This window comes from Noviherbaspirillum sp., assembly GCF_035944575.1.
GTDB lineage: Bacteria > Pseudomonadota > Gammaproteobacteria > Burkholderiales > Burkholderiaceae_D > Noviherbaspirillum.
Genome location: NZ_DASZBA010000133.1, coordinates 1 through 56,804, shown reverse-complemented (window position 1 = coordinate 56,804; position 56,804 = coordinate 1). Strand labels below are relative to the sequence as shown.

Here is a 56,804-nt window from a genome sequence, read left to right as displayed (position 1 = left end):
CCATATACCACCAGCGCCACACCCTGCGCGATGAACACATGGGTCAGGCTCCCGCCCCAGCGCAGCGCCAGCCAGCCGCCGCCCGCCGCGACCGCCAGACGGAGCACATTGCCCAGCACCGGCCACATCAGCCGTCCCGCGCCTTGCGAAGCGAAGTACAGCACCAGCCCCACGCCGAAGAACCCGTACACCGGGCCGACGGTGCGCAGGTAGCGGCTGCCGGCCTCGAGCATGGCCGGATCGTTGTTAAACAGGGTCAGCCACGCATGCGGGAAAGCGGCGGCAAACAGGCCGATGGTCTCCGCCATCCCGAACGCCAGCGCCGCCCCCATCCAGGTGGCCTGCAACGCGCGTTCGCGCTGCCCGGCGCCGATGCAGGTGCCGACCATGGCGACCAGCGGCGCACCCAGGCCGAATACCAGCGGCACCAGCAGATATTCCAGGCGCGACGCGGTGCCGTAGCCGGCGATGGCCGCCGTGCCGAATCCGCCCACCAGCGCGGTGGTGATGATGATGGCGAGATTGGTGGCGACGGTCGATACCGTGCCGATCAGGCCGATGCGCAGGATGTCGCGGAACAGCGGCCAGCGAAAGCGGACTTCCTTCAGGGACGGGCGCAGCAGACTTTTGCTGGAAGACAGATACGCGGCCAGGATGATGCTGCCGACGAAGTAATACGACAGCAGCGCCACCGCGCCGCCGGCGATGCCCATGCCGGGCACCGGTCCCCAGCCGAAGATCAGCAGCGGCGACAGCGGGATCAACACCACCATGCCGCCGACGGTGACGTAAGCCGGCACCGCCATGTTGCCGGTGCCGCGCAATATCGCCGACAGCGAATTGAAGATCCAGACGATGATGGCGCCGGCAAACACCCAGTTGGAATAGGTAAGCGCGGCCTCCAGCGCACCGCCCGCGCCGCCCATGCTCGCATACAGCGAGCGGCCGCCGAGCAGGATCGCTCCCATGAATATCACGCCGAACACCACCGCGATGAGCAGCGCATGCCACACCAGCGCGTCGGCATCCGCGCGCCGCCGGGCCCCGAGCGCCCGGGCGATGGACGACGCAATGCCGCCGCCCATGGCCCCGGACGACGTCATCTGCATGAACATCACCACCGGGAATACCAGCGCCATCCCCGCCAGCGCATCGGTGCCGAGCTTGCCGACGAAGTAGGTTTCGATCAGGCCGACGCCGGCCTGCGCCAGCATCACCAGCACATTTGGCGCGCCCATCTTCAGCAGCGTAGGCACGATGGGCGCTTCCAGCAGCATCCGTGTGCGTGGATCGAGAGTGGCGCCCTCCGCGGGACGGGCGCTCATGCCGGCACCATCGCGGGACGGGCGAGCTTCGCTTCGCGGATTGGCAGATGGACCAGTGCCGCGCCAACCGCCAGCATGATGTCGATATACCACATCCAGTCATAGCTGCCGGTAGCCTCAAATACCTTGCCGCCCATCCATGCGCCGAGGAAGCCGCCGACCTGGTGGGTCAGCATTACGATGCCGAACAGCGTGGCCATGTTGCCGACGCCGAACAGCTTCGCGACCAGCCCGGCCGTCGGCGGTACGGTGGACAGGAAGGTCAAACCCATGACGGCGGCAAAGAGCAGCATCACCGTGCCGGTCTTGGGAGCAAGCAGGAAGGCGATTACCGCCAGCGCGCGTGTCGCGTAGACCAGCGACAGCAACGACTTCATGCGCCAGCGTCCGACCGCCCATCCCATCGCGATGCTGCCGACGATGTTGAACAGGCCGATCATCGCCAGCGACCATGCGCCGAATTGCAGCGGCAGGCCGCAGCTGGCGATCACGCCCGGCAGGTGGGTGGCAAGGAAGGCGACATGGAAACCGCAGACGAAGAATCCGGCCGCCAGCATCAGGTAGCTCGGGGTGCGCAGAGCGGTACGGATGGCATCGCCGGTGCCGATCGGCTTCTGCGCCGCCGGCGTTGTGGCGGCAGGCGCGCCGCTGAGCAGGAAGGCCGCCGGCAGCGCCAGCAGGACGATCAGGCCGAGGATCTGCATCGCATTCATCCAGCCTGCGGCCACCATCAATGCACCGGCGATCGGCGCCATGACGAACTGGCCGAAGGAGCCACCGGCATTGATGATGCCGGTCGCCATGCCGCGCTTCTCAGCCGGGATCATGCGGCTGGCGGTTGCCATCAGCACCGCCGGCCCGGCCATGCCGGCGCCGCCGGCCGACAGCACGCCGATGGCGATGACCAGTCCGAGCGTGGTCTGCATATAGGGCGTGATGAAAGTGCCCAGCGCCACCAGCAGCGCGCCAAAGAACAGCACCCGGCCGGCGCCGAACTTGTCGGCGAAGGCGCCGGCGAACGGCTGGGTCAGGCCCCACCATAGCTGGCCGAATGCGAACGCGAGGCTGATGCTGCCGATGCCCAGGCCGGTGGCGGTATTCAGCGGGCTCAGGAAGAGTCCCATTGTCTGGCGGGTGCCCATGGTCAGGGCGAAGGTGCCGGCGGCGGCGAGGAGGACCAGCCAGACCGCAACCTGGCGGTTGGCCGTGTTGCTTGCGCTATTCATTTTCCGCTCCCTGGTCGCTGGTGGAAAGCAGTGCGAGCGAATCGTCGATCAGCGCATGCAGGGCCAGCACCCGTTCAACGCCGAGTGTCCGGTTGATCTTGTCCTGTGCCGCCTTCCAGTAGCTTTTCGCTTCCGCGCGTTTGGCCCGGCCGGCATCGGTAATGATGACGCTGCGGCTGCGGTCGTCGGTGCCGGCCTCGATCCGGAGCCAGCCGGCATCGACCAGCGGCTTGAGGTTGCGGGTGAGGGTGGAGGCATCCAGGCGCATCGCCTGCGCCAGCTCGCCGGGACGGATCGGGCCGAGCCGCTCCACGTGCGCCAACAGGGAATACTGGGTGGTTTTCAGTCCGGTCTTGCCGAGTTCCGCATCGTATTGCTGCGAGACAAGGCGCATGATCTGGCGGATCTTGAAATTGGTGCAGCCTTGCGGCTGGGTAGGCTGGTCGGCAGGCATGTCTGGCACCTCAAATCAATTGTAGGTGCAAGGATTGTATATGCAAATTTAAGGGAAGCGCAATCGATTCCGGAATTGCCGAAATAAAGTGATTTTCGACAATCCTTGCGTTTCGCGGCCCGTCAAAGCAACTCGATATTGCTCAGGTTCAGGAAGCAGCTTTCCCGTGTCGTCGCAACGAAATCCGCAAGGTAGGGCCGCGACGACAGCTCGGGCAGGCAGGCAGCATAGAGACGCCCCGTCAAGCCATTGCGGGTGATGCGCCGCGCCAGCACATAATCCCGGTCCAGGTAGTTTTGCGCCGCCCATAGCGGCAGCGTGGCGATGCCGCGCCGGCTGGCCACCAGCTGCAGCATCGCCACCGTCAATTCGGTCGTGCGGCGTTCGGTATCGATGCCGGCGGGCTGCAATACCTGCCGGACCACGTCCAGCATGTCGTCAGGCACCGGGTAGGTGATCAGGGTATCGGTCGCGAAATCCTTTGCGCGCAGGTAGTCGCGCGCCGCCAGCGGATGATCCTTCGCCAGCACGGCGACGATCTCGAAGCGGAACAGAGGATGGTAGTCGACCGCTTCATCGGCATCCATGTCCGACACGATCGCCACATCGGCGCGGTGGCCATACAGCAGCCCCACCGGATCGGCCTGGAAACCCGACACGATGTCCAGTTCGACTTCCGGCCATCGGCTGCGGAAGACATCCATCGACGGCATCAGCCAGTCAAAGCACGTGTGGCATTCAACGGCGATCCGCAGCTGCCCGGCCACGCCCTGCGCCATGCGCACCAGGTCGCGCTCGGCGCCATCGACCTGGGGCAGCACGGTATCGGCCAGCTTCAGCAGGCGTTCGCCGGCGGGCGTGAAGCGGATCGGCACCGATTTTCGTTCGAACAGCAATGTGCCGTGATGGTCTTCCAGTTGCTTGATCTGGTGGGAGAGGGCGGACTGGGTGAGATTGAGCAGCGTGGCGGCGCGCAGCAGGTTGCCGGCTTCGCGTAGCGCGACCAGCGTTTTCAGATGCCGTAGTTCGAGCAAAGACTGCATATGAATGAAATTCAAGATGAATAGAAAAATATATCGTTTGAATCATAGTGGATCTTGTTCGACACTGGCAATCGGTTCATCGATTGGAGTGGTCATGGCAATTGCACACATACTTGGATTTCCCCGCATCGGCGCGCAGCGGGAGCTGAAATTTGCACTGGAAGGATACTGGCGCGGCGAAATAGCCGAAGGCGCGCTGCGCGACACCGGGCGCCGCCTGCGCGAACAACATTGGGCTCTGCAGGCGGATGCCGGGCTGGATCTGGTCACCGTCGGCGACTTCGCCTGGTATGACCAGGTGCTGACGACACTGGCGCTGCTGGGCGCGACGCCGGAGCGTTTTGGAGCGGACCCGGCGGCGCTCACCCTTCAGGACTATTTCAGGATGGCGCGCGGCGGGGACAATTGCTTCGCGATGGAAATGACCAAGTGGTTCGATACCAATTACCACTATCTCGTGCCGGAATGGACGGCGGGCATCCGCTTCGACGGCGGCGTCGACTGGCTGCTGGACGATGTTGCGGAAGCGCACGCCGCCGGCCGCCGGACGAAGGCGGTGCTGATCGGTCCGCTGACATTGCTCTATCTCGGCAAGATCAAATCTGGACTGACGCATAAGCTCGATCTGCTGCCACGAGCCCTGGAAGGCTACGGTCGTCTGCTTGCGCGCCTGCGCGATGCCGGCGTGGAATGGGTGCAAATCGACGAGCCGATCCTGGCGCTCGACTTGAAAACCGAATGGCGCGATGCCTTCGCGCCGGCCTATGCCGCGTTGGCAAGCCATGCGCCACGGATCTTGCTGGCGACCTATTTCGGGGAAGTCGGCGAACATGCTTCGCTATTGAAGTCCCTGCCTGTCGATGGCGTGCATCTTGATCTCGTGCGCGGCGGCGGCCAACTCGATGCCTTCAGCGCAGATTGGCCGCACGACAAGGTGTTGTCGCTGGGCGTCATCGATGGCCGCAATATATGGCGGGCCGATCTCGACACTGTGTATGCCTGCCTTCTTCCGCTGAAGAAGACTTTCGGGGATCGTCTATGGATAAGCGCGAGCTGCTCACTGCTCCATGTGCCGGTCGATCTCGGCTGCGAGATCAAACTCGATGAAGAGTTGAAAGGATGGCTGGCATTTGCCACGCAAAAGCTGGGTGAAATAGCGGCTCTGAAACAAGCGCTTGCCGGCGAGACGGACACGGTGAATCCGCTGTTCGAAGGCGCACGTGCCGCGCACACCCGCCGGCGCAACTCGCCGCGCATCCATAACGCGCTGGTGCAGAAACGGCTTGCGGCCATCCGTGACAGCGATACACAGCGGCATTCGCCATTCGGCGACCGTATCGCGAAGCAGCAGGCGAAATGGAAGCTGCCCGCATTTCCGACCACCACCATCGGCTCCTTTCCGCAGACGCCGGCCATCAGGCAGGCGCGGGCCACCTGGAAGCGCGGCGACATTCCACACCTCGATTATCTGGAGAAAATGCGCGACGAAATCCGCCTTGCCGTCCGCACGCAGGAAGAACTCGGGCTGGACGTGCTGGTGCATGGCGAGCCGGAACGCAACGACATGGTCGAGTACTTCGGCGAACAGCTATGGGGTTACGGCTTTACCGCCAACGGCTGGGTACAGAGCTACGGCTCGCGTTGCGTGAAGCCGCCTATCATCTATGGCGACGTCTATCGCCCTGAGCCGATGACGGTAGGCTGGAGCCGTTTCGCGCAAAGCCTGACCGACAGGCCGATGAAGGGCATGCTTACCGGACCGGTCACGATGCTGCAATGGTCGTTCGTGCGCGATGACCAGTCGCGCGAGACCACCGCATTGCAGATCGCGCTGGCCCTGCGAGAGGAGGTGTGCGACCTGGAAAAGGCCGGCATCGGCATGATACAGATCGATGAACCGGCATTCCGCGAAGGCCTGCCGCTCAAGCGGCGCGAATGGGACCGCTACCTGGACTGGGCGGTGCGCGCATTCCGGATCAGCGCCGCCGGCGTGGCTGACGAAACGCAGATCCATACCCACATGTGCTATTCGGAATTCAACGACATCCTGCCATGGATCGCGGCGATGGATGCGGATGTCATCACCATCGAAACTTCGCGCTCCGACATGGAACTGCTTGATGGCTTCGGCGAGTTCGCGTATCCGAACGACATCGGACCCGGCGTGTACGACATTCACTCGCCACGGGTGCCGAAAGTGGAGGAAATGGAGCGCCTGTTGCGCAAGGCGCGCAGCGTCATTCCGGATCGGCGCCTGTGGGTCAACCCGGATTGCGGCCTGAAGACCAGGAGCTGGCCGGAAACCTGTGCGGCGTTGGAAAACATGGTGAAGGCGGCGCGCACCTTGCGGAATGAGTTGAGCGACGAGATCGCGGCTCTGCAGACGGACGGTCAGGAAGACATCGCCGCCTGATCACCTGCGCCGGACAGGATGCGGATGCCCGTCGGAGTATTGATATGGGCCACCATGTAGGGGCGGTCCGCGTCGTGAAGCGGCCGGACCGCCACATCGCCTTCGAGGCCGAGCGACTGCAGCAAACGGGTGATGCGCTCGGGTTCGGCATGGAAGAGTTCCATTTTGACGAGTTGCAGTCCGTGGTCCGGCAGCCCGGCGGCAGGGTGGGTACCGGTTTTCCATTCAATAAGTGCCGGTCCGACGCCGTCGGCCGGCAGCGACCCGTCCTCCGGGATGGTGATCAGCCAGTCGATCGAACCGCGCTGCATCGGTTCGATGGTTCCCAAGGCTTCCGATCCGGCGGCAACCGTTTCCTGGATATCACCGGTACGCACCACCCAGGTGGCCAGCCTCGGTTGGGAACCGGCCTCCAATTCGTCGAGCGCGAACCATCGTGGCCGCTGCGGCGCGGGCGCGGACGGGTTCGGCGATATCACTTCGAGGAAAACTTCCTCTCCCAATCGCAACAACAGATTATGTGTTCCCATGCGTGGATGTTCGCCGCCGGTTTGCGGCGCAACGCCCAGTGCTTTCTTGATCATTGCAGCGCCGGCAGCCAATGTTGGGGAGGTAATGGTTATGTGATCGATCTGGCTTCGCGGCATGTCGGTGTCTCTGATGGGATTGAGGTAAGCAAGAAATGCTTTATTAGTCTAGTCGGAGTGTTCGTTACAACACCGCACCCCTGGCGGCGACCGGCCATAGCGCCTCCACGACACCATTGCGCACGCAGACAAGGTGGTCGTACAGGTTTACCGTCGGATCGCAGTGCCCCGGCACCAGCATCAACTGGTCTCCCAGCGCCGGCGACGCAGCGTCGTCCGTCGCCAGCACGCCGTGCTCATCGGATGCTTTCAGATATCTGACGTCACTGCGGCCCCATACGACCGGCATGCCGGAATCGACGCTGGAAGCCTTCAGCCCGGCATCCACCACGGCCCGGCTCGGGGCAGGGCGGCTCATCACGGTGGTCTTGACGAACAACGCATGCTCGAAAGCAATATCGCCGTCTCCCCGCTGGTTGTCGGCATAGTCCCTGTCCATGAAAATGTAGGAGCCTGGCTGCAGTTCGTTGTACACGCCGGAATCGCGTTCATGCACCAGCGTGCCGGTGCCCGCGCCGGTGATGACCTCCACCGTGATGCCGGCCGATTCGATCTCCGCCTTCGTCGCCTGCGCCATTGCCGCCGCGCTGGCGATGGCCTGGCGGCGTTCCTGCGGCGAACGCATGTGCTGGGCGCTTCCATGGTAGCAATGCAGGCCGGCGAAGCGCAGCGGCGATCGCGACGCGATCAGGCTGGCCAGCGCAACCGCGTCCCGTCCCGGCGGCACCCCGCTGCGGCCTGCCCCGACGTCGACTTCAATATAGACATCCAGCGCAATCCCGGAGGTTGATGCCGCAGCCGCCAGCTCTTCCACCTGCCGTGCGTGATCCACCAGCACACCAATCTTTGCGTCAGTGGCGAGATCCATCAAGCGGTCGATTTTCCGTGCGCCAACAACCTGATTGGTAATCAAGATGTCGGTGATGCCTGCCGCAACGAACGGCGCGGCCTCGCTTACTTTCTGGCAGCAAATGCCGACCGCCCCGAGGGCAATCTGACGTAGCGCAATTTCCGGGCATTTATGACTTTTCGCATGCGGTCGCAACCGCACGCCGGTGTTCTTCACCGCGTCGGCCATGCGCTGAAGATTGCGCTCGAACATCTCGAGATCGAGAACCAGCGCCGGTGTATCGATCCGGTCGACCGTATCGCCGGGAAGTGCCGCAGGCCAGGGTGTCATGTCGTTGGTAGGGGGAAATGAAAGAGAAGTAAACGCATTGTGCATCACGCTTGCTGGTTCGCAAACCACTCGGTGTTCAAATTGATTGTACGCAATTGACTGTGTGAACAATTGCCTATTCTGAAATTACCAGGAACGAACATTATGAGGGAGAACCAACATGGCAGTGAAACGTGCTTCAACTACAGGCGCACTGATCTTCACTCTCATCAGCAGCCTGAGCGCATGCGGTGGCGGTTCGGCGCCGACGACACAAGCGAACAGCGGTGGCGGGATTCAGGCACCTGCACCGGCGCCAGCACCAGCGCCAACGCCAACGCCAACGCCAACGCCAACGCCAACGCCAACGCCAACGCCAACGCCGGCACCAACGCCAACGCCGGCACCAACGCCAACGCCGGCACCAACGCCAACGCCAACGCCAACACCAACACCAACACCAACACCAACACCTGCACCGGTGCCGAGCGGTGATTGCCGCGCAATCATCGACCGCTGTTTCGACCTTACTGCGCCACAGGTAACACGGTACAAGAACGGGAAACAAGCCGCCGCGTCATACACCTTTGATGACGGCTACAGTTCAAGCGCGCGGATCGCCGCCATCTTCGAGAACAAAGGCCTGCGGGCGACGTTCTATCTCGTCGCCAGCGCGGTCGCCGATGCGGACTGGGCATTCTGGCGCGGGCTTGCGGCCAAAGGACACGAGATCGGCAACCACTCGATGACCCATCAGATCGTCATGAGCGATCCCGTCCTGACCAATCAGGTCCTGGATACCGAGATCAATGCATCCCAGCGCGTGATCGAACAGAGGCTGGGACGAAAGCCGCTTACCTTTGCCTTCCCGTGGCACCAATACTCCGACCGCGCAATGGCGGTCGCCATGCAGAACCACTTTTCGGTGCGCAAACTGGACATCGATGACAGCACTTACCGCTTCGCCTACTTCGACCAGGAGCATGGCAGGACGCAAGCAGAGTCGCTGCAATTGGTGAACCGCCAGCTTGCCGAGGCGGTCACTCTCGGAGGCTGGTTCGTTGCAGGCGGCCATGGTGTCGACGGCGACGGCTGGAGTCCGGTGACGTCGCAATTCCTGATCGACCACCTGAACTATGCGCAGACGTTTTCCCCGCAACTTTGGACGGACACGTATGTGAACGTGGCGCGATACCGCCAATGCCGCACCCAGGTAAGGCCGGTAATCACGACAGCGTCATCCAGCCACGCAACCGTCCGGCTGAGCGGCAGCTTCAATCCGGCGTTCTGCACCGAGCCGCTGACGATCGCGATCCCCGTCAGGGAAGCGCTCAGGGGACAGGTCACCGCGCGAGATGCAATCGGTGCCGCGGTGCCGGTGTCCATCGTCAACGGCACGTTGCAGTTCGATGCGCGTCCGGGTTCCGACGTGACGATCCAGGTAAGCGGCGCGACTCGATGAACAGAGGGAGCCCTGTTGAAGGGTTCCCGATGCATCATCGTCAAGGCCGTTGCCCGTTGAGTTGCCGCCCGTATTCCCGCCTCAGTTGCCGCTTGATCGGGAAGTCGAATCCGGCAGATCGATCGGCGTCACGGCCACCGGCGCCACGCCTTCATCTTTCATGTCGAGCTGCTCGGCGGTTTTCGGCGTGAGATCGACGATCCTGCCGTCGATGTACGGCCCGCGGTCGCGGATTTCCACGACCGCACTTTTGCCGTTATCCAAATTGGTCACCTTGGCCTTGGTACCGATCGGCAGCGTCCTGCTGGCCGCGATATTGGATTCCGGATCCATCGGCGTGCCGTCAGCCATTTTCTTTCCGAAAAATTCCTTGCCGTAATAAGACGCTTCGCCATGCCGCGTCTTGCCGGAACGGTCCAGTTCCGGATTCTTGGTGACTTTCAGTCTTTTGGGCCGCTTATCTTCGTCTTCCTTGGTGCTATCTTTTGACTGAGCCATTGCGGGTGTGCTGATTAATGCGGCGAGCAACGCCGCCAGGCTTATTCGCATTTTCGAGTCCATTGCATTCTCCGGTAGTCGCAATCAGGCTGATTGCGTAGAACTGTGTCTTGCGGTGGATGCCGTAGCTCAAGGCTGAAAAAAATTCCTTTCGATAATTCGAAAGGGCGCCTTGCAAAACCGGCAAGGGTTCGATGCATATCAAACCGAAAAAGTTCGGCTCCCGGATATTGCATGCCTGCAGGTAACGCACGTCGCGGCAAACGCGTATAGTGATCGCCGGGATAAAAAACGATGGAATGGAGACGACGATGAAGGAAGTCGATGCCCAGATGGTGTTGAAGCTGCACAAGATATCCGGCGAGCCGGTCGCCAACTGCAACTACTTGCTGACACAGACCAATGGCGACTATGAACTCGCGCTGACCATCCTTCAGCGCATCCTTGCCCAGCGGAAGACGGACCAGGCAGGGGAGGGCGGCGGACCGGGCGTGCTTCCGGGGCCGGATGCACCGGAGAGCACGGCGCAGTCAGCGCCGGACGAACCGTCAGCCATCGAGGCGCTGGAAAACCGCGTGCTTCAACTGGAACTGCGGCTTGCACAACTCACCGATACGCTGGTTGTCGTCAGCGACAAACTCAGTCAATTGCTCGACAAGGTATCGGGCGACGAATAGCGTGCACACCGGGATTGCCGCGCATGCAGCGGCAGCACCGCATCGCTATCGCGTCATCACGCGTCGCAGGGCGAAACTGAGCGTATCCACCAGCCCCACCAGAACCAGCATTGCCAGGATCACTGTCGCCGCCTGGTGCATCTGGAACAGGGAGAGGTGGTACTTCAGCATCTGTCCCAGTCCGCCCGCACCCACCATCCCGAGAATGGCCGCTGCCCGGATATTGTTTTCCCATCGGTACAGGGTGTAGGACATCATCTGCGGCACGGTCTGCGGCAGTGTCGCGTACAGGAATGCCGCAAGCGCGCCCGCGCCATTGATGCGCAGGCTGGCTTCAGGCAGCGGCGAACTGTTTTCCAGCGCATCCGCAAACAACCGCCCCAGCACGCCGGTGGTGTGAAAAGCAAGCGCGAGCGTGCCGGCGAAGGGGCCGAGGCCGGCCGCCACGAGGATGATCGCCGCCCACACCAGCTCCGGGATCGAGCGCGAAACATTCAGCATCATCCGCGTGCAGGCGCGCGCCGTACGGCCGAGCCGGCCTGCCGCCGGCAATGCCAGCGCGATGCCGGCGATCGCGGCGAGTGCGGTGCCGAGGGCGGACATCGACAGCGTTTCAGCGGCGCCGACAAGCACCTTGCGCATGAATGCAGACGAAAAATCCGGCGGCATGAAACCGCGCAGGAACTCGGCGGACGTCTGCATCGCCCGGTCCGAAAAAAACTCCCGCCATTGCAGAGGCAGGCTGGCGAAGCTGGCAATCACCAGCGCCGCCATTCCGACCAGCAGCAAGCGCGTAGCCAGGCCGCGGCGCGGTGCCGGCGGCATTCGGCGCGTGCTCATGCCAGCCTCCTGCGCAACAATTTGCTGACGCCATCCGCACAGGCAACCAGCAGTACGAAAATGATCAGCATGGTCGCAACTTCCCCGCCGGCCAGCATCTTCATCGATTCATCCATCCGCTGCCCGAGCCCGCCGGCGCCGACGAAACCCATCACGACCGAACCGCGGATCGCGCATTCCCAGCGATAGACGGTGTAGGACACCAGTTCCGACGCCGATACCGGCAGGGCGCCATAGCACAAGGCCGCGAGACGACCGCTGCCATTCTTCAGCAGCGCATCGGTCGGCTGCGTGTCGGACGATTCCAGTATTTCCGCATACACCTTGCCGAGCATGCCGCAATAGGTGAGTGCGATTGCGGCAACGCCGGCGGTCGGACCGAGTCCGGCGATGCGCACGAACAGCAGCGCCCATACCAGTTCCGGTACGCTGCGCAGCAGAATCAGAAGCCATCGCACCAGGCGGCGGACGGTGCTGCCGAACCAGCTGATGCGGCCGGTGCCGAGCCGGGAAACCGACAATTGTTCGGTAGCCAGGATGGAGAGCGGCACCGCGCCCAGCAGTGCCAGCGTCATGCCGGCGGTGGCAATGGCGATCGTCTGCCATGTCGCTTCCAGCATCAGCAACAGGAACTCCGGCGAATGCGCCGGCGGCACGAATGCGGCGAGAAAGCGGCCGGTGGCATTCAGGCTTTGCCGGTCGAACAGCATCCAGGGCTTGAACTCGCTCCATACCAGCAGCGGCCACAGTACGATGAGCGCGACCACGGCGGCGGTCACGCGGCTGCGCCAGGCAGGATCGGGATGGTGATTGTTCAGCGTGGTGGACATGGATATCGGTCAGACAGGACGTGACGGCTTCGAATGCGTTGTTTCAAAAGCAGCCGGCGATCGAGGACGGCGCAACCGGCGCCGTCGTCCGCTCCGGGGAAGCATGTTCCTCCACATTCCGGTACAACGCATCCACTATCGCATCGGTCACTGCCTCGCGCGGCAGATCGAAGGCCACGCGGCCATTGCGCAATCCGATGATGCGGGGGAAGTGAGCGAGCGCCAGTTCGATCTGGTGCAGGCTGCATACCAGGATGGCTCCGCGCGTGGCCGCTTCCTGCCGCAGTGTCCCGAGCGTTTGCGCAGCCAGTGCCGGATCGAGGGCGGACAGCGGTTCGTCCACCAGGAACGCTTCCGCGTCTGAAACAAGCAGCCGCGCCAGGCTGCAGCGCTGTCGTTCGCCGCCGGACAGCCGGTCGACCCGTTCATACAGTTTGTCCTGCAGGTTGAACCGCGCCAGCGCATCGAAGGCCGCTCCGGCATCCGCCGGACGAACCAGCGACGATAGCGCCTGCCATGTGCTCCACTGCGGCAGGCGGCCGGCGAGTACCGCAGTGACCACGCGCTGGCGGGGCGGCAACGGCGGTGCCTGCGGCGCGAGGAAGAGACGCGCGCGCAACGCATGCCGTTGCCGGTTGCCGAGCATCCAGGGGTCCCTGTCGAAGACAGTGAGGCGGCCGCCATGCGGCCGGTGCGCGCAGGCGAGGGTATGCAGCAGAGTCGTCTTGCCGGCACCGGACGGGCCGACCAGCGCGATATGCTCGCCGGCGGCAATCGACAGCGCCATGTCCGACAGCGCGCCCGGCGCCGCCGTATTGGCATGATGGCGTACCGAGACGCCTTCAAGGCGAAAGCTCATTACTTGAGCAGCCCGGCCTGGCGCGCCGCCTTTTCAATCGCTTCATAATTTTCCGCTTTGGTCGGGAGGAAGCGGGTGGCCCGCTGCAGTTCAAGAATTTCCTTGCCTTTCGGATCGGCTTTGTCAAGGGAGAGGAAGGCATCGGTGATCTTCTTGCGCAATGCCGGATCCATGTCCGAGCGCACGGTCCAGTTGTAATCGAAATAACCCGGCGTGGTGTAGAAAACCCTGACCGCATTCGGATCCATCTTGCGCTCCGTAACCAGCTTCTCCCATACCGATGCATTCAACGCGCCGGCATCGACCTTGCCGCCGGCAACGGCCGCCGCCGTGGCGTCATGCGCGCCGGAAAAGGCGACACGTTTCATATCGGTATCCGGATTGACGTTCGCCGCCAGTAGATAAAAGCGCGGCATCAGGTGACCGGACGTGGACGATTCCGATCCGAAGGTGAAGGTTTTTCCCTTGAGGTCCTCCAGGCGCGAAATCGCTTTGTCGCTGGTGATGAACACCGACTTGAAACGTTCATCTTCCTCGCGCTGCACCAGGGGGATGACCTTGCCGTTGCTGCGCATCTTGGCCTGCACGAAGGTGAAGCCGCCGAACCAGACCATATCCAGCTTGTTGTTCACCAGGCCTTCAACCGATGCGGCATAGTCGGTGACCGGAATGAACTCTACTTTCATGCCGGTCTTCTGCTCGAGATAGGCGCCGAGCGGCTTGAACTTGCGCTGCAGTTCGGTCGGCGCCTCATCCGGGATGGCAGACACGCGCAATACCTGCTGGGCATGCGCCAGGCTGGCCGCCGATAGCGCTGCTGCAAGCATGCAGCGGCCGACGAGGGAGGTAATGGAAGCAAGGGGCGAACGAAAGGAAGAACGATGCATGCGGGAGCCTTTTTATTGTATCCGAATGGATTCAGGATGATGGATGGCGCGGACTATGCAGCTACGGATTTTGCAGAGCACCGACACAGCCGCGCATGATAGCAAATTGGCCAGCGCAACCCCAGGTGATCCGCTCCCCGTCCTTCTCGTCGTCCTGATCGGCGTACCAAAATAGTCGGGTGTCACAAGAACTTAATCGAACAGCATCTACGAATGACAACCTTGTTGCGCAACACAAAATATTTTTACTTTTATGTTCATTAAAACCTTGAATGCTCATAGGCACCAGAGCTAAAGTTGTCCTCATTCGCACGCGCAATATTGCAGCGGCAAAATTCTGGACCTCATCATTTTTTAGGAACGATCATGCAAGTGAAGTTGGCACACAAAGACGAATCCGCCTGGGATAAAGGCGATCTGGCATACGATCTTGGCGATACGCTGGAGATGGGGCCGATCAAGGCCGCCAGGGAAGGCATCCGCCCGGGCTGCAACGGCTATGCTGCATTTCTCACCGCATTCGCACGCCGGGTGCGCAGCCAGAAAGTCTCGCCGCGCAAGATGCCTGTACAACCTGACAATGCACAAGGCGGTTCGGCGGTCGTGCTGACACCGGACTTCGCGCGCATCGGTTCCTGATCATCCGGCTGTAGTTTCCCGCCGTCGGCCTTCCGGCCGGCGGCTCTCCCCGGGTCCGACCCCTCGCTTCACTCTCTCGCTTCCCCTGTCACTTTCCGCAATCCGCATGGTCGTCGTTCGCCGACGGCGTCGCGTATTCATCCGCGACGCAAGCGCGTTGAGGAACATTTCATCGCTGCACGCTGTCTTTCTTCAGCACCAAGGCTGCGTTCCCACCCGCGCTTTTCTTCATCATGCGGCCCTGACCAACGATGGAACACTAAATTGACTGGTACCCATCACACTCCCCTGGTAGTGCTGTCGCTTTTGGTAGCCATGCTGGCCGGTTATGCAACGCTCGAACTCGCCGCCCGTACCCGATCCGCCATGACCCCGCAGCGCTGGTTCTGGCTCGCCGGCAGTGCTCTTGCGGCAGGAACCGGCATCTGGTCCATGCATTTCATCGGCATGCTGGCATTCACGCTCGAGGTACCCATCGGTTACGACCCTGGACTAACACTGTTGTCATGGGCAGCTCCGGTTGCGACATCGGCGGCGGCGTTATTCATGGCGCAGCGGGAGTCGGTGAAGCCCTGGCACTACGCCGCCGCATCGACGCTGGCGGGCGTGGCAATCGCCGGCATGCATTACATCGGCATGGCGGCGATGCGCATGTCGCCCTCGATCCGCTACGACTGGCCGCTGGTTGTTCTTTCCATAGCGATCGCCATTGGCCTGAGCGCGGCAGCGATCTGGGCAATGCGTCATATCTTCCAGGGTGGTGAATCGCTGATGCTGGTTAAAAAAATACTGGTCGCGTTTTTACTCGGCTCGGCGATCGCCGCCATGCACTACACCGGCATGGCGGCGGCGGAGTTCCCTGCCGGCGCGGTCAGCCTTGCTGCCGACAGCCTTGACAGCGACTGGCTGCCGGGCGTCGTCTTCGCCACGTCGGTCACCTTGCTGGCCGGGGCGACGCTGATCGCCTACTACGACCGGCGCAGGCTTGAACACCAGCAGATCGCTGAAACCGATGCATTGACCGGCTTGAAGAACCGGCATTTTCTGCAGCAGCAGCTGCCGGCCCTGATACAAAAAGCGCAGGCGGGACGGACCTCGCTGCATCTCGCATTCGTGGACCTGGACGGTTTCAAGCTTGTCAACGATACGATGGGCCACGACGTCGGCGACGCGGTGCTGGTGATCGCATCGCGGCGCATTCAAGAGTGCCTGCGCGAAGGCGATATCGTGATCCGTGTCGGCGGCGACGAGTTCGTGATCATTCTCGTCGATGCCGACGAAGCGCGCGTCGAGCACATCATGCAGCGGGTCGTCCTGTCGCTGAAGGCGACGATGCGCGTGGGATCGGACAGCGTCAATATCTCCGCGTCGATCGGCGTGGCGCGACATTTGACGGGCCAGGATGCCGAGCCGCTGCTGCTGCGCGCCGACACCGCGATGTACCATGCCAAGCGCCAGGGGCGGAATATGTGGAAGCGCTTCTCGCCGCACATGGATGCCGAGCGCGTGGCGACGGCGGAAACCCACAAGAGCCTGCGCCGTGCGTTCGAACGCAGCGAGTTCCGGCTCCTTTATCAGCCGAAGTACGCGGCAGGCTCGCGCCAGATCGTCGGTGTCGAAGCGCTGGTGCGCTGGATCGATCCCCAGCGCGGCATGCGCTTGCCTGCTGAATTCATCGCCGTCGCCGAGCGCACCGGGATGATCGCCGCGCTCGGCGACTGGGTGCTGAACGAAGCGTGCCGGCAGATTCGCAGCTGGTCAAGGCAGGGCTGGGTGGTCCCGGTATCGATCAATGTGTCGGCATTGCAGGTGCGCGGCCATGAGATGACCGCCAAGGTACGCGCGGCGCTGGCCAAGCATGATGTGGAGGCGCAATCGCTCACCCTGGAAATCACCGAGTCGGTCGCCATCGAGGATCCGGCGAAGGCGATGCAGGTATTCCAGTCGCTGCGCCACTGCGGGGTGTCGATCTCGATCGACGACTTCGGCACCGGTTATTCGAGTCTGGCTTACCTGCGCGATTTTCCTGCAGCGGAAATCAAGATCGACCGGGCCTTCGTGCGCGATATTTCGACCAACCAGCAGGCGCTTGAACTGGTCAAGGCGATTGTCGCCATGGGCCATGCGCTCGGCATGCTGGTGGTGGCCGAAGGCGTGGAAGACGAGCGGACCACCCGGTTGCTGGAGAATCTCGGCTGCGATGTGCTGCAAGGCTATTTCCTCGCGCAGCCGATGGATGCGGAGGACCTGCGGAGCCTCCTGCTGGCGCAAAGCGCCTGAATATTGCCGGCGCTACTCTTTTTTCTGTTCCGCTTCGGACTTCGATTCCTGTGCCGCGCTCTGCACTTTCTCGCCGGCCTTCTCCATTGCCTGGCCACCTTTTTCCGCCGCCTTTTCCATCGTCTGGCCGATGGCCTCGCCAGCCTTGCTCAACTCCGTGCCGGCCTTGGATGCGGCGCTGTCGATCGTCTTCCCGGCCTGCTCCGCAGGGCCTTGTCCGGTGGCGCTTTCCTGCTTCTGACAAGCTGTCAGTCCGGCCGCCAGAAACAGCGGCAGCACGACCGCCGCCAACTTGTTTTGGATTGTTGCCATTGAATTCTCCAAGGATGTTTTTGGTGGAAATGTCGGATTTGCATGCGGATGACGCAGGCACAATTCGGCACCGTGAAGCGGTAATGACAATCATGCATCCCGCAAGTTCTTCAAACGATGCAAATTCGGCAGGGTTTTACCGGCGTTGCACTGATGAGCCCGCTGACGAACCGGCCCGCCGGGCACTGCCAAGCCATACCCGGACGCGATGCACGGCAAGCGACAACAGGGCAAGGGCAACCACGCCCAGCATGACGATGCCGGCGACCGTGGCCAGCAGCAACAGAACTGCGGCGGTCACGATCGCGGCACCGCCGGCTTTCCATTTCCACCACGGGCCGAGCAGCGCTTTGAGGAAGTGGGGTGCTGATTGCGATGCACGGGATGCCGAGCCATCAACCAATTCCCATTCGACTTTGTTGGACATCTTTCGCTCCTGAAATGAAGGGCGCCTGGGAGGCGCGTCGGAAAGCCACATGGTACGGGCATCGCTTCACTTGAAAAAGCGATCAAAGGAGATTGGTTTCTTCGGAATAAACTGAATAAGACACTGCTATCCTGCATTGGCTGCATGCTCGCGCAGCAGCGTTGCGAATTCGCCGGGCGGGATTGGCTTGCTGAAATAGTAGCCCTGCATTTCATCGCATGCGTGAGTGCGCAGGAAAGCTTCCTGTTCCTTGGTTTCAACACCTTCGGCCACCACGGTAAGACTCAGCGTCTTGCCCATTGCAATAATGGCCTCGGTAATGGCGCGGTCATCGGAATTGGTGCCGATGTCGCGGATGAAGGAGCGGTCCACCTTGAGCGTATCAATGGGGAAATTCTTCAGCTGGCCGAGCGATGAATATCCGGTGCCGAAATCGTCGATCGCCAGCCGGATGCCCATGCTCTTGATGGCAGTCAGCAGCTTGATCGCCTGCGAAGGATTATGGATCACCATGCCTTCGGTGATTTCCAGTTCCAGCAGGCGCGGTTCCATGCCGGTTTCGCGCAGGATCGTGGCGAGATCCTCCAGCAAATGCTCATCGGCGAACTGGCGCACCGAAAGATTGACCGCCATGCATACCGGCGGCAAGCCCTGCCGTTGCCATTCGACGTTCTGGGCGCAGGCGGTTTCAAGCACCCATTTGCCGATCGGGACAATCAATCCTGTTTCCTCTGCAACCGGGATGAACTGCACCGGCGACACCGATCCGAGTTCCGCGTTATCCCATCGCAGCAGCGCTTCCACGCCGGTGATAGTACCGCTGGTCAGGTCACGCTTGGCCTGGTAGTGCAGCGAAAACTCCTTGCGTTCCAATGCATGGCGCAGATTGGCCTCGAGCGCCAGCCGTTCCAGCGACTGCGATTTGATGTCCTTTGAATAGAACTGGAAGTTATTCTTGCCTTCCTCCTTGGCGAAATACATCGCGATGTCGGCATTCTTCATCAACGTCTGTTCATCATCGCCATCGTTCGGATACATGGCGATGCCGACGCTGGCGGTGACCCGGCATTCCCGGCCGAGCAGCATGACCGGCTTGATGGCCGCCGACAGCAGCTTGCGAGCCACCGCGGCGGCTTGCTCGGGGTCGCTCATTTCCTGCACGAGGACGACGAACTCGTCACCGCCGAGGCGGGCGACGACGTCGCTGGCACGCAGCGCCTTCTTGAAGCGGCTTGAGATTTCCTTCAGCAGTTTGTCGCCGGCTTCATGACCGAGCGAATCGTTGATGAACTTGAAGCGGTCGAGGTCGATGAACAGCACCGCGAAGCTGCGGCCATAGCGCTGCGAAGTCGGTATCGCATGGCTCAGCAGGTGGCTGAACATGATGCGGTTCGGCAGTCCGGTCAGGCCGTCGTGCGTGGCCAGATGCTGGATGCGCTCCTCGGCAACCTTCTGGTCGGTGATTTCACGGGAAACGCCGCGGTAGCCGCTGAACCGGCCTTCGCTGTCGAGCACGGGTTCGCCGCTGACGCTGATGTAGTACGGTTTCCCGTTCGGCAGCAGGCGGTGCATGATCACATCGCGGAACGGTTGCTTCGCCGCCAGCAGATCGCGATGGGCCTCCCATCCGCCTGCTTCCTCGATGTCGAGTTCGGTCTCCCAGGGAAGTTTTCCGAGGAACGTGCCTTGCGTCGATCCCGACGTCTTGCGCCGGCTTTCCATGAGAATGTAACGGAATTCCGCATCCTGTTCCCAGTACCAGTCGGACGACAGGTTGGTCAGTGCACGGAAGCGCGCCTCGCTTTCGCGCAACGCCCGTTCGACCTTGCGGCGCTCCGTCACGTCGCGCAGGATGCCGCGGAAGCCGGCCGGCTTGCCGTCCGGTCCATGGAATAACTGGACCGATCCTTCGCCGACGATCGTCCGTCCGTCCTTGGCGATCATTTCCCAGTCGAAGTTGGGCGCGGCTACGCCGGTGCGGTAAACGGCATTAAAGGTCCTGAATACCTTCTCGGCAACTTCCGGTGTCTGGAATTCGCGGTAATCGCGTTCGCAGATCTCGCTTTCGGCGTATCCCAGCATCCGGCAGAACGCCCCGTTGCACATCACGATCTTGCCCTGCAGATTGACTTCGTAATAGGCGTCCTGAATGGATTCCAGGATGCTGCGGTATTTTTCCTCGCTTTCGCGCAGTGCCTGCTCGGTCTGCCGGCGCGCGGTCACATCGCGCAGGATGCCGCGAAATCCGCTGGCCACGCCATCCTTGTCCCGGATCAGCTGCACCGATCCTTCAACGTGGATGACGCTGCCGTTCTTGTGCACATAACGCCAGTACTGGCTTTTCTGCGAAATGCCGGTGCGATAGACTTCCTTGAAGGTCTTCGCCACCTCCGCCGCCATTTCCGGTGTCTGGTAATCGCGGTTGCTGGTAGCGCGGATTTCCTCGCTGGTGTAGCCGAACAGGCGTGGAAAGGCATTATTGAAAAACACATGGCGGCCACCGATATCGACCTCGTAGTAGGCGTCGTCCATGTTTTCCAGAATTGCGCGGTAGCGCTCCTCGCTGGTCTTCAACGCTTCTTCCGCCTGCCGGCGCAGCTCATCGCGCGCAAAGGCGCCGAGAGCGAAGGTGATGTTGCGCGCCAGGCGTTCGATGAGGGAAACGGCTTCGTCATCGAATGCGCCCTTTTCGCTGGAGTAAAACATCAGCACGCCATGCGCGCCGTTTTCAAGCGCCACCGGAACCGCTGCGGCGGCGGCGATGCGGGAGGCGCGCACCACCGCCCGCCAAGGCAGCGAGCGGGGATCGTCCATAAAGTCATTGCTGATGCAGGGCTTGCCGCTGCGGTATGCGGTGCCGGCGAGTCCGCGGCCTTCGGCGGTCGATTCGTCGACTGAAATGCCGCTTTCACCGCCGATCTGCTCGCGACGCATGCCGGCCGCGGCGACCGTTTTCAGCCAGCCCGTGCAGGGATCGGGAACCAGCACAGCCGCCGTCGTGAACTTGCCGCCATCGATTGCCGCGTCGCAGACCGCCTGATAGAGCCCGGTCGGGGTTTCCGAACGCAGAATCGCCTCATTGGTTGCGCTTAGCACAGCATAGATACTGGCCAGATGCTGAAGGCCTTCGGGATTGCAGTCGAATGGAGTCATTCTTTCGTGCTGTCTGGTCGTTAACGGGGCGCCGGAAGCGGTGCGATTCCTTGCCGGGCTTTGGCGCGGTCTTTATTGTCGGCGGGTAAGAGTCTAACGGATTATGGCTTGGGACGGTGGCCTTCGCGTATGCGTCGGCAAGGAAGGGCGGGGGACGGTCGAGCGGCATTGCGCACACCAAGGGCGCCGGCAGGAAGCGATTGATCGATTGAAGCGATATGCCTGCGCCAGACCGGGAATGACGTTGGTCAGGACAGAGAGGGACAGGGCGTACCGGTATTCAGGCCAGCCGACGCACCTGAGAGGAGAGATGCAATTGGAAAAGCAGGCCGCGTCCCTGGAGACGCAGCCCGTTTCGTATGACTGCGAGTCAGGTAATGACGATTACCGTGACGAACCGGAGCTGGTGTTGCCCTTCTGCACGTTCGTTGCAGCGCCCTGGACTTTCTCACCGCCACGCTCGATATCGGTACCGATACCACGCATGGTGTTGCATGCTGACAGGCCGACGGCAAATGCCAAGATGCCGAATACGGAAATGATTTTTTTCATGATTTACTTTCCTTTCTGGTTAACGAGTTAAACGGACTTTCCTCTCCTAACTGCAACGATGGTGCTGCTTATTGCTCCAGCCCCATTGTTAATCCGCCACCTCGGCGTTAGGGTCGGTAACGTGCGCGGTCGCCTTGCTGTTGCGCACTCTTTTGTTGCAAATAGGCGCCCACTTTGCTTATGAGTCTTGCAAGGGCGTCAATGTTCGACGGATTGCGGAGCGTCAATGCCGTCAATGCTCCACCGCTGGTTGCCAGTGTGCGCACCAGACGGCGCGGACCGATGGCAACCACTGCTCCTACGGCTGCTGCACATAACAGCGGATGCTGCTTTGCCCAATCGAGAGCCGCTTCCACTGGCGTCGTTTGTGTCTGATACCGGCTGTACTGACCGGATGAGCCGCCGGCATTGCCTCCCGGGATATAGGCTGTGCCGGATGCTCCGTTTCCGTGTGGATGACGTGTTGCGTGCGTGTTTGAGTTGTCCATCAGCTTTCTCCGCTATTGTTCGTGGCTCGCGTGCATGGATCAACGACGCTTGAACAGCATGGCGAGCAGCAATCCCGCGCCGGCTGCTACCGCCACCGATTGCATCGGCTTTTCCTTCACATAGCCGGTCGTCGTCTCGACGCCGCGATTGAATTGCCGGCTTGCATTCTCATAGCCGACACTGAGTTGCTGCGTCGCCTGGCTGGCAAGCCCTTTCGCCGCGAAGCGCAGCGAGTTGTACTTCGCCATCAGCTTGGCATGCTCCACGGCAAGCTCGTCGTCGGACATGCCCGGCGCGCGATTGACCAGCGCATCCAGGTCGGCCTTCAAGCCGGTAAGCTGACTGCGCATCCCGGCTGACCCGCCGGGCGAATTGGCGCCCGACGTCGTGCTCAATGTCCTGTCGTAGTTGCTCGATCCGGTCTTTATGGTCGAATCCGACCCGTTGCCGCCTGGTGTTGCTGGTGTATTCGTATCCATTGGTCACTCCTTGACGCAGTTAAATCAGCCAAAACGGATCAGGAGGAATATGTCAGCCGTCGACACCTCGAAATCCGTCCGGAAACGGATGGCGGTCTTTGCGCGACAACGAAACATGCTGCATGCCGCTTGCGTCCCATCCCTGTCAACCGGTCAGTCGGTAAGGACAATGATGATGGAATCAGCAATTGGCACTACGACATACCGCAAGCCCGTGTCTTTTTCTTGCGCATCTGTTATGAAATGCAGCAAAGGGTGTGCCACGGAGGCGGATATGCACCATGGCATCGCAATACTGCCCATATTTCCGGATTTTGTTGCTGCGGGGCCGGCGCCGCCTGCGTTTTATACGCATGGCAGGTAATTTTTGCATCCGCAACGCAGCGGGCGGCGTATTTCATGAACGACCATATCGGCGGTAAGCTAGCCGCATTCCTGACGACATCCGAAAAGGTTTTTCAACAGCAATGTATGCACATACGATTTTGAGGCTGACCGCGGAAGGCAAAGCCGCGATGAAACAAGCCGGCCCGGATATCCCTGCCGACGCGCTCCGCCTGTTGAAGATGATCGACGGCAGATCGTCCATCGCGCACCTCACTGCCCGCGTAGGCGACAGGATCACGGGCGACTTCATGTCCGTCGCCGGCGACCTGCACCGTCGCGGCTGGATTGAGAGCGTGGACGATGTTCCGTCTGCAGACGCGCAACGCCGCGCCTCCGGGCTGGACGACGACGAGGCCCCAATGTGGTCCGAAGCGCGGCGCGCGGCCCGGTTGCTGCATGAAAAGGGGTTTTATACCCATGTCAGCCGCGAGACGCCTGGCGAGCCTCTTGCGGCGAGCGGCCTGAAGGTGCTGGTGGTGGAGGATGATCAAGACATGGTGCAACTCATGACCACATTGCTCGGCGAGAGGGGCTTCGCGGTCACGCAGGCGGCGGATACGCCGGATGTGCTGCAACTGTTCAAGGATGGTTACCGGCCGGACATCGTGCTGCTGGACGTGGTATTGCCGAGCCGTGACGGGTTTTACGTGCTTAAGCATATCCGGCGGTATACCGATTTATCGGATGTGCCGGTGATCATGGTGACATCGCGGGTGGCGGATGAGGATTTGCAGCGGGGGCTGAAGGAGGGGGCGGATGGGTATATTTTCAAGCCGTTTCGGTGGGAGACGCTTTATGCTTGTATGAGGGATGTGGGTGGGGGGTAGTTGGTAGCCGTTTATTTTCCGGTGCCGCCACCTCCGTCATTCCGGCGTCGGCGGGAATCCAGAGCAACGGAGATTCTCCGGTAATGCAACTCTTTCGGTTCTCCGAAGAGACTCTGCAACTCTGGATTTCCCCTTGCAGCGCGCGTCCCGGCTTGCAAGCCAGTTACTGCAACATAAACGTCTCATACTCCAACACCGCCAGCTTCCGCGACAACAACACAAAACTCCCCACCACCACCACCAGCAAACTCACCGCAAACCCATACCCATAAAACGCCGGCCCCAGAAGAATCGATACCCACGTAAACAGCAGATTGAGTACCACGAACGCCAGACAAAGCCACAGCACAATACGCCGCTTGTCCAGATAAAAGAACACATTCAGGATGCCCAGCAACACCACCTGCAACCCGGCGCCGATCACGTCGACATAAAGAAGCGGCAGGTAGAGGGTCGAGATACCCATCCAGGTCAGCAGCTGCTCGCCGGCGATCAGCAGGATGAGGGACGCCATCGCCTGCACCTTCACGATCTCAAAGATGCCGAGGCGGACGGTGGCAACCATGCCGTTGCGGTAGCGCTCGATGGTTTCCAGCGAGCCGCCGGTGCGCACCGCGTAGTAGAAGCCGTCGTATTCTTCGACGAAGTCGGTCTCCAGCCGCAGCAGGAAGATCGCCATGCCGGGAATAATCGAGACATAGGCGAGAAAGACCGGCATATCGTAGATGACCGATGCGCGCAACGGGCCGATGATGGCCTGACTGGTCTCCGTAGTGAACCAGAAGATGAACTTGTCCACCCAGACGGCGAGGTTGTAGAGCACCCCGATCAGCATCAACGACGGATAAAGATACCTGCCGCTGAAAAAGTCGAAGGACATCAGCTTCTGCGCCGGAAAATCGCGGGCGATCAGCACCATCATGCCGAACAGGAGAAAGGACTGACCCACCAGGAATCCGGCCATCAGGCCTTCGAGCTGCCACCGCCGCAGCAGTTGCGCCGCCAGGACCGTCACCGCATAGCCGAGGAAATACAGCCAGACGATCTGCTTGTAACGCTTCATGCCGGACAGGAAGATGGTGGCGATCCAGATGTTGCAGAGGACCACGAAGGCGGCAAGGAAGAGCAGCCGGAACAACACGCTTTGTTCGGGAAACAGGAAGAGTGTAAAGAGCAGCCCGCATGCGCCGCTGACCAGGGTAAGCACCAGGGTGACGCCGTAGAAGGCGGGACCGATGAGATGCCGTCGTTTTTCGAACAGGCGGTCGGCGGTGAAGCGGGTGAAGGCGAGCTGGAAGGCGCCGCTGAGAATCAGCGAGAAGGCGATCAGATAGGTGACGCTGACCTGGAATTCTTCGATGAAGCGGTTCGGTACGGTGAGCGAGTAATTCAGCATGCCGATGACGAGGATGCCGAAGATCGACAGCAGCCATGGCCCCGAGCTGATGACGGCGGCAAACCCGTATGCCTGCACCAGCGAGACGAGGTTGTCGCGCTTCAGGATTTTCCGCAGTTCGAATCCGATTCCGGCCATGGCAATCCGTCAGCGCTGTGGATGCATCGGGCAGCGGAGCGCCTGCGCAGGCACGTCGGATTGCTGCAGCGATTGCTGATAAAGACTGCGGTATTCGCCGAACATCCGCTCCTGGGTGTAATACCGCTCCACCCGGGCGATGCCGGCGGCCTGCGCCGCATGCCAGCGCGGCAGGTCACCCAGCAGGTTGACCGCCGCCTGCGCCAGCAGCACCGGCTCGGCGATGCCGACCACTTCCCCGGCGGCGCCGAGCGCCTGGTCGGCCTCATCGAGTCCATAGACAAGCTGGCGGCAGGAGCCGACATCGGTGGTGACCGCCGGCACGCCGGCGGCGAATCCCTCCAGCAGCACGAGCGGTAACGCTTCGCTGATGCTGGACAGGACCACCAGCCCGATCTTCGGCATCAGCTCATCGATTTTCTGAAAGCCGAGAAACTTCACCTTATCCTGCAGACCGAGTCCTTCGGCGATATTGCGGCATTCCTGGGCATAACCCTGGTCTTCATCCTCCGGTCCGGCGATCCAGCCTTCCGCGTCCGGCAGCAGATTGACCACGGTGCGCATGGCGCGGATGAAGGTTTTCACGTCCTTGATCGGCACCACGCGGCCGATCAGGCACAGCACCGGCGGGGGCGTTGCAGGCCGCAGCGGGCGCAGCGCCGACAGGCGCGGCAGGTCGATGCCGTTGGGGATGTTGCGGGTGCGCGCGGCGGGCGCGCCGTCCTTGATCTGCCGCAGCCGGTTGGTCTCATACAGAGCGACGATCTCGTCCGATGCCTCGTAGCAGATGCGGCCGAGCGCTTCGAAGAACCGGATCCACAGGTCGCGGAAATAAGAGATCTGCGAGGCGTCCTTTTCGAAGACACTGCGGTTGTCCCGGATCCACTGGCTCTGAAACAGGTCGATCTTGCGTTCCTTGGTGTAGATGCCGTGTTCCGACAGCAGCAGCGGCCGCCCGGTCTGCTGCTTGAGCAGTGCGCCGAGCAGACCGGCATAGCCGGTGGAGATGCTGTGGTAGCAGCGTGCCGGTATCAAGCGGTTGGCGATGCGCGCCAGCAGCCATACCGGCGCATGCATGATACGCACCGTCCAGAAGTAGTCCACGAACGACGGATCGGTGCAGAACGCCCGGTACTGCCGGGTGATGTATTCCCATGCAGCCTTGCTGTACAGGAAGGCGGGTTCGTCCATCGCCTTGCCGTCCTGCATCAGCGGCACCAGCGCCTCCAGGGAGGCAGAGAGCTGGCCGCCCGCGCTGCCCGGCGAGCGGAAAAGGTCATGGAACGCTTCCATCTGTGCGAACGCCTTGCGGTCGCTGCGGCGCGGTTTGACCAGTGGGACATTGTGCCGCTCATGCATGTAGTGCACTTCGACATGGACGACGTTCGGCGGCAGCGCATACTTCGGCGGACCATAGTCCTCGCGACGGCTACCGATGAAGCAGATGCCGAAGCGGATGTCGGGAAACCCGCGGATGATCTGGTTCACCCAGCTCGACACGCCGCCGCTGACATAGGGGAAAGTGCCTTCCAGCAGCAGCATCACGTCGCAGTCGCCGGCGGTGGGCAAGGCCGCCGGGGCGGCCTGCGATGCGGGTAGCGGCGCGTTCATGATGCAAGTCTCCGGGTCATGGATGAATTGCCTGCACGCGCGCCGGCACGGTCGCCGAGCCAGTAGCGCTTGACGTTTTCCAGCGCCGGTCCGCCGCCGCTGCTTTCCAGCTCGGCGAGCAGTGCATGCAAGGTGTCGAAGCGCCGCTCCAGGAATGCCAGTTCGGCGTAGTAGGGCAGCAGCCGTTCGTAGGCGAAGTGATTCAGGCGCGATTGTTCCAGCGCGTGTCTGGCGCCGGCAACGTCACCGCGCGCCAGCTTCAGGCGGGCGATGATGAACCAGAGTCCGCCATCCTCGGGATTGATGTCGAGCGCCTGCAGAGCATGCTGCTGCGCCTGCTCGGCGGAGAACAGCTGCATGTCGCCCTGCACAAGGTTCTGGTAGATCAGTTCCCAATACAGTTCGGCAACGCGCTTGCAAAGGCGAAAGCGTTCGGCCGGGCCGGGCGGCTCGCCCTGCGATGCACCCGTGCCGGCTTCCAGCAGCTGCCGCTTTTCGACGATCTGCCGGGTGATGTGTTTTTCCTTACTGTCCAGGATGCCGTAGGCCAGCAGCCGCACGTCGTCTGCCGGGTCGGCCAGCAGGTTGCGCAGCAGCGGGCCGATGGCGCGGACCGGCGTGTCCTGCACGGCGATCAGCGCCTTCAGGCGCTGCTCCACCGGCGCGTTGGTATTGGCAAGTTGCGAGCGCGCCTGTCCGCTGCGGAAGCCGGTGCCCTCGTGATTGCGGTAGGTGTTGAACTCAGGCGGTTGCACGGTGCCGAAGGTGGTTTTTTTCTTCAGCTTCGGCATGACACGGTAGAGCACTGCAGCCAGCGCTTCGGCGATCATGCTCAATACCGGAATGAAGAAATGAAAGGAAAACAGCAGCGCGAACAGCAGGGTCTTCTGACGCCGGTACTTTTTGGGAGCCAGCATGCCGATGGCGACCGCCATCAACGCGCTGGCAATGCCATGCAGCACGAAATACTGCAGCATCAGGGCGATGCTGCGGCTTTGCGAAAACAGCAGCCAGAGGGCGGCGGTTTCGAAGGTCAGCGAGGAAAGCGTCAGCTTATACAGCACAGCGCGTCACCAGGTGGGAAAGTGTGGCCGCCGGCGGGGAAAAGCCGATGCGGGCGGTATGCATGACGACCCGGCTGCCGAGAAAGCCGGTGCCGAACTGGCTGCGGATCGCGCCTTCGATGCGCAGCAGGTAACCCTCGACCGCCGCCGAACCGGCCAGCGGCAGCAGCGTGATGAGCGCATGGTGCTTCGGACCCGCCAGCTCCCAGGAAATATCGACGCCGCGCTTGAGGCGTTTGACCTGCTCCAGGATATCGAGCGACACCTCGTCATTCTCGAACACCAGCGCCACCAGCGATGAATCGATGCCGGACGATAGCCGGATCCGGTGCAGGCGCACGACATCCAGCGCCAGTTCGGGCGGGCAGGCCGGCACCTTCGTCAGTACCCGCCGCGCGGCTGCGTCCAGGTTGACGCCGTCGGCGTAGTAGTCGGTGAGAACCGACAAAAGCTGCAGTGTCTCCGCATTCAGCGCCAGGAAAGGCAGCTTCTCCACCGCAAGCACGCCGATCGGCCGGCCGGTGGAAGGCAGCAGCGGCGCGCAGATCAGATACCGGCTGCTGTCGGCACCGTCCGGCATGCCGTCGGACTGCACATGCGTAAGGATGTCTTCATCGAGGCTGTGGCGCAGCAGCGGGTCCTGCATCGATAGCTCGGACGGGCTGCCGAGCACCGCGGCCGCAGGCAGGATCGGCACGCCGTCGTCATCGAGCGCGTACAGCGCGGCGCGTTCGAGCTGGCAGCTCTGGCCAAGCAGCTGGATCAGTTCCTGCGCGCCCGGCAAAGGCTCGCCGGCCTGGCTGCGGTCCATGCTGATGTCGCGCAGGCGGCTGAGCGTTTCGCGCAGGGTTACCGGCTTGACCAGCAGATCCTGTTCGAGGCGTTCATGCGACAGGCGCAACAGGAAATGGTTTTTGGTCAGTGTTTTGAGACGCTCTTCCAGATAGGAGCTGGTTGCCAGCATGCGCCGGGTACGCTCCTTCCAGGTATCGGAAAACTGGCCGGCGATCAGCACCACGCCGAAGCCGCCGACGAAGAAATTCCGCGGAAACGCCTGAGTGTCGCCGATGCCCGGCCAGCCGTAGCGGGCCATCAACAGCCAGTAGCCGACATAAAGTCCCACGGCCAGCAATCCGATCGACGAGCCGTGGCGCAGCGCAATGAGCAGCGGCGCAAGCCATAGCCAGGGGAATTCCGCCTGCACGCCGAAGATATCGCCAGGCCAGATCCAGCTGCCGATCGCCAGCGCGCCGCCGCAGAATACCAGCACGTCCACCAGCGCCATCCACGAACGGCTGGCAGCCCGCACCTCGTCCGGTTCAAGGACGGAGAAGCGGCGCAGCATGTCGCCGATGGCCAGTGCGCCGTCGTCCGTTCCGTCATTCGTCGGCGCGTCCGCCGACGAACGTCGCATCCGGACCGCCGACAGGCGGCGAAGCAAGGCAATCATTCAGCGGGCCGCGTTGATGACCGGCGCGAGCTGGCCGCGAAGAAGTTTTTGCGCCAGCGCTGATAAAGCTTCACGGCTCCAGCCGGTACCGCCGGCGGCGGATGCCCACAGCACGTCGCCGCTGTTGACGTCGATCACCTGCAGCGTCAGCCCGACGGCGGGTTCGCCGTCGATGCCGACCTTGTAGCGCCATTCGTCGACACCGCCGGCGAGGGCATAGCGGATGTTCTCCCGCCGCGCCCATTCCAGTGCCGCATCGCGCTGCTTGCGGTCCATCGGCTCGAACAGGGTTTCGGTATTCAGGCTGCTTGGATAGCGGGTGAGTTTCGATACGCCGCCGGCGCGCAGGAGATTCTCGGCGATCGATTCGGCGCGCAGTCCGGCCTGCGGCGTTTCGGTATGGTTGATGAAGGGCAGCACCGTCCAGCGGGCATTCGATTCGAGCTTGGGCGGCGGCCCGGCATCCATCGTGGTGCAGGCGGCGAGCAATGAAAGGCAGCACGCGAGTGCGAGGGAACGCCATGCGCGCGAGCGGGAAACCGGGGCGCCTGCCGGTGCGGTAGTCAGTAAAGCCATTTGTAATTGATCCCCAATTCTTGAAAGCCGCGTGGAATGGTCGGTGTGCCGCTGCTGCGCTGGAAGCGCAGGGTCAGCACGTCCTGACCGAGCACGCTGCCGGCCACGCCACCCGACAGGTTGAAATTGCGACCGGAGTCGCGGTTGTACAAAAGTCCTGCTTCGACAAATGGGCGCAGGGCCCTGCTGTAACGCCCGTCGATGACCGTGCCGATACCGACGCTGACGCCATACGACACGCCGTCGGCCGGCAGCCGGCCGAGATCCGTTCTGTTCTCTGGAAGATATTGCAGGAGCGAAGCATCGATTTGGCCGTCGTCATTGAACCGGCTACCGGCGGCGAAGGCGCGCACCGTCAGATTCGGGTATTCCAGCCGCAGGTGGCTGCCCGCTTCCGCTGTCCAGCTGCGGCCCGTGCCGAGCGATGCGCCGTCCTGCGACGCATAACGTTGCCAGCCGAGACCCAGGCGCAGATATTCGGCGCGGCTGAGTTGATAGGTCAGGCTGGTGTCGATGCCGCTGCGCATGCCGCCGATGCGCAGCAGCGGTGTTTCGACTGCCCGCTGGTGGATGCCGATGTTGCCCGTCAGGCGGAGCGCCGAAGCCGGCGACAGCTCGTAGTCGAGCCGCAGGCCGGTGACGCTGGCGGCCGCCTGCCGTGCCTGCAGGCTCAGGGCCACGTAGCCGGTCGAGGTGCGCTGGCGCAGTGCCAGTTCCGCTTCATTGTCGCGCTTTGGCGTGCCGCGCAGCGCCGCCGGGTCGATGGTCTGCGGATCACGCTGCGAAAGCGTCAGCGACATCCTCAGCCCGTTCGTCAGGCGCATGCCCGCCGTGGCTTCGGTGCGATCGACCTGCAACACCGGGTCTTCCAGGCGCGAGCGGTTGAACTGGAAGGCTGCCGGCTCATCGACCGTGAGAATCGTCAGGCGCTGGTGCAATTGTTCATCCGCATCCAGCAGCGCGAGCTGGTCGAACGCCAGTGTCTGCGCCAGCGCGGTGCGGCCGGCGCGCGCAGCCGCTTCGACCCGGTCGTACATCGGCAGCCAGTCGGAAAGCTTGTCCAGCATCTCGTTGAGCTGGGCACGGTCGTCCCTGTTGAGCACCAGGGCAAGATCACCCCAAAGCGGTTTCGATAATTGCCCGGCAAAGCGTGTCGCAAGCCAGGCGGCGGCAAGATCGCTGGCCTGGCGGTTCAGCGCGTAAGCCAGCGCCAGTTCTCGCACGGTGGCCGACAGGCGGGCATCGTCACGTGGCCGCTGTCCGCTGCCCGGTGCAAACATCTGCGCCGGGTCTGCCGGCACGGCAGGTGCGCGGTTGGATGGTTCGAGGTCGGCCCGGTCCATGGCAGCCAGCAGATCCCTGCCGCCCGCCAGGTGCGAAGCGATTTCCGTGGCGCGCGATGGGGCAAGCTGGGTCACGTCGGCGCGCAACAGCGCCTGCATGACGTACTGCGCGCCGTCGCCGCCCATGAAGAGCGGCGCGGTGGCGGCGAGGCGGTCGCGCAGGGCGCGCAACTGATCCGGCGGCGCGTTTCGCAACACTTCCGGCTTGCGCAGATCGAGCCATGCGCGCCGGCGAATCCGCCAGGCGAGGTCCGGCTGGCTGTTGGCATCGAGGCATTCGGCATAGCTCATCAGCCACAGATAATCATCCTTGGGGAAACCCTCCTTGCGGAACCAGTGCAGGGCGGTGACCTGGCGATTGATCGCCATGTTGGCGGCGGCGAACGGTCCCCACAGGGCCGGCGTCGTTTCCGCATCGCGTGCCCATGCGGCGAGCGCCTCTTTCAGCGGCCCGGTGTCGCGGGCAGCGATCATCGTCCATAACAGGCCGGCGCGGAAATCGGCGCTGTCGGGCGCAAGCCTCAATGCCGCGCGCAGGTCGCGCATCGCGCCCGGCAGGTTGTTGCGTCCCTGTTCCACCGCGGCTCGCCCGGCCAGGAAATTCGCGTCCTGCTCCAGTGTCGTCAATGCGTCCCGCGATAGCCCTTGCAGGAAACGATGCGCACCGTCGTAATCGGCTGCGGCCAGCCTGGTGTTCAGCACTCCCTTGGCGAATTCTGGATTGCCCGAGCGGGCAAATTCCGATTCCGCCAGCAATGCTGCCGCCCGCGGCTGCTCAGTGGATAACAGCGAGAAAAGGTTGCTCGCATCGTTGCCGTTATGGGCGTTGCCTTCGACCAGCTTGCGGTAGGCTTCCAGCGCTACCGCATCGTTTTGCAGTTGCGCGGCGATCTGGGCATACGCGCGCCAGAATGCCGCATCGGCGAGCGTGGCCTGCGAGACGGAACGCGACAACTCGTCGAACGCCTTGTCGACCTGGCCACGTTGGTAGAGCAGGGTGGCGATGCGCAATGCCCTCGCCGCATTGGGCTGGAACTCGGATTGCAGGCGACGCAGCACGGCGATCAGTTCTCCCTCCCTTCCACCGCGGCCGGCAAGGCCCGCCAGCAATTCGAGGTCGCTTTCCCGCTCGGCGCCGGAAATTGCGCTCCTGCCGATGGTGTCGCCGTTTTCATTCACGCCAAGCCGCTCACGCAGCGCCTGCATCGCCTTGTCTGCCTGCCCGGCATTTTCGTAGAGGGCAAGCAGGCGTTCCATCCATGCCCGGTTCTTTGGTTCGGCCACGATCTTGTGGCGAAGCGCGCTCTCCAGCGCGGCCTGGTCGAACAGGCTTTCGGACAGGCGCAGCACCGCGTCCCATCCTTCCTTGCTGCCGGTCATGCGTGCATAGGCCAGCCATTGCGGCAGCGCATCCCGCGGCAAGCCGCTCCACTCGCTGGTCTGGGCCAGCCGCTTGCGCCATTCCGCCGCGTCCGGCCGCTGGCGCACCGCCGACAGCGCCAGGCGGCGGGCCGCATCCAGGTTGCGGTTGGCAAGAAAAACCTCGAAACCGAGCCGGTACGATTCTTCGTCGAAGGGCGCCGCCGGCAGCGCCTCGGCATTGGCGGCGGGCGGTGCCGCGGCTGGCTCGGCGGCCGTCGCCACGCGTACCATCCGCACCGGTTCTGCAGCCGGCTGCCGCAGCGATGCCAGCCACTCATAAGGCGTCTGGTAGCGAACCCGACGCATGTCCGGGTCACGATCCAGGAAAGACATGCGGAGCATGCGCTTGACGTAGCGCTCGGCGATGTCGAGCCGATTGTTGGCCTGCGCCAGGCGCACCAGAAAGCGCAGGGTTTCGGTATCGTCGCCGAGGGGCCCGATGTTCCGTTCGGCTGCGGCCAGCGCTTCGTCGGCGAAGCCGCCCGACTGCAGGGTGCCGATGGCGTCCATGAACAGCCGGCGCTGCCGGTCGATGCCGGTGCTCTGCTCCATCGCGCGCAGGTAGAGCAGCGCGCTGGTGCGGTAGTCGCCGATGCCCAGCATGCCGCGCGCCGCGTCATCGTAGAACGCCGCCGGCAAGTCTTCCCGACCGTCGGCGATGCGCCGGTACACGGCGGATGCAACGGCGTATTCGCCGATACGCATCGCCTTGCGCCCCAGTTCCAGCAAGCGCTGGCCTGTCAGCGGCGAGCGCTGCATCGCCTGCAGTTGCTGCCGCAGCAGGCCGCGCTTCGCTTCACGGCCGGGCGCATCGACCGGCTCCGCATAGGCCTGCTGCTCCAGTATCGACAGTTTCAGCCAGTCGGCCTCCAGGTGCCAGCGCGGCTCATTGCGCCGGTAAAGCGGATCAAGCGCCGCCAGCGCGTCCTCATAGGAACCCATGCGTGACAGCTGGTCCGCCAGCGGCAGCACCAGCGCAATGTTGCCCGGCTCCGCCTTCATCGACACCTTCAGGTATTCGAGCGTCAACAGGTCGCCGTCCTGGTTGCCCTCGGCCAGCCGCTGTTCGAGCGTCTTGTGCGGAAAGACGAGCACCATCACCACGCCAACGGCGACGAAAAAACCGGCAACCTCGATTCCGGAAAAGAGTTGAAGGCGCTCAGGCATTGCAGGACACCGCAATCCGATGCTGCCATGTCGTGGTCGTGCCGGGTGGAGGAGCACCCAGATCGAAATGCCGGATGGCAGGGTTGCCCGCTGTCGTGCCCTGCATTGGCTTGCCGTTGACCTGCACCGCGCACCCGCCGGCTCCGCCGAGGGCGAACAGCGCATTGCCGTGGCTGGTCAGCGTGAAGCGCAGTTCCGAACCCTTCGCACCGCGGCTGCGCGTCATGTCGCTCACCGGCCCGCTGGCTTCGTGCAGATAAGCCGGCCGCGAGGCCTCCGGTTTCGAGGAAATCCTCACCTGCGATGCCGCCAGCGTCAGGTAGGCGCCGGACGGGCCGGGTGTGACGCCGGCGATGCCGGTGCTCGCCGACAGCGAAGGCGCGGCGGCACCCGGCGGAAGTCGAAGCGTCCGCAAGGCGGAACCGGTCCGCACGATGATATCGCCGCTGGCACCATCACGGGCAATGCTGGTGTGTTCAAAGTCCAGCACCTTGCGTACGTACTCGGATGCATAGACATGGGTCAGCGGCTGCGAGGCAGCCCAGCGGTATACCTTGTGCAGCGCTTCGATGCCGGCGGGCTTGGTGCCGGAATAAAAGTGGTAATAGATGTTCACCGGCTTGAAGCGCACCGGCGATTCCGCCACCTTGAAGGCGGCGATGACCTGCTCATAGCCGTAGAAGGGGCCGGTCCAGCCGTTGGTATAGACGTTTTCATTCTGGTTCGGCGCGAATACCTGGTACCAGCCGTTCTTGCGCAGACCCTGCGCGGCCAGCGTGGTCCAGGTGGTGGAATTCGGATTGATGGCCGCGTCGCCGCCGTTGAGGTTAAGGAAGCCATGCCGGTAGGTTTCCTCGATTGCCTGCGCGGGAGGAATGCAGTCTCCCGACCACAGGAACACGCTGGCGGTTTTCCCCTTCGGCATCAGGCGGCTGTTGATGTAATCCATCGAACCCCTGGTTTCCCGCTCCAGGTCGAATTCGTAGCCGGGCAAGCGCAGATTGAATGCCTTCTTCTGCGCCTGCTCCTGTCCCGCCATGCGCGCCTGCTGGCTGGCGACCGCTTCGGCCCAGACGAACGGGTGCGAGTAGGAGTGGCTCGCACCCTCCACATACGGCAGCGCGAAGATGCTTCGCGCGATCGGCTCCAGCTTCTCGGTCAGGTTGCGATACAGCCCCTGGCTGGACAGCTCTCCCTCGATGATCGAGACGGTGGTCGGGATGCGGTAGCGTTCCAGGATGTCCCTCTTGATCACCTCGGCGGAAAACGGCGCGCCGGGCAGCTCCGCCCTCGATGCGAAACCGTCGCCGTCGATATGCGCCAGCAGCATGCGCCGGCCGCCCTCGGTGGTGACGTCGGGCACCGGCAGGTCGGGCAGGGCGAGGGCGGCCCTCAGGAACTTCAGGGGATGCACGACCCAGGAGGCGTACTCCGACAACTCCCATTTGCCGACCGCAAATGGCGTCAGCGCGAAGCCGCCCCAGGAGGTCAGCGCTGCGGCGTCATAAAGATTGCCCCGGGTATCGGCGAGGGTCAGCAAGCCTTTGCCCTTGTTTGCGGCCAGCCGGATCGGAACAACGCTGTCCCGGTTGGGGAAGGGCGCCGATTCGAAACCGACGAAGTCCTTGTCCATCGCCTGCACCGTCAGGCGGTCCGGCCGCGCGGCACGGAATGGCGTAATTTCCAGAGCCGCCGCGGTGGCGCCATCCAGCGCAAAGCCAAAGCGCTCGAACACAACCAGTCGCACGCCTTCGCGCACGCGCGCGGCAAGCCATGGGGCAAGTCCGGGGTTGCTCACCTTGTCCTCGAACCACGTCACGACGCCGGCATAACGGCCGGCCATCAGCATGTTTGGTAGCGGAGCAGAGGCAAGGTCGAGGAATTCATATCTCAGACCAAGATGGTTGAGCTGGATGCCGAGCATGCGCTGCGCGGGAGTGTAGTGCAGATCCTGCTTGTTGCCGGTATCGACCAGGACCAGCACGGTGCGCGGCATGACTTCGATGCTGCCGACGCCAAGCGACACCAGGCCGCCGTCGGCGACCCAGGGAATGAAACCGTCCGCCATGATTCGCGCCGCGGTGCTGCGCGCCAGCTCGCGCGATGCCGCGCTGTCCGGTGCGACGTAATCAATGGCGATCACCGGGAGCTTGTAGCGGTCGCGCGCCGTTTTCATCTGTCCCATCAGCCATTCGCGGTCCTGTTCGGGAACGGGACGGTATGCATTCTTTCCGGCGTCGAAACCCTGGTACAGCGATTCGGCCGCCACCGCATACACCAGCGAGGACACTTCCGGCAGCAGCTCGAAACCGCGGTTGAAGATCAGCCGTGCTTCCGGATAGCGCCGCTTCATTTCGCGCAGGATGCCAACCATCGCGGCGGTTTGCGTCGCGCGCTCCGCATCGGTGGTTGCAAACAGCTGATAGGAATCCAGGGTGTCGAGAAAAAAGCCGCGCCACCCTTGTTCCCAGAGCGGCGCGATGATGGTGTTCAGGAAGAAGTCGCTCCAGCCCGGGGCGGCCTGGTCGATTACGCGGCTGCCCCAGGCCGCATTGTCGCCACGCAGGACGTTCTTCGGCAGGCTGGCGTAATAAGGCCGCGACGGCTGCACTTCGCCCAGCGACACATAGGCAAACAGCTCGTGCCCTCCGTCAGCGGAGGCTCGCGCCGTGGCGCGCGGATTACGCACATGCGCCGGTTCGACGACGGCGATGTCGAATGCCTGCAAATCGGACAAGGGAGGATTGTCGCCGTAGTAGAAAGCGACCGATGGCCTGGTAGATGATGCAATTGATGGTGCGGATGCAGAGGCGTGCGGCTGCGCCGCCACACCGCATGTCAACAGCACCCATCCTGCGATCCGCCACATCCATTGCCACATCGTCATCCCGCCGCCTTTGTCCGGATCAGTCGCCGCAAGCCGACCGCGGGATGGACATTGCCGTACGCAAAGAGTTCGGTCGATGGTGACAATGTTTCGGTCGATGATGTCATTAATGCATCGCTATATGGCCCGTTGCACGATAGGGAAGCCGACGGAGCGGTAAGGAACACAACTGCGCAAAACGAATACATGTCGGATCGCCACGTTCATGAGGGCCGACCAAGGAGCTGATATCCAATGTTGATTGTCGGCAAAACTCACGATTCTAACGGTAATGCCTTATGAGGGTGATTGAATGAAACTATTTCATCAATAAGCTTCTGACAGCCTGCGCAGGTCCTGCAGCGCAACCGCAAATGCCTTGACATCGCTTTCCGCAATCTGGTCATCGGCCAGCCATGAAGCGACGATGTCCTCCAATCGGCGTGCTTCATCACCGGTATCCGGCAGGTCGAAGGTGCCAGCCGTTCCGGCAAGCGAATGCAGCAGGCGATGCAGCGCCCTGAGGCTGGCTTCATCGCCGCCGGCGATCCATTGATGCATGGCCTGCTCCATGGCGTCGATGCGCGCCGGCAGTTTTGCAATAAAGCCATGCTGCAGCAGGCGCATCTGTTCCCGCAGCGTCTCTTCGCCCGTCATGATCACTTTCCCCCCGTTTCCCATAACTGCCGCAGTTGCTGCGGCAAATGCATCGGATCGAACGGCTTGGCGACTACCCCGATGGCCCCCAGCCATTTATACAGCGCGATTTCGCTTTCCTGTACCTTCGCGGTCATGAAGATTGCCGGCACCTGTGCCACCGAGGGCATCCTCCTCAGCGCGGAAAGTGTCGCGGGACCGTCCAGCCCCGGCATCATCACATCGAGCAGGAAAAGGTCGGGAACCAGTTCGCCGTCCACTGCCGCCAGCGCTTCGGCGCCCGAGGCGCAGGCGGTCACCGAGAAGCCGCCGACGACTTCAAGTGCCATCTGAGCGACCGTCCGGATATCGGGGTCATCTTCCACATACAAAATGCTCGACAATGCGTGCACGGTCATGCCGTTTCCTTTTTATCTATGGCGGTATCGTCGTGTCCGGGGGCGTCCTGCCCGTACATGGGCAGTTCGACGAAGAACTCGGTGCCGCCGCCGGGCGGCGTAATGAAATCGATCCGGCCTCCATGCTGTTCGACGATACTTCTGCAAATGCTCAGGCCGAGCCCGGTGCCGCCCTTGTGCGTCGAACCGCCAGTGTCGGCCTGCGCGAATTTCTTGAAGATCCGTGAGCGGAATTCCTCCGGGATGCCGGTGCCATGGTCGATCACCGACAGGCGTGCCCGTCCTTCGTGCGACCCGACGCGCACTTCGACCGCCTGGCCGGGCGGCGTGAATTTCACCGCATTGGATAACAGGTTGACCACGACCTGGATCATGCGGTCGCGGTCGGCGTTAACGACGACGGCGGCATCCTCGGCTGACGCATCGTGCAAGACAAGCGCCACATTGAACTGCTCCGCGTAGCCGCGCGTGGCGTCGATTGCCTGCTGCACCAGCGGCCGCAGTGCGCGCGGAGCAAGATCGAATTCCATGTTGCCCGACTCCATCTTCTCGATGTCCAGGATGTCGTTGATCATGCGCACCAGGCGTTCGCAATTCGCGTTGGCGATATCCATCAACTTTTTCGCCTGAGGCGGACAAGCGCCCAGCGCGCCGCCGGCGAGCAGGCCGAGCGAGCCGCGTATCGATGTCAGCGGCGTGCGCAGTTCATGCGAGACGGTCGAGATGAATTCGTTCTTCATCTGCTCGACCTTCTTGCGCTCGGAAATATCCTCGACGAAGATGCTGAAAAAATAAGTCTCATGCGTACCGGCCAGCCCGATGGTCATCTCGACCGGGATTTCCTCGCCACGCCGATTGACGAGCGTGCGTTCCAGACGCCGGTTGAAAAAATTGGCCTTGCCGCTCTCCTGGAAACTTCGGATCGCCAGTTCATAGTCCGCCCAGTAGCGCTGGGGCACCACCAGTTGCGTAAGCGATCGCCCGATGGCTTCCTCGCTGCGCCAGCCGAACATGCTGATGGCGCTGCGGTTCCAGTCGGTGATGTGGCCGTGCAGGTCGACGCCGATGAAGGCATCCTGGGCGGTGTCGATGATGGTCTGGACGCGATTTTCATTGGCTGTCACGCCGGCCAGGGCATGCGCAAGTTCCGCGGTGCGCAGCTGTACCCGTTTTTCGAGCGTCTGATTGAGTTCCTTGAAGGCGGCTTCCTTGTACAACAGGTTAGCCACAAGAAGGTTCAGCGAACTTGTCAGTGCCCTGACTTCGAAATAGCCGCCGGTATTCGGCACGATCTTTTCCGCTTCGCCTTTCTGGATGCGTTGCGCCGAATGGGCAAGCGACCACAGTGGTCTCGTAATGCGGCGGGCCGCGATCAAGCCGAGCAGGGAGAACAGCAATGCCAGGCCGATACCGCTTGCCAGCACCTGGCGCTGGATGCGCTTGACCGGCTCGAAGGCGTCGTCCGTGCTCTGGCGCACCAGCACCGTCCAGCCGAGACCCGGATAGGTTGCATAACCCTTGCTCTTGCTGAATCCGACCAGGTACTCCCGGCCGTCCGGCCAGATATCGGTGCGAAAATGGTCGGGCTGGTCGCGCTCACGCCGGTAGTTCGTCAGCGAGATTGTCTTTCCCTGCATGGCAGGCGGTCCGAGCAGGATCTTGCCGTCCGCCGCCACGATCATCGCCTCGGCCTTGCGGCGTATTTCGATCGGCCGCATCACCGACTGTTCGATCTCCTTCGCCCATTGCCACGACAGATGCACACCGAGAACACCCTTGGCGGCATTTTCCATGCCGCCGTATGGAAATGCCACGTCGACGAAACGCATCGGTTCCCGCCCGGCGTCGTTCGGCAGCAGCTTTGCCAGCAGCACCGCCTCATGCACGTCGCCGAGATAGATGCCCTTGAGGGCATTGCTATGCCATGGCCGCTTCGAAACGTCCGCACCCTCCAGCAGCCCCCTGGCCGCGACCATGACCTTGCCGGTCGAATCGGTCAGGCCGATCCAGGCGTAGTACGGATATTCATGCTGCAGCGATTCCAGAATCGCCCGCTTGGCTGCTGTGCTGCTTTCCGGTGCGCCGAGATCTGCCCGCCGGGCCATGAGCTGCACTTCCCGGTAGCGTTCGAACATGCCGCGATCGAGCTTGTCCGAGGTTTGCAGGGCGAGTTCGCCGAGGCTGTTGCCGATGTTGGATTTCAACTGTTCGGTGGCGGTGACGCCGATGACTTCCACCAGGATCACTGTCAGCAGCAGCGATAATGCGGAGAACACGACTGCGAGGTAGACTCCCACGCCGCGGTCGTAAATGATCTTTTTCAAATTCATGGAATTGTTTGCAAAACGGTGAGGGTGGAGCCGGGGTCGACGCCGGCATCCATGCCATCTGGCGATCCCGAAAGGATACCGGTTTGTGATGCTCTGCGGAAATGTCGTAGGCAGGATTTTTCCGGACTGATGGCTGCGCGCCACCGATCATGGCTTTTTATTCAAGAAAGTTAATCAAATGACTACCCAATCGCTCCTGCAATGGACCGAGGAAGACGCGCCGGAAAAGTCCGGTACGCTGCCCTGGCGGTCGGAAACCGGGGCGGCTGTGCCGAAACGGGTGCGAATGGCGGATGACCGGATGACGGCGGATGCCGCGCTGCGGCTTGCCAGCGAGGGAAGTGCGCTGCTGTGGCGGGGCGACTTTCAGAATGCCCGCCAGCTGCTGCAGGCGCTGGCCCGCCGCATCGACCGCAAGCCGCGTAAAACCGGCAGCTCGCCGGTCGAGAATTTTCATTTGCATCGCCAGGCGCAGGCGCACCGCGCACGCATCCTCGGCATGCTGCTGATTCCCTTTGACGCCGGCTACTTGATTCCGCTGCGGCGCGCTCCCGATGTCCGGCAGGCCTGCCTGGAAACCTATGGTCCCGACGATGGGCCGTTTGCGACATCGCTGCGCGAACTGCTGGGCGTCATCGGTGCGCATGAATGGCGCAAGAAGGGTGTCGAGATTCCGGCGCTCGGCGCCCGCATCCATCCGCATTACGGCGTGTTTTCTCCGGTGCGTGGCGAATATGTGGGCATGGTTGCCGATGCGCCGCTGCCGTCCACCGCGCTGGCGTTCGACATCGGCACCGGCACCGGCGTGCTGTCGGCGGTCCTCGCACGCCGTGGGGTGAGCAGGGTGGTCGCGACCGATCAGGACCGGCGCGCGCTGGCCTGCGCCCGTGAAAACATCGAGCGGCTCGGCTACTCGTCGCAGGTGGATGTGGTGGAGGCGGACCTTTTCCCCGCCGGCAAGGCGCCGCTGATCGTCTGCAATCCGCCATGGATTCCTGCTCGGCCCAGTTCCACCGTCGAATATGCCGTGTATGACCCTGACAGCCGCATGCTGCGCGGATTCCTGGGCGGTCTGGCAGCGCACCTGGAGCCTGGCGGCGAGGGCTGGCTCATTCTGTCGGATATCGCGGAGCACCTCGGGCTGCGCTCGCGCGCCGACCTGCTGGCGCTCATCGACGGCGCTGGCCTGGAGGTTGCCGGCCGGATCGATGTGAGGCCGCACCACCCAAAAGCCGCCGACCCCGAAGACCCGCTCCACACCGCCCGTGCCGCCGAAGTCACTTCGCTCTGGCGGCTTGCGGCGCGCTGAGCGGTCAGGGACAATAGCTGCGTTTTCACTTCACTTCATCGCACATCCATGAGCAACAAACCCGCCCGCACGCTGACATTCAAGTGCAAAGCCTGCTCCAAGCCGGTCACCCTGTTCCTGCAGAAGGTATCGGCCTGTTCCCACATCCAGCCATATCAGGGCATCTGCAAATGCGGCGAGGTACTTCGCCACGCAACCGGGCAGAAAGACGCCGTCGAGTCCTTCCTTGCTTCCCCGGACGGCAACTGGTCGCATCATCATCACCATCATTGATATCCTTGCCACCGTTCAAGGAGGGCCGTCATGCCTGATACCGTCATTGCCTGGCCCATGCTGGCCGCCTTCCTTGTCGCCAGCCTGGTGCTTGCAGTCACGCCCGGACCGGCGGTCGTCTATATCGTCACCCGTACCATCGCCCAGGGGCGGCGCGCCGGACTTGCTTCCGTGGCGGGTGTCGCGCTGGGCAATCTCGGCAATGCCATCGGTGCATCGCTGGGCCTGGCTGCCTTGTTCGCCGTTTCCTCGCTGGCATTCAGCATCGTCAAATACGCCGGCGCCGCATACCTGATCTATCTCGGCGTCAAGGCCTTGCGCGCAGTACCGGCCGGATCGCCGGCGGCCAGCGTCGGGATGGAAAGGCAGGCGCCCCGGATCGGGATGATCTTCCGCGACGGTTTCCTGGTGGCGCTGCTCAACCCGAAAACCGCGATGTTCTTCGCCGCTTTCCTGCCCCAGTTCATCGACCCGGCAGCATCGGCCGTCGCGCAAAGCATCCTGTTCGGCGCAGCTTTTGTCCTGATCGCCTCGCTCACCGACATGGTCTATGTGCTGGCCGCGAACGCCGCAGCGCCCGCATTCGTCAACCTGAAAGGCATCGGTGCCGTAGGCCGCTATGCGACGGCATCGGTATTCATCGGGCTGGGCGTATTCACCGCCGCCTCCGGCTCCAATACGTCAAAACTCCAATAAGGATCCGCCATGCGCATGACCGACATTCCTTTCGGGACAACGGACTGGGGCAGCATTTCCCCGACCGAACACAAGGGTGAAACCGGCACTGCGTGGTGGCGTACACAAACCTTCGGCGGCATTCGGGTGAGGATGGTCGAGTACACGCCCGGCTATCTCGCCGACCACTGGTGTTCCAAGGGGCATGTGCTGCTGTGCCTGGAGGGAGAGTTGCACACCGAGCTGGAGGACGGCCGGACATTCATCCTCAAGCCGGGCATGAGCTACCAGGTTGCCGACAATACCGAACCGCACCGTTCCTGGACCAGGACCGGTGCCAGACTCTTCATCGTGGACTGACGGCGGCCTGACCGCCTTTCTTGCATCCTGTCAAAGCGGTGTCCGCGTCATTGGCGTATGGTCTGAAAACTTGGCAGTCTTCGTTGACCGCCGGCAAGCCGTAAAGCTGTTCCCACACCATCGACAACACCAATAATGAGGAGAATCCGATGAACAGAATGCGACGCATGATTATGCTGGCATGGGCCGGCTCCGCGGTAACCGGGACGCTGGCCGGATGCGCCGGCACGGGCAACGCCAACATGACGGCGGACGGCAGCAGCGTCTGGCGCTCGTTCCGCGCCACCGACGGCACCGAGATTCATTACCGTTACTGGGCAGCGTCACGCAAGAAGCCGCGCGCGGTGGTGCAGGTGGTCCATGGCGCCGCGGAGCACAGCGGCCGTTACGACCGTTTCGCCCGGGCGCTGGTCGCACAGGGCTACGCGGTCGCGGCAACCGACCATCGCGGTCATGGCCGCACGCGGATACGGTCCGGCCAGCTCGGCGACGCCGGACCGGACGCATGGAGCCGCTTCGTCACCGACGAAACCCACCTGACGCAATTGCTGCGCACCGAACATCCCGGTTCGCATATCGTGCTGTTCGGCCACAGCATGGGATCGTTCATCGCGCAGGACTACATGACGCAGCGGCCGAGGCTCATCGATGCGGTGATCCTGAGCGGCACCGCCTACGGTCCGCCGCCGCCCAAGGAGTTGCTGGGAGCGCTCGAAGCCGCAGCCAAATCGGCGCCGCTCGGGCCTTCCGAAATCTGGGCCAACCTGTTCAAGGATTTCAACCAGCCTTTCACCGGCAAGCCGGGTTTCGAATGGCTCAGCCGCGACGCGGCCGAAGTCGCGAAATACCAGCAGGACCCGCTGGCCGGATTCGCCTTCAGCAATGAACTGGTGCGCGACTTTTTCCAGGGTATCGCCGATCTGCGCGATCCGGCGCGCGAGGAGCGCATCATCAAGAACCTGCCGGTGCTCGTCATCCAGGGAGAGCTCGATCCGGTCGGCGCCAACCTCAAGGCCACGCAGGCGCTGCTCGACCGCTACAAGGCACTGGGCATGACGGACGTCAGCCACAAGTTTTATCCGGGCGGGCGGCATGAAATGCTCAATGAAACCAACCGCGACGAGGTGCAGCGCGACGTGCTGGCATGGCTGGACAAGACGATTCCCAGGAACGATTGATATGGCTCTCCATACCGGGCCTGCTATTTTCGGCGGCGGGCTCGGCATGCATCCCTGCCGGGTGGTTCACCGGGCTGTTAAGTGACTAAAATAGCGGCACACCGTCACGCAGGGAGCACATCATGAGCATCGTCACCATCGCCATCGGCATTGCCCTTATGTTTTTCGGCATCTACATGGCGATCGCCAGGAAACGCCAGCCCCAGGCGCATGGCAAACGTCAGGCCCTTCAGGAACTGTTTGGGGAGGAACTCGGCAACCGCATCCATCTCGGAACCTATGTCGTGATTCCCATCTTCGCCGGTGCGATGTTCATCTTCTCGGGCATGCGCGGCGTGTCGATATTCTGAGTCCGCTTCACGCGGCAGCCTGCCTGCTCCTCAGTGATTTTCCCCGCGCGAGTTCTTCTCGCATCGCATCCAGCGCCGCCGATTGATGCCCGTGGCGTGAAACCAGGAAGGTGCGTGCCCTGGCGATTTTTTCCGGCAAGGGATACACCGCAACCTCACTGTCCGCATGCACCACCCGGAGCACCGAACGCGGCACGATCGCCATGCCGGAGCCTGCCGCGACGCAGGCGACGATGGCATGATACGACCCGAGTTCCAGCACGCGGTCCGGCACGATGGAGGCATGGCCGAGCCAGTCTTCGAGCGTGCGCCGGTACGAACAGCCGGAGGCAAAGGCGATGACCGTATGCTTTTGCAGGTCCTTGGGCGTGCGCACCTTCGGCGTGGACTTTGATGTGATCAGCACCAGCTCCTCCACGAACACTTCCTGCGCGTCGAGGTCGGGCGCGGTGAAGGGCTCCGCCACCAGCGCGGCTTCCACATCGTAGTTGCGCACCTTGCCGAGCAATGCGCCGGACGTGCCGGTGACAAGCTCGATCTGGACACCGGGATACTGGCGGTGAAACCGCGCCAGCACCGGCGGCAGGCGGGCCGCCGCCGTACTCTCCATCGTGCCCAGACGCAAGGTGCCGCGCGGGGTGCCCGTCCGGATGGCCGCCTCGGCCTCGGACGATAATTGCAGCAGCCGTTCGGCATAGGCCAGCAGGACCTTGCCTTCCGACGACAGCAGCAGCTTGCCGTTTTGTCGCTGAAAAAGCTTCACTTCCAGCCGCTCTTCCAACTGCTTGACCCGCGTGGTGACGTTCGACTGCACCCGGTTGAGTTGCGCCGCCGCCTTGGTGATGCCGCCGAAATCGACCACCGCCTTGAATATCTGCAACGAATCCAGATCAATGTTTCTCATTTTGAGAACCTCCTATCTCGATTATTCATTTTTCAATATGGCTTGGTCAAGCTACACTTGCAGCATTCGGCATCTTCATGCCGGCGCGATGACGAATGGAATCCTCATCGCCATTGACAACCAACCACCCTGTCCATATGCCCGTGAACGAACTTGCCGCCGATACAGCTTCTTCTTCACCCGTTCCCGCCGCGCTCGCCGGCCTGTTCGCGCTGGCGGTCGCCATGGGCATCGGCCGCTTCGCCTTTACGCCGGTACTGCCGATGATGCTCGACGACGCAGGCCTCTCGATTGCCGGCGGCGGCCTTCTCGCCTCGGCCAATTATCTCGGCTACCTGATCGGCGCAGTCTCCGCCATGTTCGTACGCATCGAACCGTCGCGCGCCATCCGCGCGGGATTGAGCGCGATCGCGCTGACCACGCTGGCGATGGCGCTCAAGCTGCCGCTCGCCGGATGGCTGGTGCTGCGCCTCGCGGCCGGCATTGCCAGCGCCTGGGTGCTGATATCGGTGTCCGCATGGTGCCTCGAAACACTGGCCCGCTACCAGCGGCCGGCACTCAACAGCATCGTGTTCGCCGGTGTCGGCAGCGGCATCGCCATCGCGGGGATGCTCTGCATCGCGCTGATCGCGCAGGACGCAGGCTCTGCCCGCGCATGGCTGGCGCTCGGCCTGTTTTCCGCTGTGGTGACGGCCGTCATCTGGCGTTTCTTTCCAAGCCGCGCTGCCGTCGCGGCGACGGCAGCGCAGGGCAGGGCGCGTGTTCGCTGGACGGGCGACTCGGTGCGCCTGGTCACGTGTTACGGGCTGTTCGGTTTCGGCTATATCATTCCGGCGACCTTCCTGCCCGTGATGGCGAAGAGAGTACTGGAGGACCCGACGCTGTTCGGCTGGTCATGGCCGGTGTTCGGCGCGGCGGCGGCGCTGTCGACCCTGGCGGTTGCGATACTGGTGCGCCGCTTCGGCAACCGTCCGCTATGGGTTGCCTGTCATGTCGTGATGGCGGTCGGCGTCGCGCTGCCGGTACTGTGGAATGCGCAATGGCCGCAATTCCCTGCCATCCTGATCGCGGCGCTCTTCGTAGGCGGGACTTTCATGGTGATCACACTGTGCGCGATGCAGGAAGCCAAGCAGGTGGCAGGCAAGGACGCCACCGGCCTGATCGCCGCGATGACCTCCGCGTTCGCCGCCGGGCAGATCGCCGGTCCGCTCAGCATCGGCGTCATCGCCGGCAAGGACGGCGACTTCACCCATGCGCTGCTGCTGGCTGCCGCCTTGCTGGTGATGAGCGCGGTGCTGCTGGGGATCGGTCGCCCCGGCCAGCCGGACCGGCCGCGTGCGGCAACCTGATTTCGTATTTCATTGAGAAAGGAAAGCCATGAGCAACAATTCTGAATCCGTCATGCAGGGAAATGGTCCCGAGCGCATGCCGCCGATGGACCCCGGCAGCATGGACGATGCTCAAAAGGCTGCAGCAGAGGAAATGATCGCCGGACCGCGCGGCGCGGTGAAGGGGCCGTTCATTTCCATGCTGCGCAGTCCCGAGTTGATGAACCGGCTGCAAAAGGTCGGCGAATATCTGCGCTTCCAGAGCGCGCTCGATACACGCCTGAATGAATTCGTCATGCTGATCACCGCGCGCCACCTGACCAACCAGTTCGAGTGGCGGGTGCATTATCCGCTTGCATTGAAGGCAGGCGTGAAGGCGGAGGTGCTTGATGCGCTGGCCGAGGGCCGCAGGCCGGCAGGCATGGCCGGCGATGAGGAAATTGCCTACGACGTATGCGATGAATTGTTTCGCACGCACGGTGTCAGCGATACGACATACCGGCGCGCGGTGGAAACGTTCGGCGAGCGCGGCGTCATCGACATGATCGGGCTGGCCGGTTATTTCACTACCGTGTCGCTGATCATGAATGTCGCGCGCACGCCAGCCGAGCCCGGCGCCCAAGTAAAGCCGCTGGCGCCATTCCCGCTATGACGAGCCGTTGAACGGCGGCCCGGCGGGCCGCACCGGGGCTCGCCGGGTACGGCGCGGTTGTCAACCTACTGCTTCTTCTTCCGCATCGTCGCCTGTTGCCAGAACAGTCTGGCGTTGCGAGTCGATGAAGCGTGCCAGCGCATCATCCAGCGACGGCAGCAGATTGCCGCGTTCGCTCGTCATCGCGGTATAGGCAGGACGCGCCGCGATGTAGCCGAGTTCGTTCCCCGACACCGGCACCACCAGCTTCGGATCGAGTCCCGCCATCTCGGCAGCCTTTACCGCGAGTTCGGCCCAGGTGATTTCCTTATCGTTGGTCAGGTGCCAGATGCCGCCTTCCTTGTCGATCAGCAGATCCAGGCAGGTATGCACGAGGTCGGGGACGTAGGTAGGCGATATGGTGATGTCGCCGGCGGCCCTGAAGGGTTCTCCTGCTTGCAAGGTGCGCAGGGCCTGTGTCAGGAAGTTGAAGTTATCCCAGGGGCCGAAGAAGGAACTGGTGCGCACCATCAGCGCATCCGGATACATCTCTTGCAACTTGCGCTCCGCTTCCGCCTTGCTCCTGCCGTAGACGTTCAATGGCGCGACCAGATCGCTTTCGACATACGGTTGCCCTTTCAGCCCGTCGAACACCAGGTCGCTTGAAAAGGTCAGCAACTGGATGCCGCCGTTCGCGCAGACGCGTGCCAGAACTTCCGGACCGAGCGCGTTTTCCCGCATGCAGCGGTCGATATCGTTTTCGGCGTCGTCCACCCGCACATAGCCGCCGGTGTTGATGATGGCCCATGGCTGGTATTTGCCGATCGCGCTCTCCACCGACTGCGGATCGGCTATATCCATTTCCTGTCTGCTCAGCAGGCGGTAGGCGAGATTGCGCTGTTCGCAAATGCGGGCGAACGCGCTGCCGAGCGTGCCGGTTGCGCCGGTAATCAGGATGGGTTGAACCAGGCCTTGTTCCTTGCGCTTCACGCCGGAACGGATCGGCGTCGCTGTCGCCGCGATGCTGACCGGTTCGCAGAAGAACCGTCCCGGACGCCGCCACCAGCCCAAGCCCTGGAGAACCGGATGCGACAACATGCTGCCTGCGGACAATTCCCGCATCAGCGTCGCGACGGCCGTCGGACGCGGCTCCGGAGAGCGCACGTCGAACGGTCCGGATTCGTAGTAGCCCCGGCATTCCGTTACCAGGCAATTCCAGTCATAGGAACCGAGCAGCGCCCATACCGTCACCGCCCGCATGTCGACGCCGCGCTGCTGCACTTCCTTGCAGGCATCCCAGATCTCGAGCTGCCAGCGCAGCTGGTCTTCACGGTTGGCATCGATATGCGCTTCGGTCACCGCAAGCGGCAAACCGTAACGATCCCACGCTTCCTGCAGCAATGGGCCGATGCCTTCGGTCGGTGTTGCGAGCGCGCGAGGCGCTTCGATGTCGGCATGGGGAAGTCCGCGGTAGGAACCCACATAGCGTTCCGGATAGCGCTCCACCCGATGATCGAGCCAACGCTCGCTGGTGATGTAATAGTTCACGCCGATAATGTCCGGCGGACATGGGTTATCCGCGAACCACAGGAATTCCGACTCGGCGATGCCTGTGCCGGTAAGGTACTGCCACAGCGCGTGCCCGGGGCCGACCTTGCCGCAGAGAAGATCCCAGCCCAGCCAGCGGCGTTCATTATAGAAATCCGCCAGGGCCGACATTTCCGGCGTGCTGTAAGACTTACCGAGATCATCGGTCTGGACCAGTTTTGCCTGCGGATTGATCTTGCGGATTTCCCGCATGGAAAGGACGACCGCGCGGCACTGATTGATCAGTGCCTGGATGAAGGTGCGCTCGTCCCGTCCATGCGGGTACCAGACGCCGTACAAGCCGCTGAAGCGGGCGGTGGTCAGCGGCTCGTTGACCGGGGTGTAGTACTCGACCCATGGGTAGCGCTGAGCGACCGCACCGGCAAATTCGGCCAGCTTGTCGGCGAAATCCGGTTCGACGAGGCTGGTATGTTGCGGACCGCTGCCGTGATGCACCAGACCGACGATGGGCGTGACGCCCAGCCGCTGCAGTTCCGGCAGCCGCTCGTCGGGCCACGACCAGTCGGCCCTGGCGATTCCGTTCGGCGCTGTGCGCTCCCACAGCACCGGATAACGGATCGCCTTGATGCCGAGCGATGCAAAGCGTTCCAGATCATCGGTGCGGGTTGCGTGGCCGTTGCGTTCCATCTGGCTGAAATATTCGTCGACCACCCGGTTGACGGTACATTCGAGGCCGCCCCAGAGTTCAAGCGGAGGGATTGGATCTTTTGGTAAATTTTTCATAACATTTTTCTCAATAATGGCCTTGGAGCCTTGTGAATTCGGAAAAGTGAGGGGGGAAACTGCTATCGGGAAGCGGAAGTGGAGAATGGGAGTGTGCGCATAGTGTCATCAAGCGTGCCTGCCCTAAAGACGATTAGCGTTTAATGCAATGATGAATTGCCGACCACGCGGATTGGGATGCAAATTCCAAGCCAATGAGCCAGATGTCGAGGTCGGTGAATTCTTGACAACCTTCCTGACAACTCATCGGGTTAAAACAATCCGCTGCGAACCAAGGATGTGACGCTTTATTGACACGGGTCAATATTCTTCGTCGTACCCCTGACGCCAGAAAAACCCCTGCTATATTTGTTTTCGTCAGGAAATATTCTGACTGGCAAAGCAGGCCGGACCGTCATGGAACCGCGTAATGTCCGCCCTTGGCGGCATCCGACCTTCGGCAGCGTTTCTCTTCATCCAGTATTGGCCCACACGGCAAGGCTCGTCATCCATGACTGTGACCCGCGATAACGAAATTGCGATTGACGAGAAGGCGCGTCTCGATGCGCTTCGTCAATACAATATTCTCGACACGGACCCGGAAACCGTGTTCGACGATATCGTGCAGCTCGCCGCATTAATCTGCGACACACCGATGGCCACCGTCACCCTCGTAGATGAAAACCGGCAGTGGTTCAAATCCCGGCGCGGCCTCACCGTCACCGAGACGCCGCGCCACATCGCCTTCTGTTCTCACGCCATCATCCGCTCCGACCCGTTCATCGTTCATGATGCGCTTGCCGATCCGCGTTTCTCTGACAACCCGCTGGTGCAGGGCGTGCCGAACATCCGTTTTTATGTCGGCATACCGCTGGTCAACATCGACGGCCATGCGGTCGGCACCCTTACCGTGATGGACCACAGACCCCGCATGCTCAGCGACGACCAGGTGTTTGCGCTGCGGGTGCTGGCCCATCAGGCGCTCACGCAGCTCGAATCGCGGCGCAGCATCGCTGAACTCAACCGGCTGATGATGGAGCGCGACCAGGCCCAGTTGGGCTTGCAACGCATGCACGATGAACTGGAAGCGCGGGTGCATTCGCGCACGCGCGAACTCGCGCTGGCCTCCGCCGCTCACCAGAATGCCGAGCTTCTGTACCGCACCTTATGGGAAACCACGACCGACGCGGTGCTGATCCTCGACATGGACGATGTGATCCGATATGCAAACCCGAGCACCTTGCGGGTACTTGGTTATACGCCTGAGGAATTGATCGGCAAGGACCTGGCAACCATACAGCCGGAGCGCTTTCGGGAAGCGCATCGGCGCGGCAAACAACGCTATCTGCAAAGCGGTTTGAAACAGCTCGACTGGCGCTCGACCGAAGCCCGTGCGCTGCTGCGCGACGGCACCGAACTGCCGGTGGAGATCGCCTTTTCCGGCATGGCGCTGAACGGACGGCGCCTGTTCGTCGGATTCTTCCGCGATATCACGGAACGTAAAAAAGCCGAGGCCGCCCTCTTCGAGGAGAAGGAGCGGGCGCAGGCAACGCTCAAGTCGATCGGTGATGCGGTGGTCAGCGCCGACGTCGATGGAAAAATCACATTCCTCAATCCAATCGCAGAGCAATTGACCGGATGGCGCAACGATGAGGCGGTGGGGCACATGCTGTCGCAGGTGCTTAACCTTGTCGATGAAGACAATGGCACGCCAGTCTCCCTGTCGCCGGACATGACCGCCTCGGGAAGGCCGGCAGGCATCGGCAGCAGGACCTTGCTGATACGGCGTGACGGCGAACAGTTTTCCATCGAAGGATCGGTCGCACGGCTTCTTGACCGGGAAAGGCATTCGACCGGTTGCGTCATCGCTTTCCGGGATGTGTCGCTTGCGCGCAAGCTGGCGGCGCAGTTGTCGCACCAGGCCAGGCATGATCCGCTGACCGGCCTGGTCAACCGGATGGAGTTCGAGCGCCGCCTGCGGCTCGCACTGGATAGGGTTCAGGTCAACGGAGTCGGGCACTGCCTGCTGTATCTCGACCTGGATCAGTTCAAGGTGGTCAACGATACCTGCGGCCATGTCGCCGGCGACGAACTGTTGCGGCAGCTGTCCGCCGTCTTGCGGCTCAACCTGCGGGACAGTGACACGCTGGCCCGGCTGGGCGGCGACGAGTTCGGCATATTGCTGGAAAGCTGTCCGCCCGATGCGGCGCTGCGCATCGCGGAAAAACTGCGCCAGGCGGTGGCCGAACATACTTTCGCGTGGGAGGACAAGCGATTCACTGTCGGCGTCAGCATCGGCCGGGTGAACTTTGACGATGACACGCTCACCCTTGCCGAAATACTGAGCAATGCCGATGCCGCCTGCTATGTGGCCAAGGAGCGGGGACGAAACCGCATCCATACCTACCTGCCCCAGGATCAGGCATTGGCGGCGCGCCACGGCGAAATGGAATGGATAAGCCGCATCAACAGCGCATTGGACGAGCACCGCTTCTGCCTGTACATGCAGCCCATCATCGACTTGCGTTCCAAAGCCGCAGAATCGTCCGCGTCGCCATCGCATATCGAGGTGCTGCTACGGATGCGCGACCAGGACGGACAGATGGTGCTGCCGATGGCGTTCATCCCCGCGGCAGAGCGTTACAACCTCATGCCCGCGCTCGACCGCTGGGTGATCCGGTCGGTGTTTGCGCACATTGCTTCCCGCCCTGGCGCAACGCCGGCATGCTTTGCCATCAACCTGTCCGGTGCGTCGCTGGCCGATGAAGCTTTTCTGGATTTCGTACGCGGGGCATTTGCCGAATCCGGCATCCCACCGTCTCAGATCTGTTTCGAGATCACCGAGACGATTGCCATCGCCAACCTTGTCAATGCCGTCGCGCTGATGGGGGAACTCAAGGCCCTTGGATGCAGCTTCGCGCTCGACGACTTCGGCAGCGGCATGTCTTCCTTCGCCTATCTGAAACACCTTCCGGTGGACTTCCTCAAGATCGACGGATGCTTCGTACGCGATATCGTGGATGACCCGATCGATCATGCAATGGTTGCCTCCATTCATCATATCGGGCATCTGATGGGTATCCGCACCATTGCTGAATTCGTGGAAAACGACTTGATTCTCGGAAAGTTGCGCGAGATCGGGATCGATTTTGCGCAAGGCAATGCTATCGGCCAGGCAGCGCCGCTTATCCTCGAACCCTGCGCCGCCTGAGATTCCGCTTCAGCGCTTTGCCTTTTCTTGTGCTTTCACAAGCCGGCATTCACCCATTACGGCGAATAATATGCAAAAGCGACATCACCGAGGTTGCCACGCCGCGGTGATCGCATCCCATTGGCAAGCGCAGGAGAAAAGAATTGAAGCACACCATCAACGCGGAATACGGCGCCGGTCCGGCAGGCGGCATGTTTGAACGGCTGCTCGAGTCACAACGCCGCAAGCTGCTTGACGCATTCACCGAATTCCGGCGCAATGATCCGGATGGCTCGGTCCTAAACGTCGGATTGCCGGGCGCCTTGTTGCCTGATGCCGCAAGTCCGCTCGCAGGCGCGACTGACCAGCAGACCCGTTCCCGCGTAACCTTCTTCAAACTCCCGGCGCCCGATGCCGGCACAAGCCGCCGTCCAACGCTCGCCGAATCCTGGACACGTCAGCTCGACAATCCGCACCTTCCTTTCGCCGATGGTGAATTCGACTGGGTTTTTTGCGGAGAGGTTATCGAGCATGCCGGCAACTTCGAGCGCCAGTTCCAGTTGCTGATGGAGTTGAACAGGGTCGCCCGCAAGGGCGTATTCGTCACCACACCGAACCGGCGGCACCCTATCGAATTCCATACCGGCATACCGTTCTTCCACTGGCTGCCGCAAGCATGGTGGCGACGCATGCTGGCATGGACAGGCAAGCCCTTGTCCGCTGCCTCGCTCAATCTCCTGGATTCAGGCGCACTCTATAAACTTGCCAGCCTGCTGCCGGCAAAGCCCAAGCATGACGTCGGCCATAAGCGCGTGTTCGGCATCAAGGCACACTTTTTCCTGATGATTGAAAAGCATGCCGCATCCGCAACACCTGGCGTGGATGCCGGTGAAGCAGCGAGGAAGGCGGATAAGCCATAGCCGGCGGCTGTTGTCGTTATGAAGTAAGGCATACAGCTGCCTATCTTTTGCCTCATCTCGGAATTTGATTTATATGGCAATGTATTGCTGTGAAAACTAATACTTTCAGGCGATAGGGGTTGAACAGACATCCTGGCATTTGCTAACAAATGCTGAAATGAATGCCAATCGATTCATCGTGCGTTAAGGAACAAATTGCATTGCCGCACATCGCACGAGACATGGTTGAACGCATATCATTCATCAAACAGCTCGCTGCGGAAGCAATCTCTCAAGTTTGATGAAGGTCAATGGCAGTACGCCACTCTGCGTTAACATGAAATTGATTTTCCCTTAAAAGGCGTTGCTTGGGCCTGCCGGTCGTTTATCGATGGCAGGCCTTTTTCTTTGCCATGCACGAAAAGCATGTTTATCGTTTAGACATGCGCATTCATTACTTTTCTTAGTCCCGCTGAGATTTGTTTCCACTTTGCACCCATTGCATTGAACTAAGGAAATAGAACTCGGTCTAGGCATGTCTACATCTCGAATGAGTGATGCAAGAGCATGTCTACGCCAGTGCATAAATCTGTGATCGTTCTCATATTGGTAGCCACTACGCTGGTGGTTAGCGAATACCGTCTCAAGAAGCGGGAAGAGCAGGGCAGTGCGCGTACTGATGCATCGCGCATATCGCCGATGTTGGTCGTGCCGGTGCTTGGAATACGCGGCTGAGGTCCGTTGGGACTCCGATCGGTCACAACAGAAGAGGCATCAGTTTGTGATCGCAGTCACATAATTGGAATGAATTTGGGAATACAGTAAAGACGCTGTAGACGTAATATTCTCCAAAGATTGCGGCCCGTTGCCCCAAAGGCGTACGGGTCATTTTTTTTGGCCGTCGCCGGGAGTTTAGCGCAGCCCGGTTCCCGGGCCGGTTGCGGCGCCAGGCACGCCGGATCCTACTCCCATGCCGGAACCCGGCACCGAAATCGGGTTGCCCTGTACGTCATTCGCGCCCTGTGCGGCAACCGGACGTGCGGGAGTCACTTCTCCACTCGTAGAAATGGCGCAGCCGGCAAGAAGGATTGCAGCTACCGCCAATGCGGAATAGGCGTTCATAAATGCCCTGGATAACGTTGATAAATGACTATTGGATTGGTATTTTTCAGACCGGTTCATCGGCCATCCGCATTGAAGGCACCGTTGTTTGAACTGCTTAAGTCTGCTCTAAGTTTCTTGTGTGAACATGGCCCTGTTCAATCACGGGAGGTTCGCCATGTACTTAAAAGCTCCGACATCCGGTCCGATGCCACAACACGCCGTTCTGCATTCACAAGAGCTGGCTTCGCTGACACCTCGTCAGACTGCCGCCAAACCACGCCATGTGATTGCCGAGCGCAGCCGGTCCGACCGTTATGGAAGGTTCGGCAAACGGTAATTCCGGCGTTTTCGTTTGTCCTGTCATTCTGCTATCCTGTTGCGCCTTCGGGGACGTGTTTCCAGGTCCCCGGTTTCAGGGAGAACACTATGACAAAAACTGCAGGCTTCACGATCATTCAGCTGATGTTTGTATTGCTGATTGCGGGCCTTGCCGGATCGTTCCTGGTCGATGCATTGATCGACAAGCGCTGCGAAAGCGATCCATCCTCTTCCTTCTGCACCAACAAAGCAAAGGCGTCCTCGAGCTGACCGGGCGCAGCCTCGCTTCCTTGTCAATCCTCTGTGGTCACTGCGCCTTTGTGACAGCCGGCATCCATTCTTCGATATCCGACATCCGGCAAATGCTGACATTGCCTGCATCGATAAAATAAAAACACCAGTTGAGCGCGCTCCAGCGCGCAAGGCGTTGTCCATCCTTGGTAATGACTTCGCAGAGTTCGCCATCCTTGAGAAGGGACAGCGCGGACTTTTCTCTTTGCATGTGAATAGAGCGTTTTTAAAGCGTTGGAAAGGCGATTGATGGCCTCCGACCGTCTGAAGACGCATTTCTCATCCAGATGCGGCGTCGTGCATCAATACTGTACGTGCATACAGTATAAGTCGGATTGAGCACCATGCAAAATAAAGAAGGAAAGTTATGCTTGCGGTCCGTCAATTTCCAATCAGCCGCGCCGACTCCCGCGAGGCGAGGTACCGACTGGCTCCAACGGCCGCACGTAGGCGGGGGGCCATAAATTTTTTGATTGTTTGCGCTCTGTCTAGGTCGTTCCAAACCGCCGGAATATGATGGCTCCAATGCGCCGGCTTAGCTCAACAGGTAGAGCATTCCAAATGTAATGGACAGGTAGGGGGTTCGAGTCCTTCAGCTGGCATCAATGAACACTACTGCAGCGTTTTCATCAATGCAGACAAAAAGGGTTGACCGCCGAGATGGCTGTCAGCCCTTTTTCATTGTGCTGACAAATTCTTGTCGTAACAGGACGAATGAATATGGCCGGATAACAAGATTCGCAATCGATCTCGCATGTTCCCGTCGACCGGAGTGCTCGGCGCAAGTTGCAATGGAGATCTGGATCCAGCGCGCCTTAAATGTCGAGAAGTGTCTGCTTTCCCGGCTTGGCGCTCGTCTTCGGCGCCGCCTGGGCGATCAGCCTCTCGGCAGGATAAGGTTCAAACAGCGTGGGCGCATCCTCCACCGGGGATGTCAGCCATTCGTCATACTGCTCCGGCCGCAGAATGACCAGCATGCGCTTCTCATCCTCGGGCTTGTGAAATCGCTGCATCAGCGGGTGCCCGTCCGCGTTGATCGTCAACATGGAGAATGACAGCAATGGCAATCCGTTCGGGCCGTCCTGCCTGTGCTCCCAGATTCCCGCAATGCCGAGCGGCGCCCCGTCGGCATCGGCAATTTCCCATCGTTCTGCCTTGCCGGTTTCATACGACGGCTCATAGAACGACGCCACCGGAATAACGCAAAATTGCCGGTGCTTGTATGCATTCCTGAAGCTTGGTTTCGTGGCTACCGTTTCCGTGCGTGCGTTATAGGTCTGCCGTGCGAGCTTTGTATCAGCCCAATGGGGGACCATGCCGAACATCCCAAGCGCACAAGCACGATCACCGGGCGGGGCATCCGTTCTCGGAAGGCGGATGATCGGTGCCATATACCCGGGA

General features: G+C 61.8%; 52 protein-coding genes and 1 tRNA gene (1 of these 53 running past the window's edge). 20 read left to right on the top strand and 33 right to left on the bottom strand.

Features of this window, described 5'->3' with window-relative positions; genetic code table 11:
• The 4 genes from VGU61_RS08965 to VGU61_RS08950 form a co-directional block, all read right to left on the bottom strand.
• Positions 1-1,325: the 5' portion of an MATE family efflux transporter gene (locus tag VGU61_RS08965; RefSeq protein WP_326858768.1), read on the bottom strand. It extends 106 nt beyond the left edge of the window; 1,325 of the gene's 1,431 nt are visible here — the first part of the coding sequence; it begins with the start codon at positions 1,323-1,325; its stop codon lies off the left edge, out of view.
• A complete protein-coding gene (locus VGU61_RS08960; RefSeq protein WP_326858767.1) occupies positions 1,322-2,551 on the bottom strand; it encodes an MFS transporter in 1,230 nt (409 codons plus the stop codon). The genes VGU61_RS08965 and VGU61_RS08960 overlap by 4 nt, the downstream gene beginning before the upstream one ends.
• Positions 2,544-3,005 (bottom strand): MarR family winged helix-turn-helix transcriptional regulator, encoded by a 462-nt coding sequence (locus tag VGU61_RS08955; RefSeq protein WP_326858766.1) that lies wholly within the window; start codon positions 3,003-3,005, stop codon positions 2,544-2,546. Before VGU61_RS08955 ends, VGU61_RS08960 begins: the two co-directional genes overlap by 8 nt.
• Positions 3,006-3,127: 122 nt before the next feature.
• Complete coding sequence (locus VGU61_RS08950) at positions 3,128-4,048, bottom strand: LysR family transcriptional regulator (RefSeq protein ID WP_326858795.1); 921 nt, start codon at positions 4,046-4,048, stop codon at positions 3,128-3,130.
• A gap of 94 nt (positions 4,049-4,142) precedes the next feature.
• Here VGU61_RS08950 and metE point away from each other — a divergent pair, with 94 nt between their 5' ends.
• Positions 4,143-6,461 (top strand): 5-methyltetrahydropteroyltriglutamate--homocysteine S-methyltransferase, encoded by a 2,319-nt coding sequence (gene metE, locus VGU61_RS08945; RefSeq protein ID WP_326858765.1) that lies wholly within the window; start codon positions 4,143-4,145, stop codon positions 6,459-6,461.
• Here the strand turns inward: metE and VGU61_RS08940 are convergent.
• Both VGU61_RS08940 and VGU61_RS08935 read right to left on the bottom strand, forming a co-directional pair.
• Entirely contained in the window at positions 6,440-7,108 is a 669-nt protein-coding gene (locus tag VGU61_RS08940) for a VOC family protein (protein ID WP_326858764.1), read from the bottom strand. The two genes, metE and VGU61_RS08940, sit on opposite strands and share 22 nt — an antisense overlap.
• A gap of 64 nt (positions 7,109-7,172) precedes the next feature.
• Positions 7,173-8,288 (bottom strand): DSD1 family PLP-dependent enzyme, encoded by a 1,116-nt coding sequence (locus VGU61_RS08935; protein WP_326858763.1) that lies wholly within the window; start codon positions 8,286-8,288, stop codon positions 7,173-7,175.
• A 144-nt stretch (positions 8,289-8,432) separates the two neighbouring features.
• Here VGU61_RS08935 and VGU61_RS08930 point away from each other — a divergent pair, with 144 nt between their 5' ends.
• The gene (locus VGU61_RS08930; RefSeq protein ID WP_326858762.1) at positions 8,433-8,762 is read left to right on the top strand and encodes a hypothetical protein; all 330 of its coding nucleotides are present in this window, start codon (positions 8,433-8,435) and stop codon (positions 8,760-8,762) included.
• Positions 8,749-9,729, top strand: a complete 981-nt coding sequence (locus VGU61_RS08925) for a polysaccharide deacetylase family protein (RefSeq protein ID WP_326858761.1) — start codon at positions 8,749-8,751, stop codon at positions 9,727-9,729. Before VGU61_RS08930 ends, VGU61_RS08925 begins: the two co-directional genes overlap by 14 nt.
• An 81-nt stretch (positions 9,730-9,810) precedes the next feature.
• Here the strand turns inward: VGU61_RS08925 and VGU61_RS08920 are convergent, their stop codons facing one another.
• Both VGU61_RS08920 and VGU61_RS08915 read right to left on the bottom strand, forming a co-directional pair.
• Positions 9,811-10,227 (bottom strand): septal ring lytic transglycosylase RlpA family protein, encoded by a 417-nt coding sequence (locus tag VGU61_RS08920; RefSeq protein ID WP_326858760.1) that lies wholly within the window; start codon positions 10,225-10,227, stop codon positions 9,811-9,813.
• Positions 10,208-10,480: a hypothetical protein gene (locus tag VGU61_RS08915; protein WP_326858759.1), complete on the bottom strand. Its 273-nt coding sequence runs from the start codon at positions 10,478-10,480 to the stop codon at positions 10,208-10,210. The genes VGU61_RS08920 and VGU61_RS08915 overlap by 20 nt, the downstream gene beginning before the upstream one ends.
• 58 nt (positions 10,481-10,538) lie before the next feature.
• Here VGU61_RS08915 and VGU61_RS08910 point away from each other — a divergent pair, with 58 nt between their 5' ends.
• A complete protein-coding gene (locus VGU61_RS08910) occupies positions 10,539-10,904 on the top strand; it encodes a hypothetical protein (protein WP_326858758.1) in 366 nt (121 codons plus the stop codon).
• 45 nt (positions 10,905-10,949) lie between these two features.
• On the opposite strand, the gene phnE is transcribed toward VGU61_RS08910, so the two are convergent.
• Genes phnE through VGU61_RS08890 form a run of 4 tightly spaced genes read right to left on the bottom strand, consistent with a single transcriptional unit; the run spans position 10,950 to position 14,260 of the window.
• The gene (phnE, locus tag VGU61_RS08905; protein WP_326858757.1) at positions 10,950-11,744 is read right to left on the bottom strand and encodes a phosphonate ABC transporter, permease protein PhnE; all 795 of its coding nucleotides are present in this window, start codon (positions 11,742-11,744) and stop codon (positions 10,950-10,952) included.
• Positions 11,741-12,574 carry an ABC transporter permease gene (locus VGU61_RS08900; RefSeq protein ID WP_326858756.1) on the bottom strand — a complete coding sequence of 278 codons (834 nt, stop codon included), beginning with the start codon at positions 12,572-12,574 and terminating at the stop codon, positions 11,741-11,743. Before VGU61_RS08900 ends, phnE begins: the two co-directional genes overlap by 4 nt.
• Before the next feature lie 43 nt (positions 12,575-12,617).
• On the bottom strand, positions 12,618-13,433 hold the full coding sequence (locus tag VGU61_RS08895) for a phosphonate ABC transporter ATP-binding protein (RefSeq protein WP_326858755.1): 816 nt from the start codon (positions 13,431-13,433) through the stop codon (positions 12,618-12,620).
• The gene (locus VGU61_RS08890; protein ID WP_326858794.1) at positions 13,433-14,260 is read right to left on the bottom strand and encodes a putative selenate ABC transporter substrate-binding protein; all 828 of its coding nucleotides are present in this window, start codon (positions 14,258-14,260) and stop codon (positions 13,433-13,435) included. The genes VGU61_RS08895 and VGU61_RS08890 overlap by 1 nt, the downstream gene beginning before the upstream one ends.
• Before the next feature lie 426 nt (positions 14,261-14,686).
• On the opposite strand from VGU61_RS08890, the gene VGU61_RS08885 reads away from it, so the two are divergent.
• Both VGU61_RS08885 and VGU61_RS08880 read left to right on the top strand, forming a co-directional pair.
• Positions 14,687-14,959, top strand: a complete 273-nt coding sequence (locus VGU61_RS08885) for a hypothetical protein (protein ID WP_326858754.1) — start codon at positions 14,687-14,689, stop codon at positions 14,957-14,959.
• 264 nt (positions 14,960-15,223) lie between these two features.
• Complete coding sequence (locus VGU61_RS08880) at positions 15,224-17,239, top strand: putative bifunctional diguanylate cyclase/phosphodiesterase (RefSeq protein WP_326858753.1); 2,016 nt, start codon at positions 15,224-15,226, stop codon at positions 17,237-17,239.
• A 12-nt stretch (positions 17,240-17,251) separates the two neighbouring features.
• On the opposite strand, the gene VGU61_RS08875 is transcribed toward VGU61_RS08880, so the two are convergent.
• The 6 genes from VGU61_RS08875 to VGU61_RS08850 form a co-directional block, all read right to left on the bottom strand.
• Positions 17,252-17,551, bottom strand: coding sequence for a hypothetical protein (locus tag VGU61_RS08875; protein WP_326858752.1), 300 nt, complete (start codon positions 17,549-17,551; stop codon positions 17,252-17,254).
• A gap of 136 nt (positions 17,552-17,687) precedes the next feature.
• Positions 17,688-17,978 (bottom strand): hypothetical protein, encoded by a 291-nt coding sequence (locus VGU61_RS08870; RefSeq protein ID WP_326858751.1) that lies wholly within the window; start codon positions 17,976-17,978, stop codon positions 17,688-17,690.
• Between the two features lie 126 nt (positions 17,979-18,104).
• A complete protein-coding gene (locus VGU61_RS08865; RefSeq protein WP_326858750.1) occupies positions 18,105-21,131 on the bottom strand; it encodes a bifunctional diguanylate cyclase/phosphodiesterase in 3,027 nt (1,008 codons plus the stop codon).
• Between the two features lie 384 nt (positions 21,132-21,515).
• Entirely contained in the window at positions 21,516-21,683 is a 168-nt protein-coding gene (locus VGU61_RS08860) for an entericidin A/B family lipoprotein (RefSeq protein WP_326858749.1), read from the bottom strand.
• A 107-nt stretch (positions 21,684-21,790) separates the two neighbouring features.
• The gene (locus VGU61_RS08855) at positions 21,791-22,171 is read right to left on the bottom strand and encodes a hypothetical protein (RefSeq protein ID WP_326858748.1); all 381 of its coding nucleotides are present in this window, start codon (positions 22,169-22,171) and stop codon (positions 21,791-21,793) included.
• 39 nt (positions 22,172-22,210) lie between these two features.
• Complete coding sequence (locus VGU61_RS08850) at positions 22,211-22,651, bottom strand: DUF883 family protein (protein WP_326858747.1); 441 nt, start codon at positions 22,649-22,651, stop codon at positions 22,211-22,213.
• A gap of 467 nt (positions 22,652-23,118) precedes the next feature.
• Between VGU61_RS08850 and VGU61_RS08845 the strand changes: the two genes are divergently transcribed.
• Positions 23,119-23,865, top strand: a complete 747-nt coding sequence (locus tag VGU61_RS08845; RefSeq protein WP_326858746.1) for a response regulator — start codon at positions 23,119-23,121, stop codon at positions 23,863-23,865.
• Between the two features lie 163 nt (positions 23,866-24,028).
• On the opposite strand, the gene pelG is transcribed toward VGU61_RS08845, so the two are convergent.
• The 10 genes from pelG to VGU61_RS08795 all read right to left on the bottom strand — a co-directional run bounded on the left by pelG (position 24,029) and on the right by VGU61_RS08795 (position 40,283).
• Positions 24,029-25,399: an exopolysaccharide Pel transporter PelG gene (gene pelG, locus VGU61_RS08840; RefSeq protein WP_326858745.1), complete on the bottom strand. Its 1,371-nt coding sequence runs from the start codon at positions 25,397-25,399 to the stop codon at positions 24,029-24,031.
• Positions 25,400-25,408: 9 nt separating this feature from the next.
• The gene (gene pelF / locus VGU61_RS08835) at positions 25,409-27,010 is read right to left on the bottom strand and encodes a GT4 family glycosyltransferase PelF (RefSeq protein WP_414691613.1); all 1,602 of its coding nucleotides are present in this window, start codon (positions 27,008-27,010) and stop codon (positions 25,409-25,411) included.
• A complete protein-coding gene (locus VGU61_RS08830) occupies positions 27,007-28,074 on the bottom strand; it encodes a hypothetical protein (protein ID WP_326858744.1) in 1,068 nt (355 codons plus the stop codon). The genes pelF and VGU61_RS08830 overlap by 4 nt, the downstream gene beginning before the upstream one ends.
• Complete coding sequence (locus VGU61_RS08825; RefSeq protein WP_326858743.1) at positions 28,064-29,524, bottom strand: PelD GGDEF domain-containing protein; 1,461 nt, start codon at positions 29,522-29,524, stop codon at positions 28,064-28,066. The genes VGU61_RS08830 and VGU61_RS08825 overlap by 11 nt, the downstream gene beginning before the upstream one ends.
• Positions 29,525-30,100 carry a penicillin-binding protein activator LpoB gene (locus tag VGU61_RS08820; protein ID WP_326858742.1) on the bottom strand — a complete coding sequence of 192 codons (576 nt, stop codon included), beginning with the start codon at positions 30,098-30,100 and terminating at the stop codon, positions 29,525-29,527.
• Positions 30,088-34,032: a tetratricopeptide repeat protein gene (locus VGU61_RS08815; RefSeq protein WP_326858741.1), complete on the bottom strand. Its 3,945-nt coding sequence runs from the start codon at positions 34,030-34,032 to the stop codon at positions 30,088-30,090. The genes VGU61_RS08820 and VGU61_RS08815 overlap by 13 nt, the downstream gene beginning before the upstream one ends.
• Entirely contained in the window at positions 34,025-36,919 is a 2,895-nt protein-coding gene (locus VGU61_RS08810; protein WP_326858740.1) for a bifunctional glycoside hydrolase 114/ polysaccharide deacetylase family protein, read from the bottom strand. Before VGU61_RS08810 ends, VGU61_RS08815 begins: the two co-directional genes overlap by 8 nt.
• A gap of 306 nt (positions 36,920-37,225) precedes the next feature.
• On the bottom strand, positions 37,226-37,555 hold the full coding sequence (locus VGU61_RS08805; protein ID WP_326858739.1) for an Hpt domain-containing protein: 330 nt from the start codon (positions 37,553-37,555) through the stop codon (positions 37,226-37,228).
• A 2-nt stretch (positions 37,556-37,557) separates the two neighbouring features.
• Positions 37,558-37,953 carry a response regulator gene (locus VGU61_RS08800; protein ID WP_326858738.1) on the bottom strand — a complete coding sequence of 132 codons (396 nt, stop codon included), beginning with the start codon at positions 37,951-37,953 and terminating at the stop codon, positions 37,558-37,560.
• Positions 37,950-40,283 carry an ATP-binding protein gene (locus VGU61_RS08795; protein WP_326858737.1) on the bottom strand — a complete coding sequence of 778 codons (2,334 nt, stop codon included), beginning with the start codon at positions 40,281-40,283 and terminating at the stop codon, positions 37,950-37,952. The genes VGU61_RS08800 and VGU61_RS08795 overlap by 4 nt, the downstream gene beginning before the upstream one ends.
• Before the next feature lie 178 nt (positions 40,284-40,461).
• On the opposite strand from VGU61_RS08795, the gene VGU61_RS08790 reads away from it, so the two are divergent.
• From VGU61_RS08790 to VGU61_RS08765, 6 genes are all read left to right on the top strand, one after another.
• The gene (locus VGU61_RS08790; protein ID WP_326858736.1) at positions 40,462-41,592 is read left to right on the top strand and encodes a class I SAM-dependent methyltransferase; all 1,131 of its coding nucleotides are present in this window, start codon (positions 40,462-40,464) and stop codon (positions 41,590-41,592) included.
• A gap of 48 nt (positions 41,593-41,640) precedes the next feature.
• On the top strand, positions 41,641-41,865 hold the full coding sequence (locus VGU61_RS08785) for a hypothetical protein (RefSeq protein ID WP_326858735.1): 225 nt from the start codon (positions 41,641-41,643) through the stop codon (positions 41,863-41,865).
• 30 nt (positions 41,866-41,895) lie between these two features.
• Entirely contained in the window at positions 41,896-42,561 is a 666-nt protein-coding gene (locus VGU61_RS08780) for a LysE family translocator (protein ID WP_326858734.1), read from the top strand.
• A 9-nt stretch (positions 42,562-42,570) separates the two neighbouring features.
• The gene (locus VGU61_RS08775; protein WP_326858733.1) at positions 42,571-42,900 is read left to right on the top strand and encodes a DHCW motif cupin fold protein; all 330 of its coding nucleotides are present in this window, start codon (positions 42,571-42,573) and stop codon (positions 42,898-42,900) included.
• A 149-nt stretch (positions 42,901-43,049) separates the two neighbouring features.
• Entirely contained in the window at positions 43,050-44,078 is a 1,029-nt protein-coding gene (locus VGU61_RS08770) for an alpha/beta hydrolase (protein ID WP_326858732.1), read from the top strand.
• Positions 44,079-44,200: 122 nt separating this feature from the next.
• A complete protein-coding gene (locus tag VGU61_RS08765; RefSeq protein ID WP_326858731.1) occupies positions 44,201-44,428 on the top strand; it encodes a hypothetical protein in 228 nt (75 codons plus the stop codon).
• 7 nt (positions 44,429-44,435) lie between these two features.
• Here the strand turns inward: VGU61_RS08765 and VGU61_RS08760 are convergent, their stop codons facing one another.
• Entirely contained in the window at positions 44,436-45,332 is an 897-nt protein-coding gene (locus tag VGU61_RS08760) for a LysR family transcriptional regulator (protein WP_326858730.1), read from the bottom strand.
• 137 nt (positions 45,333-45,469) lie between these two features.
• Here VGU61_RS08760 and VGU61_RS08755 point away from each other — a divergent pair, with 137 nt between their 5' ends.
• Both VGU61_RS08755 and VGU61_RS08750 read left to right on the top strand, forming a co-directional pair.
• Positions 45,470-46,681, top strand: coding sequence for a YbfB/YjiJ family MFS transporter (locus VGU61_RS08755; protein WP_326858729.1), 1,212 nt, complete (start codon positions 45,470-45,472; stop codon positions 46,679-46,681).
• 28 nt (positions 46,682-46,709) lie between these two features.
• Positions 46,710-47,312 carry a carboxymuconolactone decarboxylase family protein gene (locus tag VGU61_RS08750; RefSeq protein ID WP_326858728.1) on the top strand — a complete coding sequence of 201 codons (603 nt, stop codon included), beginning with the start codon at positions 46,710-46,712 and terminating at the stop codon, positions 47,310-47,312.
• Between the two features lie 60 nt (positions 47,313-47,372).
• On the opposite strand, the gene VGU61_RS08745 is transcribed toward VGU61_RS08750, so the two are convergent.
• Positions 47,373-49,622 (bottom strand): family 1 glycosylhydrolase, encoded by a 2,250-nt coding sequence (locus tag VGU61_RS08745; RefSeq protein WP_326858727.1) that lies wholly within the window; start codon positions 49,620-49,622, stop codon positions 47,373-47,375.
• Positions 49,623-50,112: 490 nt separating this feature from the next.
• On the opposite strand from VGU61_RS08745, the gene VGU61_RS08740 reads away from it, so the two are divergent.
• From VGU61_RS08740 to VGU61_RS08730, 3 genes are all read left to right on the top strand, one after another.
• Positions 50,113-52,812 (top strand): EAL domain-containing protein, encoded by a 2,700-nt coding sequence (locus VGU61_RS08740; protein WP_326858726.1) that lies wholly within the window; start codon positions 50,113-50,115, stop codon positions 52,810-52,812.
• 143 nt (positions 52,813-52,955) lie between these two features.
• Entirely contained in the window at positions 52,956-53,711 is a 756-nt protein-coding gene (locus VGU61_RS08735; protein WP_326858725.1) for a methyltransferase domain-containing protein, read from the top strand.
• A gap of 570 nt (positions 53,712-54,281) precedes the next feature.
• Positions 54,282-54,425: a hypothetical protein gene (locus tag VGU61_RS08730; protein WP_326858724.1), complete on the top strand. Its 144-nt coding sequence runs from the start codon at positions 54,282-54,284 to the stop codon at positions 54,423-54,425.
• A 177-nt stretch (positions 54,426-54,602) separates the two neighbouring features.
• Here VGU61_RS08730 and VGU61_RS08725 read toward each other — a convergent pair whose 3' ends face one another.
• Positions 54,603-54,812 (bottom strand): hypothetical protein, encoded by a 210-nt coding sequence (locus VGU61_RS08725; protein ID WP_326858723.1) that lies wholly within the window; start codon positions 54,810-54,812, stop codon positions 54,603-54,605.
• Between the two features lie 408 nt (positions 54,813-55,220).
• On the opposite strand from VGU61_RS08725, the gene VGU61_RS08720 reads away from it, so the two are divergent.
• Complete coding sequence (locus tag VGU61_RS08720) at positions 55,221-55,382, top strand: hypothetical protein (protein ID WP_326858722.1); 162 nt, start codon at positions 55,221-55,223, stop codon at positions 55,380-55,382.
• A 37-nt stretch (positions 55,383-55,419) separates the two neighbouring features.
• Here the strand turns inward: VGU61_RS08720 and VGU61_RS08715 are convergent, their stop codons facing one another.
• Positions 55,420-55,614 (bottom strand): hypothetical protein, encoded by a 195-nt coding sequence (locus VGU61_RS08715; RefSeq protein ID WP_326858721.1) that lies wholly within the window; start codon positions 55,612-55,614, stop codon positions 55,420-55,422.
• Positions 55,615-55,932: 318 nt separating this feature from the next.
• Here VGU61_RS08715 and VGU61_RS08710 point away from each other — a divergent pair.
• A tRNA-Thr gene (locus tag VGU61_RS08710) sits at positions 55,933-56,005 on the top strand.
• 213 nt (positions 56,006-56,218) lie between these two features.
• Here VGU61_RS08710 and VGU61_RS08705 read toward each other — a convergent pair.
• On the bottom strand, positions 56,219-56,804 hold a 586-nt coding region (locus VGU61_RS08705), incomplete at its 5' end, for an SOS response-associated peptidase (RefSeq protein ID WP_326858720.1).

Bases quoted from the DNA above. Each gene is read 5' to 3' on its own strand.
- VGU61_RS08760 (WP_326858730.1), bottom strand. From the start codon at position 45,332: ATGAGAAACATTGATCTGGATTCGTTGCAGATATTCAAGGCGGTGGTC.
- pelG (WP_326858745.1), bottom strand. From the start codon at position 25,399: ATGGCCGGAATCGGATTCGAACTGCGGAAAATCCTGAAGCGCGACAAC.
- VGU61_RS08790 (WP_326858736.1), top strand. From the start codon at position 40,462: ATGACTACCCAATCGCTCCTGCAATGGACCGAGGAAGACGCGCCGGAA.
- VGU61_RS08955 (WP_326858766.1), bottom strand. From the start codon at position 3,005: ATGCCTGCCGACCAGCCTACCCAGCCGCAAGGCTGCACCAATTTCAAG.
- VGU61_RS08930 (WP_326858762.1), top strand. From the start codon at position 8,433: ATGAGGGAGAACCAACATGGCAGTGAAACGTGCTTCAACTACAGGCGC.
- VGU61_RS08950 (WP_326858795.1), bottom strand. From the start codon at position 4,048: ATGCAGTCTTTGCTCGAACTACGGCATCTGAAAACGCTGGTCGCGCTA.
- VGU61_RS08890 (WP_326858794.1), bottom strand. From the start codon at position 14,260: ATGCTTGCAGCAGCGCTATCGGCGGCCAGCCTGGCGCATGCCCAGCAG.
- VGU61_RS08885 (WP_326858754.1), top strand. From the start codon at position 14,687: ATGCAAGTGAAGTTGGCACACAAAGACGAATCCGCCTGGGATAAAGGC.
- VGU61_RS08820 (WP_326858742.1), bottom strand. From the start codon at position 30,100: ATGGCTTTACTGACTACCGCACCGGCAGGCGCCCCGGTTTCCCGCTCG.
- VGU61_RS08765 (WP_326858731.1), top strand. From the start codon at position 44,201: ATGAGCATCGTCACCATCGCCATCGGCATTGCCCTTATGTTTTTCGGC.
- VGU61_RS08770 (WP_326858732.1), top strand. From the start codon at position 43,050: ATGAACAGAATGCGACGCATGATTATGCTGGCATGGGCCGGCTCCGCG.
- VGU61_RS08810 (WP_326858740.1), bottom strand. From the start codon at position 36,919: ATGACGATGTGGCAATGGATGTGGCGGATCGCAGGATGGGTGCTGTTG.
- VGU61_RS08895 (WP_326858755.1), bottom strand. From the start codon at position 13,433: ATGAGCTTTCGCCTTGAAGGCGTCTCGGTACGCCATCATGCCAATACG.
- VGU61_RS08910 (WP_326858758.1), top strand. From the start codon at position 10,539: ATGAAGGAAGTCGATGCCCAGATGGTGTTGAAGCTGCACAAGATATCC.
- phnE (WP_326858757.1), bottom strand. From the start codon at position 11,744: ATGAGCACGCGCCGAATGCCGCCGGCACCGCGCCGCGGCCTGGCTACG.
- VGU61_RS08870 (WP_326858751.1), bottom strand. From the start codon at position 17,978: ATGTCCAACAAAGTCGAATGGGAATTGGTTGATGGCTCGGCATCCCGT.
- VGU61_RS08920 (WP_326858760.1), bottom strand. From the start codon at position 10,227: ATGGCTCAGTCAAAAGATAGCACCAAGGAAGACGAAGATAAGCGGCCC.
- VGU61_RS08785 (WP_326858735.1), top strand. From the start codon at position 41,641: ATGAGCAACAAACCCGCCCGCACGCTGACATTCAAGTGCAAAGCCTGC.
- VGU61_RS08780 (WP_326858734.1), top strand. From the start codon at position 41,896: ATGCCTGATACCGTCATTGCCTGGCCCATGCTGGCCGCCTTCCTTGTC.
- metE (WP_326858765.1), top strand. From the start codon at position 4,143: ATGGCAATTGCACACATACTTGGATTTCCCCGCATCGGCGCGCAGCGG.
- VGU61_RS08845 (WP_326858746.1), top strand. From the start codon at position 23,119: ATGTATGCACATACGATTTTGAGGCTGACCGCGGAAGGCAAAGCCGCG.
- pelF (WP_414691613.1), bottom strand. From the start codon at position 27,010: ATGAACGCGCCGCTACCCGCATCGCAGGCCGCCCCGGCGGCCTTGCCC.
- VGU61_RS08805 (WP_326858739.1), bottom strand. From the start codon at position 37,555: ATGACGGGCGAAGAGACGCTGCGGGAACAGATGCGCCTGCTGCAGCAT.
- VGU61_RS08850 (WP_326858747.1), bottom strand. From the start codon at position 22,651: ATGGATACGAATACACCAGCAACACCAGGCGGCAACGGGTCGGATTCG.
- VGU61_RS08860 (WP_326858749.1), bottom strand. From the start codon at position 21,683: ATGAAAAAAATCATTTCCGTATTCGGCATCTTGGCATTTGCCGTCGGC.
- VGU61_RS08935 (WP_326858763.1), bottom strand. From the start codon at position 8,288: ATGACACCCTGGCCTGCGGCACTTCCCGGCGATACGGTCGACCGGATC.
- VGU61_RS08755 (WP_326858729.1), top strand. From the start codon at position 45,470: ATGCCCGTGAACGAACTTGCCGCCGATACAGCTTCTTCTTCACCCGTT.
- VGU61_RS08750 (WP_326858728.1), top strand. From the start codon at position 46,710: ATGAGCAACAATTCTGAATCCGTCATGCAGGGAAATGGTCCCGAGCGC.
- VGU61_RS08960 (WP_326858767.1), bottom strand. From the start codon at position 2,551: ATGAATAGCGCAAGCAACACGGCCAACCGCCAGGTTGCGGTCTGGCTG.
- VGU61_RS08865 (WP_326858750.1), bottom strand. From the start codon at position 21,131: ATGACTCCATTCGACTGCAATCCCGAAGGCCTTCAGCATCTGGCCAGT.
- VGU61_RS08825 (WP_326858743.1), bottom strand. From the start codon at position 29,524: ATGATTGCCTTGCTTCGCCGCCTGTCGGCGGTCCGGATGCGACGTTCG.
- VGU61_RS08800 (WP_326858738.1), bottom strand. From the start codon at position 37,953: ATGACCGTGCACGCATTGTCGAGCATTTTGTATGTGGAAGATGACCCC.
- VGU61_RS08855 (WP_326858748.1), bottom strand. From the start codon at position 22,171: ATGGACAACTCAAACACGCACGCAACACGTCATCCACACGGAAACGGA.
- VGU61_RS08900 (WP_326858756.1), bottom strand. From the start codon at position 12,574: ATGTCCACCACGCTGAACAATCACCATCCCGATCCTGCCTGGCGCAGC.
- VGU61_RS08715 (WP_326858721.1), bottom strand. From the start codon at position 55,614: ATGCAAAGAGAAAAGTCCGCGCTGTCCCTTCTCAAGGATGGCGAACTC.
- VGU61_RS08875 (WP_326858752.1), bottom strand. From the start codon at position 17,551: ATGGCAACAATCCAAAACAAGTTGGCGGCGGTCGTGCTGCCGCTGTTT.
- VGU61_RS08940 (WP_326858764.1), bottom strand. From the start codon at position 7,108: ATGCCGCGAAGCCAGATCGATCACATAACCATTACCTCCCCAACATTG.
- VGU61_RS08795 (WP_326858737.1), bottom strand. From the start codon at position 40,283: ATGAATTTGAAAAAGATCATTTACGACCGCGGCGTGGGAGTCTACCTC.
- VGU61_RS08745 (WP_326858727.1), bottom strand. From the start codon at position 49,622: ATGAAAAATTTACCAAAAGATCCAATCCCTCCGCTTGAACTCTGGGGC.
- VGU61_RS08815 (WP_326858741.1), bottom strand. From the start codon at position 34,032: ATGCCTGAGCGCCTTCAACTCTTTTCCGGAATCGAGGTTGCCGGTTTT.
- VGU61_RS08740 (WP_326858726.1), top strand. From the start codon at position 50,113: ATGACTGTGACCCGCGATAACGAAATTGCGATTGACGAGAAGGCGCGT.
- VGU61_RS08725 (WP_326858723.1), bottom strand. From the start codon at position 54,812: ATGAACGCCTATTCCGCATTGGCGGTAGCTGCAATCCTTCTTGCCGGC.
- VGU61_RS08720 (WP_326858722.1), top strand. From the start codon at position 55,221: ATGACAAAAACTGCAGGCTTCACGATCATTCAGCTGATGTTTGTATTG.
- VGU61_RS08775 (WP_326858733.1), top strand. From the start codon at position 42,571: ATGCGCATGACCGACATTCCTTTCGGGACAACGGACTGGGGCAGCATT.